This window comes from Corynebacterium tuberculostearicum, assembly GCF_022347235.1.
GTDB lineage: Bacteria > Actinomycetota > Actinomycetes > Mycobacteriales > Mycobacteriaceae > Corynebacterium > Corynebacterium tuberculostearicum_F.
Map to the genome: position 1 here is coordinate 1 of NZ_JAKRDX010000007.1, position 55972 is coordinate 55972.

56 protein-coding genes (1 of these 56 cut by a window edge) are annotated in these 55972 nt (G+C 61.6%); 31 read left to right on the top strand and 25 right to left on the bottom strand.

Going from position 1 to position 55972, the window contains the following annotated elements; all coding sequences use genetic code 11:
- The first annotated feature begins 241 nt into the window (after window positions 1-241).
- The gene (locus MHK09_RS05170; RefSeq protein ID WP_005325312.1) at window positions 242-451 is read left to right on the top strand and encodes a hypothetical protein; all 210 of its coding nucleotides are present in this window, start codon (window positions 242-244) and stop codon (window positions 449-451) included.
- A complete protein-coding gene (locus MHK09_RS05175) occupies window positions 451-831 on the top strand; it encodes a hypothetical protein (protein WP_005325318.1) in 381 nt (126 codons plus the stop codon). Before MHK09_RS05170 ends, MHK09_RS05175 begins: the two co-directional genes overlap by 1 nt.
- Before the next feature lie 83 nt (window positions 832-914).
- Here the strand turns inward: MHK09_RS05175 and MHK09_RS05180 are convergent, their stop codons facing one another.
- Together MHK09_RS05180 and MHK09_RS05185 are read right to left on the bottom strand one after the other, a co-directional pair.
- The gene (locus MHK09_RS05180; protein WP_005325320.1) at window positions 915-1604 is read right to left on the bottom strand and encodes a 3'-5' exonuclease; all 690 of its coding nucleotides are present in this window, start codon (window positions 1602-1604) and stop codon (window positions 915-917) included.
- Between the two features lie 177 nt (window positions 1605-1781).
- Entirely contained in the window at window positions 1782-2492 is a 711-nt protein-coding gene (locus tag MHK09_RS05185; protein WP_250412885.1) for an IS6 family transposase, read from the bottom strand.
- Between MHK09_RS05185 and MHK09_RS05190 the strand changes: the two genes are divergently transcribed.
- Window positions 2469-3194, top strand: coding sequence for a DUF2262 domain-containing protein (locus MHK09_RS05190; protein ID WP_250412887.1), 726 nt, complete (start codon window positions 2469-2471; stop codon window positions 3192-3194). The genes MHK09_RS05185 and MHK09_RS05190 overlap by 24 nt on opposite strands.
- On the top strand, window positions 3125-3331 hold the full coding sequence (locus MHK09_RS05195; protein WP_250412889.1) for a DUF2262 domain-containing protein: 207 nt from the start codon (window positions 3125-3127) through the stop codon (window positions 3329-3331). The genes MHK09_RS05190 and MHK09_RS05195 overlap by 70 nt, the downstream gene beginning before the upstream one ends.
- 155 nt (window positions 3332-3486) lie before the next feature.
- Here the strand turns inward: MHK09_RS05195 and cls are convergent, their stop codons facing one another.
- The 4 genes from cls to MHK09_RS05215 form a co-directional block, all read right to left on the bottom strand.
- A complete protein-coding gene (gene cls, locus MHK09_RS05200; protein ID WP_005325597.1) occupies window positions 3487-4950 on the bottom strand; it encodes a cardiolipin synthase in 1464 nt (487 codons plus the stop codon).
- A complete protein-coding gene (locus tag MHK09_RS05205) occupies window positions 4951-5760 on the bottom strand; it encodes an exodeoxyribonuclease III (RefSeq protein WP_005325598.1) in 810 nt (269 codons plus the stop codon).
- Window positions 5761-5882: 122 nt separating this feature from the next.
- Complete coding sequence (locus MHK09_RS05210) at window positions 5883-6872, bottom strand: N-acetylglutamate synthase, CG3035 family (protein ID WP_250412890.1); 990 nt, start codon at window positions 6870-6872, stop codon at window positions 5883-5885.
- Window positions 6872-7495 (bottom strand): peptide deformylase, encoded by a 624-nt coding sequence (locus MHK09_RS05215; RefSeq protein ID WP_200435706.1) that lies wholly within the window; start codon window positions 7493-7495, stop codon window positions 6872-6874. The genes MHK09_RS05210 and MHK09_RS05215 overlap by 1 nt, the downstream gene beginning before the upstream one ends.
- Here MHK09_RS05215 and MHK09_RS05220 point away from each other — a divergent pair.
- The 3 genes from MHK09_RS05220 (at window position 7494) to MHK09_RS05230 (ending at window position 9922) form a co-directional block, all read left to right on the top strand.
- Complete coding sequence (locus MHK09_RS05220) at window positions 7494-7769, top strand: DUF3263 domain-containing protein (protein WP_250410832.1); 276 nt, start codon at window positions 7494-7496, stop codon at window positions 7767-7769. The genes MHK09_RS05215 and MHK09_RS05220 overlap by 2 nt on opposite strands.
- A gap of 23 nt (window positions 7770-7792) precedes the next feature.
- Window positions 7793-8605 (top strand): LytR C-terminal domain-containing protein, encoded by an 813-nt coding sequence (locus MHK09_RS05225; RefSeq protein ID WP_244261939.1) that lies wholly within the window; start codon window positions 7793-7795, stop codon window positions 8603-8605.
- A gap of 180 nt (window positions 8606-8785) precedes the next feature.
- Window positions 8786-9922, top strand: a complete 1137-nt coding sequence (locus tag MHK09_RS05230) for a glutamate--cysteine ligase (protein WP_250410831.1) — start codon at window positions 8786-8788, stop codon at window positions 9920-9922.
- Between the two features lie 24 nt (window positions 9923-9946).
- On the opposite strand, the gene MHK09_RS05235 is transcribed toward MHK09_RS05230, so the two are convergent.
- The 8 genes from MHK09_RS05235 to MHK09_RS05270 form a co-directional block, all read right to left on the bottom strand.
- A complete protein-coding gene (locus tag MHK09_RS05235; RefSeq protein WP_250410830.1) occupies window positions 9947-11416 on the bottom strand; it encodes a glycosyltransferase 87 family protein in 1470 nt (489 codons plus the stop codon).
- 15 nt (window positions 11417-11431) lie between these two features.
- Window positions 11432-11812 carry a monovalent cation/H(+) antiporter subunit G gene (locus tag MHK09_RS05240; RefSeq protein WP_049360307.1) on the bottom strand — a complete coding sequence of 127 codons (381 nt, stop codon included), beginning with the start codon at window positions 11810-11812 and terminating at the stop codon, window positions 11432-11434.
- The gene (locus tag MHK09_RS05245) at window positions 11809-12084 is read right to left on the bottom strand and encodes a monovalent cation/H+ antiporter complex subunit F (protein WP_049360305.1); all 276 of its coding nucleotides are present in this window, start codon (window positions 12082-12084) and stop codon (window positions 11809-11811) included. Before MHK09_RS05245 ends, MHK09_RS05240 begins: the two co-directional genes overlap by 4 nt.
- On the bottom strand, window positions 12084-12611 hold the full coding sequence (locus MHK09_RS05250; RefSeq protein WP_005325615.1) for a Na+/H+ antiporter subunit E: 528 nt from the start codon (window positions 12609-12611) through the stop codon (window positions 12084-12086). Before MHK09_RS05250 ends, MHK09_RS05245 begins: the two co-directional genes overlap by 1 nt.
- Window positions 12604-14430 (bottom strand): Na+/H+ antiporter subunit D, encoded by a 1827-nt coding sequence (locus MHK09_RS05255; RefSeq protein ID WP_250412893.1) that lies wholly within the window; start codon window positions 14428-14430, stop codon window positions 12604-12606. The genes MHK09_RS05250 and MHK09_RS05255 overlap by 8 nt, the downstream gene beginning before the upstream one ends.
- Entirely contained in the window at window positions 14423-14923 is a 501-nt protein-coding gene (locus MHK09_RS05260) for a Na(+)/H(+) antiporter subunit C (RefSeq protein WP_250412895.1), read from the bottom strand. The genes MHK09_RS05255 and MHK09_RS05260 overlap by 8 nt, the downstream gene beginning before the upstream one ends.
- Before the next feature lies 1 nt (window position 14924).
- The gene (locus MHK09_RS05265; protein WP_250412897.1) at window positions 14925-17906 is read right to left on the bottom strand and encodes a Na+/H+ antiporter subunit A; all 2982 of its coding nucleotides are present in this window, start codon (window positions 17904-17906) and stop codon (window positions 14925-14927) included.
- Window positions 17907-18237: 331 nt separating this feature from the next.
- Complete coding sequence (locus MHK09_RS05270) at window positions 18238-19605, bottom strand: dipeptidase (protein ID WP_250412898.1); 1368 nt, start codon at window positions 19603-19605, stop codon at window positions 18238-18240.
- Between the two features lie 228 nt (window positions 19606-19833).
- On the opposite strand from MHK09_RS05270, the gene MHK09_RS05275 reads away from it, so the two are divergent.
- The 7 genes from MHK09_RS05275 (at window position 19834) to MHK09_RS05305 (ending at window position 28959) form a co-directional block, all read left to right on the top strand.
- Window positions 19834-21804, top strand: a complete 1971-nt coding sequence (locus tag MHK09_RS05275; protein ID WP_250412899.1) for an OPT family oligopeptide transporter — start codon at window positions 19834-19836, stop codon at window positions 21802-21804.
- Between the two features lie 232 nt (window positions 21805-22036).
- Window positions 22037-23683 (top strand): chaperonin GroEL, encoded by a 1647-nt coding sequence (groL, locus tag MHK09_RS05280; RefSeq protein WP_023019954.1) that lies wholly within the window; start codon window positions 22037-22039, stop codon window positions 23681-23683.
- 685 nt (window positions 23684-24368) lie between these two features.
- On the top strand, window positions 24369-24548 hold the full coding sequence (locus MHK09_RS05285) for a hypothetical protein (RefSeq protein ID WP_250410826.1): 180 nt from the start codon (window positions 24369-24371) through the stop codon (window positions 24546-24548).
- Between the two features lie 33 nt (window positions 24549-24581).
- Entirely contained in the window at window positions 24582-24728 is a 147-nt protein-coding gene (locus MHK09_RS05290) for a hypothetical protein (protein WP_179387008.1), read from the top strand.
- Between the two features lie 153 nt (window positions 24729-24881).
- Window positions 24882-25781 carry a polyphosphate kinase 2 gene (gene ppk2 / locus MHK09_RS05295; RefSeq protein WP_023019951.1) on the top strand — a complete coding sequence of 300 codons (900 nt, stop codon included), beginning with the start codon at window positions 24882-24884 and terminating at the stop codon, window positions 25779-25781.
- A gap of 276 nt (window positions 25782-26057) precedes the next feature.
- Window positions 26058-27206, top strand: a complete 1149-nt coding sequence (locus tag MHK09_RS05300; RefSeq protein WP_250412900.1) for an alpha/beta hydrolase — start codon at window positions 26058-26060, stop codon at window positions 27204-27206.
- Between the two features lie 106 nt (window positions 27207-27312).
- Window positions 27313-28959, top strand: a complete 1647-nt coding sequence (locus MHK09_RS05305) for a metallophosphoesterase family protein (RefSeq protein ID WP_250412901.1) — start codon at window positions 27313-27315, stop codon at window positions 28957-28959.
- 22 nt (window positions 28960-28981) lie between these two features.
- Here MHK09_RS05305 and MHK09_RS05310 read toward each other — a convergent pair whose 3' ends face one another.
- Genes MHK09_RS05310 through MHK09_RS05320 form a run of 3 tightly spaced genes read right to left on the bottom strand, consistent with a single transcriptional unit; the run spans window position 28982 to window position 33698 of the window.
- Window positions 28982-32905 (bottom strand): Pls/PosA family non-ribosomal peptide synthetase, encoded by a 3924-nt coding sequence (locus MHK09_RS05310; RefSeq protein WP_250412902.1) that lies wholly within the window; start codon window positions 32903-32905, stop codon window positions 28982-28984.
- Window positions 32906-33364, bottom strand: a complete 459-nt coding sequence (locus tag MHK09_RS05315) for a MarR family winged helix-turn-helix transcriptional regulator (RefSeq protein ID WP_049360265.1) — start codon at window positions 33362-33364, stop codon at window positions 32906-32908.
- A gap of 37 nt (window positions 33365-33401) precedes the next feature.
- Window positions 33402-33698 (bottom strand): rhodanese-like domain-containing protein, encoded by a 297-nt coding sequence (locus tag MHK09_RS05320; RefSeq protein ID WP_086588224.1) that lies wholly within the window; start codon window positions 33696-33698, stop codon window positions 33402-33404.
- 434 nt (window positions 33699-34132) lie between these two features.
- Between MHK09_RS05320 and MHK09_RS05325 the strand changes: the two genes are divergently transcribed.
- A complete protein-coding gene (locus MHK09_RS05325) occupies window positions 34133-34960 on the top strand; it encodes a hypothetical protein (protein WP_143339239.1) in 828 nt (275 codons plus the stop codon).
- A 288-nt stretch (window positions 34961-35248) separates the two neighbouring features.
- Here MHK09_RS05325 and MHK09_RS05330 read toward each other — a convergent pair whose 3' ends face one another.
- The gene (locus MHK09_RS05330) at window positions 35249-35905 is read right to left on the bottom strand and encodes a LuxR C-terminal-related transcriptional regulator (RefSeq protein ID WP_250412903.1); all 657 of its coding nucleotides are present in this window, start codon (window positions 35903-35905) and stop codon (window positions 35249-35251) included.
- Between the two features lie 3 nt (window positions 35906-35908).
- The gene (locus MHK09_RS05335) at window positions 35909-36601 is read right to left on the bottom strand and encodes a sensor histidine kinase (protein WP_250410821.1); all 693 of its coding nucleotides are present in this window, start codon (window positions 36599-36601) and stop codon (window positions 35909-35911) included.
- Between the two features lie 110 nt (window positions 36602-36711).
- Between MHK09_RS05335 and MHK09_RS05340 the strand changes: the two genes are divergently transcribed.
- The 3 genes from MHK09_RS05340 to MHK09_RS11790 all read left to right on the top strand — a co-directional run bounded on the left by MHK09_RS05340 (window position 36712) and on the right by MHK09_RS11790 (window position 39313).
- Window positions 36712-37398: an ABC transporter ATP-binding protein gene (locus MHK09_RS05340; protein ID WP_086588220.1), complete on the top strand. Its 687-nt coding sequence runs from the start codon at window positions 36712-36714 to the stop codon at window positions 37396-37398.
- On the top strand, window positions 37395-38795 hold the full coding sequence (locus MHK09_RS05345) for an FtsX-like permease family protein (protein WP_250412904.1): 1401 nt from the start codon (window positions 37395-37397) through the stop codon (window positions 38793-38795). Before MHK09_RS05340 ends, MHK09_RS05345 begins: the two co-directional genes overlap by 4 nt.
- Before the next feature lie 152 nt (window positions 38796-38947).
- The gene (locus MHK09_RS11790; RefSeq protein WP_250412905.1) at window positions 38948-39313 is read left to right on the top strand and encodes a S41 family peptidase; all 366 of its coding nucleotides are present in this window, start codon (window positions 38948-38950) and stop codon (window positions 39311-39313) included.
- 210 nt (window positions 39314-39523) lie between these two features.
- Here MHK09_RS11790 and MHK09_RS05355 read toward each other — a convergent pair whose 3' ends face one another.
- A complete protein-coding gene (locus tag MHK09_RS05355) occupies window positions 39524-40012 on the bottom strand; it encodes an inorganic diphosphatase (RefSeq protein ID WP_251068681.1) in 489 nt (162 codons plus the stop codon).
- A gap of 67 nt (window positions 40013-40079) precedes the next feature.
- Here MHK09_RS05355 and dacB point away from each other — a divergent pair, with 67 nt between their 5' ends.
- The 13 genes from dacB to MHK09_RS05420 are packed head-to-tail and all read left to right on the top strand — an operon-like array spanning window position 40080 to window position 51424.
- The gene (dacB, locus tag MHK09_RS05360; RefSeq protein WP_250412906.1) at window positions 40080-41366 is read left to right on the top strand and encodes a D-alanyl-D-alanine carboxypeptidase/D-alanyl-D-alanine endopeptidase; all 1287 of its coding nucleotides are present in this window, start codon (window positions 40080-40082) and stop codon (window positions 41364-41366) included.
- Complete coding sequence (tilS, locus tag MHK09_RS05365; protein WP_250412907.1) at window positions 41356-42303, top strand: tRNA lysidine(34) synthetase TilS; 948 nt, start codon at window positions 41356-41358, stop codon at window positions 42301-42303. The genes dacB and tilS overlap by 11 nt, the downstream gene beginning before the upstream one ends.
- A gap of 12 nt (window positions 42304-42315) precedes the next feature.
- The gene (hpt, locus tag MHK09_RS05370; RefSeq protein WP_250412908.1) at window positions 42316-42903 is read left to right on the top strand and encodes a hypoxanthine phosphoribosyltransferase; all 588 of its coding nucleotides are present in this window, start codon (window positions 42316-42318) and stop codon (window positions 42901-42903) included.
- Window positions 42904-42915: 12 nt separating this feature from the next.
- Window positions 42916-45255 (top strand): ATP-dependent zinc metalloprotease FtsH, encoded by a 2340-nt coding sequence (gene ftsH / locus MHK09_RS05375; RefSeq protein ID WP_250412909.1) that lies wholly within the window; start codon window positions 42916-42918, stop codon window positions 45253-45255.
- Window positions 45255-45848: a GTP cyclohydrolase I FolE gene (folE, locus tag MHK09_RS05380; RefSeq protein WP_005325658.1), complete on the top strand. Its 594-nt coding sequence runs from the start codon at window positions 45255-45257 to the stop codon at window positions 45846-45848. Before ftsH ends, folE begins: the two co-directional genes overlap by 1 nt.
- A 37-nt stretch (window positions 45849-45885) precedes the next feature.
- Window positions 45886-46848 (top strand): dihydropteroate synthase, encoded by a 963-nt coding sequence (gene folP / locus MHK09_RS05385; RefSeq protein ID WP_250412910.1) that lies wholly within the window; start codon window positions 45886-45888, stop codon window positions 46846-46848.
- Between the two features lie 3 nt (window positions 46849-46851).
- Window positions 46852-47232: a dihydroneopterin aldolase gene (gene folB / locus MHK09_RS05390; protein ID WP_150851412.1), complete on the top strand. Its 381-nt coding sequence runs from the start codon at window positions 46852-46854 to the stop codon at window positions 47230-47232.
- On the top strand, window positions 47232-47717 hold the full coding sequence (gene folK, locus MHK09_RS05395; protein WP_005329907.1) for a 2-amino-4-hydroxy-6-hydroxymethyldihydropteridine diphosphokinase: 486 nt from the start codon (window positions 47232-47234) through the stop codon (window positions 47715-47717). The genes folB and folK overlap by 1 nt, the downstream gene beginning before the upstream one ends.
- Window positions 47714-48187, top strand: a complete 474-nt coding sequence (locus MHK09_RS05400) for a DUF3180 domain-containing protein (RefSeq protein WP_005329908.1) — start codon at window positions 47714-47716, stop codon at window positions 48185-48187. The genes folK and MHK09_RS05400 overlap by 4 nt, the downstream gene beginning before the upstream one ends.
- A gap of 5 nt (window positions 48188-48192) precedes the next feature.
- A complete protein-coding gene (locus MHK09_RS05405) occupies window positions 48193-49230 on the top strand; it encodes a DUF6779 domain-containing protein (protein ID WP_034668822.1) in 1038 nt (345 codons plus the stop codon).
- Entirely contained in the window at window positions 49231-49905 is a 675-nt protein-coding gene (locus MHK09_RS05410; RefSeq protein WP_005329912.1) for a Rossmann-fold NAD(P)-binding domain-containing protein, read from the top strand.
- Complete coding sequence (locus MHK09_RS05415) at window positions 49902-50804, top strand: pantoate--beta-alanine ligase (protein ID WP_250412911.1); 903 nt, start codon at window positions 49902-49904, stop codon at window positions 50802-50804. The genes MHK09_RS05410 and MHK09_RS05415 overlap by 4 nt, the downstream gene beginning before the upstream one ends.
- Complete coding sequence (locus tag MHK09_RS05420) at window positions 50804-51424, top strand: GNAT family N-acetyltransferase (RefSeq protein WP_179386989.1); 621 nt, start codon at window positions 50804-50806, stop codon at window positions 51422-51424. The genes MHK09_RS05415 and MHK09_RS05420 overlap by 1 nt, the downstream gene beginning before the upstream one ends.
- A 12-nt stretch (window positions 51425-51436) precedes the next feature.
- Here the strand turns inward: MHK09_RS05420 and MHK09_RS05425 are convergent, their stop codons facing one another.
- The 5 genes in view from MHK09_RS05425 to MHK09_RS05445 are tightly spaced (at most 49 nt apart) and all read right to left on the bottom strand, a layout consistent with a single transcriptional unit that may run on beyond the window.
- Window positions 51437-52738 (bottom strand): C1 family peptidase, encoded by a 1302-nt coding sequence (locus MHK09_RS05425; protein ID WP_200435733.1) that lies wholly within the window; start codon window positions 52736-52738, stop codon window positions 51437-51439.
- A gap of 13 nt (window positions 52739-52751) precedes the next feature.
- Window positions 52752-54050 (bottom strand): C1 family peptidase, encoded by a 1299-nt coding sequence (locus tag MHK09_RS05430; RefSeq protein ID WP_200435734.1) that lies wholly within the window; start codon window positions 54048-54050, stop codon window positions 52752-52754.
- A gap of 49 nt (window positions 54051-54099) precedes the next feature.
- Entirely contained in the window at window positions 54100-55041 is a 942-nt protein-coding gene (locus MHK09_RS05435; RefSeq protein ID WP_200435735.1) for an ArsA family ATPase, read from the bottom strand.
- Window positions 55032-55289, bottom strand: coding sequence for a cory-CC-star protein (locus MHK09_RS05440; protein ID WP_250412912.1), 258 nt, complete (start codon window positions 55287-55289; stop codon window positions 55032-55034). Before MHK09_RS05440 ends, MHK09_RS05435 begins: the two co-directional genes overlap by 10 nt.
- Window positions 55273-55972: the 3' portion of a carbon starvation CstA family protein gene (locus tag MHK09_RS05445; RefSeq protein WP_250412913.1), read on the bottom strand. 1013 nt of this gene lie beyond the right edge of the window; only the last 700 of its 1713 coding nucleotides appear in the window; the start codon falls outside the window, past its right edge; its stop codon occupies window positions 55273-55275. The genes MHK09_RS05440 and MHK09_RS05445 overlap by 17 nt, the downstream gene beginning before the upstream one ends.

The following is a 55972-nucleotide window of genomic DNA, read 5'->3' on the forward strand; positions in this document are numbered from 1 at the left end:
GCCGACGGCACTCCTGGTGCAATCTTTCAGCTCCTGACGTCTTTGAAGCCGAGAATTCAGCTACACTGACTAGAGCAGCATAGCTAACCCCCGACGTGTCCACTTTCCGGGGGTCAGGCCCGGCCTTTTGCCCGCTAGGGCTTGGCCTTTCCGGCCCACGCCTAATTTTCTTTGGAACATGAGCAAGAAAACTGTCTACCCATGGTTGACTTGTTTAGTCTCCTGTCGGTAGACTACCGTTATGAAGCGAAACGCCGTCATCAAGAAATTGAAAGCGGAAGCCAAGCGGCGCGGTCTTGAATTTGAGGAAATCGCCCTATCGCGCCATGACGCTTATCGGGTAGGCAGCACAACCCGAACCTTAGGTAGGCACCGTGAGATTGACGATGTGACAGTCAAGAAGTTTTTCGACCAATACGCCCAAGAACTAGGGAAAGGCTGGTGGAGGTAATGACCACGACATACACAGTAACCGCAGAACGCGGAACCAGCGGAGTATGGGTGCTCGAATGCGCCGAACTGGGGGCAGTGTCCCAAACTAAGCGGCTAGCTAATGCTGCCGACGAGATGCGCGAAGCACTGGCCTTTCAGGCAGGCCTAGACCCAGACGAACTCAACATTATTGTTGATGTTGTTCTCCCACCGGGCCTTGCGGAAATGAAAGCTCGCGCCGAAAAAGAACGCGAAGAAGCGGCACGACTGGCCGCTGCGGCACAGGCAAGCACTCATGACCTCGCTGTTGCAATGAGAAACGCTGGAATGACCGTGCGAGATATGGGAACAGTCCTCGGAGTGTCTTACCAGCGCGCCCAAAAGCTCGCAGCATCCTAAACACTGAAAGCGAAAGTCGCCCAGCACGCGCATGATAGACACGCGTACTGGGCGACTTTTATCGGCCGGCGGACTGGTGCGCGTTAGCGGCGTGTGACGGTGGGCTTGCAAGGTAGTCCCCAGTTAGTGGTGTAGCCGGCGTTGAAGGTGACGGCCTGGTCGAGGATTTGGCGTCCAATCTTGGTTGCTTCTTTCCCGAAAAGTTTGTTGAGCATCTGTCCGGTGGCGGTAGCGTCGGCGATAGCCGCGTGGGACTGCGGGTTATGCAACCCAACATGGTCAAGCAAAGCAGAGAGTTTGTAGGAGCGCAGGGACACCATCTGCTTAGCCAGGGCGATGGTATCTACGAAGGGGAAGTACACGTCTTCCCCGTCTGGGGTGATGCGCTCGGCTTCAGCAAGAATCATCTTCGAATCGAAGGGGGCATTGTGTGCCATGAGCACCATCCCATCTACACGTGCGGCGAACTCGGTGTAGACCTCTGGGAAGGTGGGCGCGTGGGCGACATCAGCGTTGGTGATGCCGTGGATGTGGGAGTTTTTAATCTGCTTGCCGTCAGGATTAATCAACGTGTGCCACTGGTCGACAAGCCGGAAGGATTCATCAAAGCGGGCGACGGCGAGTTCAATGATGCGGTCGTATCGCTTGTTAAACCCCGTGGTCTCTGTGTCAATGACGGCAAAGACAGGCCTGCCCGCCTGCAGGTGGGCAGCGTTGTCTAGAGCGTTTTCTAGGTGGGTGAGAGTCTCGTGGAGTCGGTTGAAAAAGTTCATGCCCACCACACTACGGAGTGTCCCGGACACGTCCTCGGTGGGCGTAGAGGGGAGTGGGCGGATGCGTCAGGTTGTCGAAATTGAGGAGAGGTTTATTTTGGTGCTGTTGCAAAGTTGGGCGGAGAGTCGAGACGACCCAGTTTCTCATTTCCTGATGGCCGCTGCGTGCCGGCGTTCTCAGGCCGTCTCGAAGACCCGGTTGACGATCACCGCGTCCGGATTGGGGTGCCCATAAGCAAACATCATGCCCTGACCTTTCCGTAATGAATGCATCGCTTCCATCCCTTTCAACGTCCGGTAGGCGGAAATTCGGTTTTTGAACGCCCCCTTCGGTCCCAGGATTCTTTTAAGTCGGCCATGATCTCCCTCGAGAACGTTGTTCAGGTATTTCACCTGCCGGTGCTCCACCATCTGAGGGCAGATTCCCTCCGCCTTCAGCTCGGATATTGCCTTGGCCAGAGCTGGTGCCTTGTCGGTGTTGATGACCCGCGGGGACCCGGCTGTCGTATTCGATCGCAGCGTCTTGGCCAGGAAACGCTTGGCCGCAGCCACATTCCGTTTTGGTGAGAGGTAGAAGTCTAAGGTCTGCCCACCGGCGGTAATAGCCCGGTAGAGATAGCACCACGTGCCGCCGACCCGGATATAGGTCTCATCCACCCGCCAGGACTGGGCCTGCCAGTCGGGTACCTGCCGGTACCAGCGAGTGTGCTTATCCAGCTCAGGGGCGTATTTCTGCACCCAGCGGTAGATCGTGGTGTGATCGACTGGCACACCCCGCTCGGTCATCATTTCTTCGAGGTCGCGGTAGCTCACGCCGTAGCGGCAGTACCACCGCACCGCCCACAGGATGATGTCACGGGGGAAATGCCGACCGGAGAAGATGCCCATGGCTCTGATTATTTCACGCCGGTCTTTCTACTGCCCCAACTTTGCAACAGCACCCTGTCGCTTTACGAGGAATTTCCTGATGCCCCTGTTACGCAGAGGAGCGCTAAGGAAGAGGAAGTCGAATTCCACTTCATCGTCTCCTCGGTGCCGGAAAAGAGGGTCGTGGGTGACGACTACGCCAAAGACAAGCTCAAACTCCAACTTATGCTTATGCCTGGTGTAGCTCTCCGGTTACTTCCCGACGGGGAAGTAACCACCGGAAGTATCCATGTGCGTTACCCGCACCTGTTTCACACCCGGCAGGGAAAGACGCTCTGGGATCCGCGGGAAATCGCCGATCTGGAGCCGTTCAAGGTGTATCGCGCGCGGGGTAGCTACTTCTTTTCCGATATAAGGAAGGAACCCTACGTCACCATTTGGGAAATGCTTGACCCGCTGCCCGACCCAGAGATGGAAGAACTCTCGGCCAAGACTGCCGAACCGGTGATCCTGGAGGCCAATATCGGACAACTGGTCCTTGACCGGACGTTCCCGAGTTTCGAGGGTAAAGCGGACGACCTCGGCGTCAAGGTCAGTATGTGGTACGAGGGGCCGAAAAAGCGCTTCCGGCCGCGAACCGGTGGCGCCACGATGTGGCCGAGGCGGAAGGGAGGCCGACACCCGCCCCGAAACTCGGGGTGGAGGACGTCTACGCCAAGCTGACTCCGACTGTGGTGAACATTCCCCACAAGGGAAACGTTGGTGTCGAGTTCGACGACGGGTACATGTTCGGAGGGCACCCCGTGACGGTGAAGACGAAGAGGGACGGAACTCCCACCTCGATCGAGATGGACGTCTAAGATGACGGTTTTGTTGGTTGATCGGCTCGGGGTATAGATCTACAGGGATATAGTTATAAGCTACCTGGGAAAATCGATAAACCCGCAGGTTGAAGTGCCTTCGGGTGGGTAAATATGCGCAGTCTTCGCTGAAGCCGTTGCAGCCAGTACCCGCTTTATTGCAACGCGGAGGTAAGACGCATGACATTATCCACGTAGCGGCGGATAAATCCGCGCTCATTCCATTCCTCAAGGGTCAGCTCGTGGCATACGGCCCGGTAGTTGGATACGAGCTGGTTGAACTGGTCAATGAGGTCTCCCTTGGCCACCAGCATGGTGGATTCGTAATTTAGGCCGAACGAGCGCGGGTCCATATTGGAGGAGCCGAACATGCACAGCGGATCGCGGCCGGGGTCATCCGGGTCGGTGATGATGAACTTGGAGTGCAGAACAAAGGGATAGGGGAATTGGTAGATGTGCACGCCCGCCTCCAGCAGCGCCTGGTAGTAGGAGGATTGGGCGTGGTTGACCATGAATTGGTCCGCCTTGGCAGAGACATAAAGTTCCACGTCCACGCCGCGGTAGCAGGCGGTGGTCACGGCCTCCAGTAGGGATTCATCCGGGACGAAGTAGGGCGAGCACAGTACCAGCCGGTCCTTGGCGTGGTGTACCAGGGAGTTGAACATGCGCAGGTTGGGCTCAGTGGTGTAACCCGGCCCGGAGGGGATTATCTGGAGGTGGTTGGCGTCGGCAGTCTGGGCGTCGTCATATGGCAGCTCATCCAGTGGCAGGTTCTCTTCTGCCTCGAGGTACCAATCCACGGCGAAGATTGCGGACATGGAGGTCACAATCGGGCCGGAAAGCTCCACCATGTAGTCAATCCAGTAGCGGTCCTTGGTCTTGTACTGGCGCTTAATCATATTCAGCGAGCCAATAAAGCCCACCTTGCCATCGATAATCACCAGCTTGCGGTGATTGCGCAGGTCAGGGCGGCGGAAGCGGCCCTTGTGCAGCTGGATGGGCAGCATGAGATGCCAGTCGACGCCAATCTCCGTTAGCCGCTTGCCCAGCTTGAAGTAGCCCTTGTACTTGAAGCTGCCGATCTGATCCAAGAGCAAGCGCACCTTTACACCTCGGGCGGTAGCCCTGCGCAGCGACTCAAAGAAGACGTCTGTGGTCTCATCCCAGGACTGGATGTAGATCTCGATGGATACATACTTCTCGGCGCGGTCAATAGCGGCGGCAATGGCGCGAATGGACTCGTCATAATCCGCGTGCAGGCCAAGGTTATGGCCCACCAATGCTGGGAACCCAGTCAGCTCGCGGTTAAGCCGAATAACCGACTCTACTTCCGCCGAAAGGAGGCCCTGCGGATGATCCGGGGTGCGGGCTGTGACGTTTTCAATCTTCTCATTGGCTTCTTGCTGGATGCGGTGGCGACGCCGGTTGATATACGGCGAGCCCATGAGCAAAAACAGCGGCAGGCCGATAAACGGCAGCACCAGAATTGCCAGCAGCCACGCGGTTGAACTGGAAGGTCGGCGGCCTTCGGGCACGAAGCCAACGGCAATGATCTTGATGCCGTAATCAAGGATCAGGAATACGAGCTGCCAGAAGCTGAGATCAAGAGACCAAGACATTTATCGCACGGAATTGAAATCGGGCAGATTGTAATCTGCGAGAAGCGGACAGTGATCGGAGGTTTTATCGCCGGCGCGCTCGACCATGTCTACTTGCGCGCCGGTCACGTGCTGGGCAAGCGGGGCTGAAGCCAACTGGAAGTCGATGCGCATGCCTTCGTTCTTTTGGAAGCGCATGCCCTTGTAATCGAAGTAGGTATAGCGCTGGTCCTCCGTGAACCGGCGAGTAACTTCCTCGAGGCCTGCTTCTTCCAGCATCTGGAACGCGGCGCGCTCTGGCTCGGTGACATGCGTCTTGCCACGGAAGGCCTCTATATCCCACACGTCCTCATCGCGCGGGGCAATATTGAAATCACCGCTCATAAGCAATTTGGACTGCGCATGATTTTCCGCATAGCGCGCCAAGTGATAGAGAAAGTCCAGCTTGTAGTCATAATGGCGATCCGTGATCTCGCGGCCGTTGGGCACGTAGAGTGACCAGATTTCTACGCCACGGATGCGAGCCCCTAGTGCTCGGGCCTCACGGTCTTGCGGCTTTTCTGGATCTTTGGCAAAGCCTGGCTGGCCCGGAAAGCCGATAAAGACGTCCTCGGGCTCTTCCTTGGACACAATGGCCACGCCGTTCCACTGGTTGAGCCCGTGGCAGGTGACATGGAGACCCGCATCCTCGAAGACCTCGCGTGGAAACTTATCGTCTTTCACCTTAGTTTCTTGCAGGCACAAAACGTCGATGTCGTGCTTGGAGATAAGGTTCAGCGCCCGCTGTGTGCGGGTACGGACGGAGTTAATATTCCACGTGGCGATGCGCATGCCACATAGGTTACCTGCCCGCTGCAGCGAGGTCAGCGGGCAGTCCCATAAGGCTCACTACCCAGCCCACAAGGAGTCCCATAACGTTCACCGCCCAGACCGGAAGTCCGCAGCGCGGAGAGCTAGTCGCGCAGGCGGGCGTAGATGCGCCGGTGCTGCTCGATGAAGCCGAGCTTCTCCGCCAGCCGCACGCCGGCGATATTCGAGGTCGGCGCGGTGAGGTACGCGTGCTCAGCGCCGTTGTTGTGGCCCCAGTGCAGCAAATGTTGGAGCGCGAGCGCTCCGTATCCGCGGCGGCGGAAGTCCTCGGCCACTTCGATGGAAGAAAGACCCAGCCACGTGGTGCCATCGCCGGATTCGCTCAGGGTGCCGCGGGCGATGGCGACGGTCTCGCCATCGAGGACCAGGCGGCCAAAGCCGAGCGGTCCCTCGATGTGAGCGCCAAGGCTCTGCAACGCCTCGGCAGGAAGGGCATCGGTGCGGGATTGATACATCGCCAGCCACTCGTCGTCGGGCTGGGCGGTGAGGTGGAAGGTGGGGGAGGTAGAGGGGGCGTCGGCAAGCGTGGGCAGATCCCTCAGGACCATGGCGAGGATTTCTGGCTCGGTCTCCCAGGCTGGGTCGGCGAGCAGGCGCTCGGCCGGTTTGCCAATGCGCTCCGGGACTAGCAGGCGCACCGGAAGGTTGTGGCGGTCGTAAAAAGCCTTAATCTCCTCCAGTGGCACCGGGGTAAAGCCGGCCGAAGGCCCCACGGGCACGGCCGAGTTGGAGTGGCCGGAAACCCCGTCGCTCGCGCGCAGCAGCCAGGAACCATCGCTGGTCCAGGCGTGGTCTGTGCCGGGGAAGGCCGAGGCCGCGGCAACCTCCACGGCGCGGATATCGGAATTGCGGACCATGCGCGGGGAGAGGCGCTTAATGATCTTCAGCTGCTCCGGCGGGATCTCCACCGCCTCCAGGTCGGAAGGGTAGCCGCCGACCTCTTGTGGGCGAATGACCAGCGGGTCGAGGCTGAGTACGTGACCGATGACATCGCTATGCACATCGCCGAAGTCGCGCCGGGCCACCACGCGCTCGCCTACCTGGACGGCATCGGAGCGGAAAATGCGTGACATTAGTCGTCGTGGCCGAAGGGATCGGCGTCCTCGCCCGGTAACCAGGAGTAACCCGGCTCGGTCCAGCCGTGGCGCTTAATGGCCTTCTTGGCCTGGCGCTTATAGCGGCCGATGAGGGTATCGGTGTAGAGGAAGCCATCGAGGTGGCCGGTCTCGTGCTGCAGGCAGCGGGCGAAAAAGCCATAACCCTCGACGGAAATGTCATTGCCGTTTTCGTCCTTGCCGGTCACGCGCGCCCAGTCGGCGCGGCCGGTGGGAAAGCCCTCGCCCGGCACGGAGAGGCAGCCCTCGTCATCGGAGCCGTCGTCGGCAGGCATGGTCTCTGGAATCTCGGAGGTTTCCAGCACGGGGTTGATGACGCAGCCCTTGCGCATGCCTGCCTCCTCGGATGGCAGCTCGGTGCCATTGGGGCCATCCGTATCGGGGCAGTGGTAGACAAAGAGGCGCTTGCCAATTCCTACCTGGTTAGCGGCCAGGCCCACGCCATTGGCGGCGTCCATGGTTTCATACATGTCCGCGATGAGCTGCTGCATTTCCGGGGTGGAAATCTCGGATTCTTCCACCGGTTGGGTGGGTTCGTGAAGCACGGTCTCGCCGTGGATAACGATGGGGCGAATAGTCATGCCTTACAGTTTAGGCATGAACCCCTTGTCTGACCTAGACGCCGCCATTTTGGACTTCGAGGAAACCGCGCCGCGCAGCATCGGCCGCAAGGAAGAAGCCATCCGCGCGCAGCTGGATATCTCCCCGGTGCGCTACCACCAGCGCCTAAACCTGCTTCTCGACGCCCCCGCGGCCGCCCAATCCCATCCCCTTCTGGTTGCACGGCTGCGGCGCCTGCGCGAGGAGCGAGAAGACACGCGGCACGCCGCGCGGGGAAATACCCCAGATAGTTAATTCTGAGTACTAGTGTTGCGTATGTGACTAATGTGAATCCGGAAAATTCGACCGACAAGGTATCCGACGAAACCCGCGCCGGCTCTGCTGCCGGCGCCTCCGCTTCCAGTGCTGCTAAGCAGCGCCCCGCTGGCGGCGGCGCGCACGCTAAAAAGGGCGGCCTTCCGCTGCGCGGCCTGGCGATGGTCCTCATCGCCGTGGCCGTCATGCTCGGCCTCTGGGCTTTGTACTCCATGACCTCGGGCGACGATGACTCCACCGTGGCGTCTGAGAGCACGCAGGAAAACTCCACCGGTTCCACCATCGGTGCCGCGCCTGAAGGTTCTGCCGGCCCCGACGCCGCAGGTTCCCGTGCCCCTGGCGCGCCAGGCGCTTCCGAGGGCGCGAGCGCCCCTGCCCCCGCACCGGCGCCAGGTGAGGGCGAACGCGACGGCGCAGGCAACCCGGCCGCTTCCGGCGCTGCCGATGAGCGAGCCGCGGCCGAGGGAGATGCCGCCGCAGGCGAGGAAAACGCCCATTCCGCCGCGCGCGACCGCAACGATATTAAGGTCAGCGTCCTCAATAACTCCGGCGAGGTAGACAAGGCCAAGAAGGAAGCCGATTCCCTCAAGGGCGGCGGCTTCAAGGTTGGCTACGTGGGCAACCTGCCGGGCGATGTCCTCACCGTTCCGAAGACCACCGTCTTCTTCCCAGAAGGCGATGCCTCCGCTGAGGCTCTGGCCAAGGAGGTAGCCGCCCGCTACCAGGCCGATATCGCTCCGATGAACCGCGACCTGCCTAAGGAAGCAACCGATGACGGCGCCGTCGTCGTCGCCCTGGCGGTACCGCAGGCCTAAGCAAGCCGCGCACCTAATTTAAAGTCCAAGGCCCCCGGCCGAAGAGCAAGTACCATAGTTCTTCGGCCGAATGCCTTGGACTTTTTGTGATCTGAACTTTTCCGCGACCGCCCGTCCACCGGTGCGAACAGGTTAAATAAAATTCACGCCTTAATACCTGTCACCCGTTAAGCTGAATGGGTGAAGATCCCGGCAGAACAATTCGCCCGCTCTCCCGAACCAACGCTCGGCGTGGAATGGGAGGTGGCGCTCGTGGACCGCGACACGCGCGACCTTGTCCCGCGCGGCGCAGAGCTCATTGACCTCGCCGCTGCAGCCCACCCCGAGATCCATCTGGAAAAGGAATTCCTCCAGAACACGGTGGAGCTGGTCACCGGCATCTGCCATACCGTGCCAGAAGCCATCGCTGACCTGAACACTTCCCTGAAGGCAGTAGAAGAAGCCGCCGATAAGCTGGGCATAGACGTCTGGGCCTCTGGCGGCCACCCGTTTACGGACTTCCGCGAGAACCCGCTTTCGGATAAGCCCAGCTATCAAGAAATCATCGCGCGCACCCAGTACTGGGGCAAGCAGATGCTGCTTTGGGGCACGCACGTGCACGTGGGCGTTAGCCACGAGGACCGCGTATGGCCCATCATCAATGCGCTGATGACCAAGTACCCCCACCTGCTGGCCATTTCTGCGTGCTCGCCTGGGTGGGAGGGCCTCGATACCGGCTATGCCTCCAACCGCACCATGCTGTACCAACAGCTGCCCACCGCAGGCATGCCGTACCAATTCCGCGATTGGGCCGAGTGGCAGTCCTATATGCGCGACCAAGCCATTTCCGGCGTTATCAATCACACCGGTTCCATGCACTTTGATATTCGGCCGGCGTCCAAGTGGGGCACGGTGGAGGTGCGCGTCTCCGATGCGACGTCCAACCTGCGCGAGCTCTCCGCCATCGTGGCGCTCACTCACTGCTTGGTGGTCTACTACGACCGGCTTATCGACGCCGCGGAACCCCTCCCCATCCTGCAGCCCTGGCACGTAGCAGAAAATAAATGGCGCGGTGCCCGCTACGGCATGGATGCGCTGGTGATAACCTCCCGCGAGACCGATGAGGCCTGGGTCAAGGACGAGCTAGCGGAAATGGTGGACGAGCTTAGCCCCATTGCGCGCGAGCTGGGATGCGTTAACGAGCTCAAACTCATCCACGAAATTATCGATGGCGGCGCCGGCTATGAGCGGCAGCGCCGCCTCTTCAAAGAGACCGGCAGCTGGCGCGAGGTGGTCGAGGAGACCTGCCGCGAGTTGCGCACCTTCCGCCCGCTCTAAAGCGGCGGGCAGGCTGGCCTGGGGCTAGTCCTCAGGGCGCGAGTGGCGACCGTAGGCCGGGGTATCGGGGATATCGGTGATGTCCTGGGCCGCCGGGAACGCGCGCGTTTCCGGCCCTACCGCGGGCATTTCTGCCGTTTCATCGCTGACGGGTTGCGCTGTCCGTGAATGGCCCTGGCCCCCACGGCTCGTAGTTGTGGTATTAAACGAGCGCGCCGGGCGTGCCCCGGCCTCCGCGCCAGCGGGCTGCGCAGGCAGGTGGTGGCGGCCCGGGCTGGGCGCTTCCTCCTCCGGCTGGGTGCCAGGGATAAAACCCCACACCGCGTAGAAGGCGATAAAGAGGACACCGGCACCGGTGAAGGCCAGCATGCCCCACGGCTGCAGATCCCAGTGGTTGAGCGAGCGGCTCGCCGCAGATAGCCACACGGGTGCGGAGATGAACGGCAGGGTCACCGCACACATGGCGAGCACCGACACGAGGCCAGCGACCTGCGCGCCGAGGAAACCGTGCAGGCGCTTGCCCAGCCCCTGGTTGACGGCAACTAGCACGACGACGGCCAGCGGCACCGTCCACACCCAGTGGTGGTACCAGGAGAACGGGGAGACCAAGCAGGAGCTGATGCCGGCAAGCGCAAGTGCGGCGGAATTATTGCGGTGCTTCATCGCGGTGCGCAGCGCCAGGCAGGTCAAGATGAAGACCACGACCACGGCGGCGAGCCAGATCCAGCCGCCATCGATGCCCCATGCGCGGACCATCACCGAGCGAATCGACTGCGCGCCAGGGTTGGTGTGCTCGCCCACGCGGGAGGACTTAAAGATAGCGTCGGTCCAGAAATCGGCGGCATCCGGAATGGTCACGAAACCAATGGCCACGGTCACCGCGAAGGTAAGGATAGCGATGATCGCTTGCCACCAGCGCTTCTGGAAGAGCAAGACCAGACCCATATAGGCCGGGGTGAGCTTCATACCCGCGGCCAAACCGATACCGATGCCCGGCAAAGCGCGCTTGCGCGGGAGGATGTCCAAGGCCACCAGCAGCATCAAAAAGATGTTGATCTGGCCAAAGAATAAGGTGCCGTGCACCGGCTCATTCGCCGGGGTGCAGCACAGCAGCAAGATGCCCAGCAGCCACATTGCCGGGGAGAGCTTGAGGCCGCGCTCGCGCAGGACCAGCATAATAACCGTGAACAAGGCGAGGGCGGTGCCGCCCTGCCAGAGGAGGATTAAGGGGGCGTCGTCAAGCGTGGAAAGCCACGTGAAAAGGGTGCCGGAGAAGGGCGGATAGGTAAAAGGCAGGTCGCCGATATAGGCGTTATCGTAGAGGTCCGCGCCTTGGGCCACCTCGCCGCCGGCGAGCCAATAAATTTTCAGATCCAGGGGAACGCGCCACACAAAGGCGCTATTGCCGTCGAAGATGCTGAAGCGGTAGACGATGACGCCGATAAGAGCGGCGAGCAAAGTCACCATAGTGGGAAGCCCATAAAGCTTTTTCACGGTGAAAAGCGTCTCCTACTTGCGGCGCAGCGACTTCGCGGCGGGTCGGTCGTTGCGGGACATGGTTTCCTCGGTGCCGTACAGACCCTCACGGCGTGCAATACGCGAGGTGCGCTGCGCGGTTACCGGGCTAGTGAACATGGCAAACAGTACCAGCAAAACGAGCATTCCTAAATCCCCCCGCTCGGCAACGCTGAAGGATTCCGCGCCGGTGATGCGGATGATGGCACCAAGGATCGTCAGGATAAGGCCGGTGGTTTGCGGCTTGCTTACCGCGTGCACACGAGACATGGTGTCCTTGAAGCGGGCGATGCCGATAGCCGCCGCCAAGGTGAGGACGCTGCCGCCGATTATCAGGATGAGCGAGAGCACATCTGCGATGAAAGACCAGCTCATTGATTATCCCTCTTCCTAAACCTAGTGACAGATACGGTGGAAATGAAGCCCAAGAGCGCGATCACCAGCATGGCTGAGACCACGGTCGTGTTGAGCGACCAGCACATGTAGGTGGCCAGCGCGCATTGGAACATCGCGGTAAAGCCATCCATGCCCACCAAGCGGTCCAGCGAATTGGGGCCGGTGACAATGCGCCAGACGGTGATGAGGAAGGAGACCACCAGTAGAGCGGCGGCCACCAGCAAAATCGCGTTATAGATCTGCGGATCCATTACGGGTGGCTCCTTTCAAAGATGTCGATGAATGAGGCCTCAAGGTGGGCCACGGCACCGATTTCGCGCTGAATCTGGGCCTCATCGCGGGCGTCCAGGATATGGACGGTAATCATGCGGTTGGCAATGTCGATATCGGTCACCGTGCCGCCTGGCTGCAGGTTATACAGCGTTACAGCCAGGGAGAGTACGAACTCATTATCCAAGCGCATGGGCAGCTCCAAGATGGCGGTTTTGGGCACCGGCTGCGGGCGCACGGCCAGCCAGCCCACCTTGAGCGAGGCGTAGAACAACTCCCAGAACCAGCGGAGCATGAACACAATGAGCTTGCCCCAAGAGACGTCGATGCCGGTGATAGGCATGGCCGGCAGCGGCAGGGCAAAGACAATGACGAAGCCGATGATAAGCCCGGCTACCAGGTTGCCCACGGTAACCTCGCCCATGAGCATGCACCACATGACTACCAGCCAGACGATGAACCACGGGCGGAAGCGGTGGCGCAGGCCGGAAAAGCGCGTGTTAGTCATCGCTAATATCCTTCCTCTTGGCGGCGTCCGGGGACTTTACATCCGTGGAATGCGAATCGCGGCCGCCGGCTTCTGGGTCGGTGCGGGCATCTAAGCCCGGTGAGGCCGGAGGCTCCGCCTCGGGGGAGGGGTTGCGGCGATTTTCATAGGAGTCCGCGCCGCCGGTGTAGCGCTCCTTCTGGTTGAGGTGGCGGGTGGGATCATCCGCGCGGTCGCCCAGCACCGCGTACTGGTAGATGGACGTATCTTGTGCGGATTCGGCAGCGCGGGTAGTCACGCCGGACATTGGGCCGGCCAGGAAGGTAATGGACGTAGACGCGGCCACCAGCAGGGTAGTAGACGCAATCATGCCAAAGGGCACGCGGCCCACATCCTGGCGGGAGGAAAACTCCACCTCATCGGTGATATCGGAAAGCGGGGCGGGGCGCGCGAGCGCCATGTTGCCTTCCGGGGCATCGGCGCGGTCGCGCTGGAAGCCCTTGGCCCACACCAGCATCATGACGTAGAGGGTCAGCAGCGAGGTAACCACCGCACCGACGATGAGCACCCATGCCATCCAGGAACCTTCATTAGCACCGGCCTGCAGCAAGATGACCTTGCCCAAGAATCCGGAGAACGGTGGGATGCCACCCAGGTTAATGGCCGGGATGAAATACAAGATTCCGATCAACGGGGCCGAGTACATGAGCGAACCCAAGCGGCGTAGCGACGAGGTGCCAGCCTGGCGCTCAACGAGTCCGACCACCAGGAATAGCGCGGTTTGGACCAGAATGTGGTGCACGGCGTAGAAGATGGCGCCGGACAGGCCCTGGGCGGTGCCGAGGGAAACACCGAAGATCATGTAGCCAATGTGGCTAACCAGGGTAAAGGATAAAAGGCGTTTAATATCGGACTGCGCAATCGCGCCTAAGATGCCCACCAACATTGTGGCTAGGGCGACCCACATGAGCACGGTATCGAGCCCACCGGCAGTAAAGACGGAGGTGCGGGCGCGGATGATGGCGTAGACACCGACCTTGGTCAGCAGGCCGGCGAATACGGCCGTGACTAGCGACGGCGCCGTGGGATACGAGTCCGGCAGCCAGGCGTCCAGCGGAACCACGGCCGCCTTAATACCGAAGGCGACGAGCAGCGTGGCAAAGATGGCGGTGCGAGTTCCCTCCGGGATGTCCTGCATGCGCTGGCCAATCTGGGCCATGTTCATCGTGCCCACGGAGGAATACACAAAGCCCAACGCGAGCAAGAAAATCATGGACGAGGCCATCGACACCATCACGTAGCCCACACCGGCGCGCACGCGACCGGCCGAGGCACCCAGGGTCAACAGCACATACGACGCCACGAGGAAGACCTCGAAGCCCACGTAGAGATTGAAGAGGTCGCCTGCCAAGAAGGAGATATTAACGCCCATGGTCAGCAGCATGTAGGTGGGCAAGAAGACTGCCACTGGCTCGTCCTTGGTGCCATCGCGTACGCCCTGGGAGATGGCGTACCAAATGACGGAAAAGAGCACCACGGAAGAGGTAAAAAGCATCACCGCAGAGAGGCGATCCGCCACAAGCGTGATGCCCACTGGGGCGTCCCAGCCACCCACCTGCAGTGTTTGGATGCCCTCAAAATCCGCAATGAGGATCAACATGGCGTTGACTACCGCCGTTATAAGCAGCGAGAAAAATACGATTTGGCGCTGCACATTGGGCACGCGGGAAAAGATCAAGGCGAGCGCTGCGGCTACCGCCGGGATGATAATGGGCAGGGGGATGAGGTAGCCGATGTAGGGAAAGAGGGCATCGACAAGCGGTTGCATGGTCTCATTCATCGCGGGCCCCCTTTACAGGCTCCTCAAAGGACTCTGGACCGAAGTTATCGCCTTCCTTGGTTGCCCTGCCCGTAGTGGGATCGTTGGAGGCATCGTGATCCGGGCTTGCGGCCGCATTGCCGGGGCGTGCAGCCTTGGCGGCAATGGCGGTATCCTCCGCGTCATCTTCAATGACATCGTCCGTGCGGTAGCGGTACTGGCGGTAGGCCAAGGTCAGTATGAAGGCTGTTAGCGCCATGGAAATGACGATGGCGGTAAGGATCATTGCCTGGGCGAGGGGGTCTGCAATCTCGGCGCCGTAAGGCTCCGACTCGCGGCCGTCGATAGGCGGGGAACCGGCCGAGCCGCCGGACTGCAGCAGGAAGAGGTTGGCTCCATTGCCCAGTAGCAACAAGCCCAACATCATCTTGGTCATGGTGCGGTCTAGCAGCAGGTAGACGCCTGCCGCAACGAGTACGCCGGCGGCCAAGAGAAGGAAGAGGTTGGCTTCCATTTTATTTCTCCTTTCCTGTTGTCGCGGCTGTGCTTGCTGTGGCGGCTTGTTTCTTTTCCTTGCGTTGCGCCCGTTGCGCCTTTTGCTTGGCGGTGCGTTGGCGTTGCTGCCGGGCCAGCGAGCGGGCGCGATCGCGGGCGCGCTGCTTACGCATTTCCTCTTCCTCATCCAACTTGGCACCCAAGGAATTCAGGATGTAGAGCGTAAGGCCCACGACGATGAGGTAGACGCCCGCATCGAAGACCAACGCCGAAGGCAGCGAAACCTTGCCGATGAGCGGAATCTCCGGCGAGGTGTACCCGCTGGTAAGCGGTGGGTGGCCAAAGAACATGGGGGTCACTGCGGCCAGTGCGGACAAGAAGAGGCCGGTGCCCATGGTGCGGCCGGCGTCGATAGGCAGGGTTTCATCCAGCTCTGCACGCCCGCCAGCCAGGTAGCGCAGGATAAGAGCCAGCGCGGCGACGAGGCCACCGGCGAAGCCGCCGCCTGGCGCATTATGGCCCGCGAAGAAGAAATAGAAGGAAATCGCGACCATAGACGGGAAGAGCACGCGGGTAGAGACATCGATCATCAGCGAGCGGTTGAGCGCTTGCTCTGATTCCACGCCGGCCGCCAGCCAGCGCCGCCCAGTAACTTGCAGGGTGGGGCGGCGGCTCGCGCGGGCGAAGGACTGGGTGCGATAAATCAGAGAGGCCACGCCCAGCGCAGCGATGATAATGACGGTGATCTCGCCAAAGGTATCCCATGCGCGCAGGTCCACCAGCAAAACATTGACGGTATTGGCGCCGTGGCCAATCTCCTTGGCCAGATCCGGCATGAACTCGGAGATGGGCTTGGACTGGCGCGCGTTGATGGCAAACATCGCCACCACGGTTACCGTCAGGCCCGTGCCCACCGAAAGCCACGCGCGTAGGCGCCCCATTTTGGGATCCTGCTTCCACTCGGTGGAGGCCGGCATGCGGCGCAGCACCAGCATGAAAAGTACCATCACGATGGTCTCCGTCAGCAGCTGGGTAAGCGCCAGATCCGGAGCGCCATGCAGCGCAAATATGAAGGAAAGCGTATAGCCGGTTACGCCAACGATAATGACGGCGGACAAGCGATTATCGGTTACCGTAGCGGCCACAGCGGCCACCATGATGATGAAGGCGGCCACTACCTGCCAAGGATTTTCCGCCACAATCATGCGGATATCGGTGAGATCGCCCTTGATGATCATAGCCAGTGGCAGCAGCATCAATGTGGCAAAGATAACCGTCAAGTTCAGCTGCAGGGAGCCGCGCTGCGTGGTTGCCGTCGTGCGCAGCGAGAGCTGGCGCAAAAGAGCGATGACCGAATCATAGGCATCATCCGCATTGCCCAGCGCAGGATAGGCGAATTGCCACTTGACCAGGACCTGGCGTTGCCAGTGCATAATAATACCGCCCACGATAATGAGTGCGGAGAGGCCGAGTGCCACGGTAAGTCCATGCCACAGGGCTAGTTCGCTATGCTCCTTCGGGGCGAAGGTGGAGTCGAGATGCTGGTCAAAGGCGGCCGATAGGGGCTTGGGGAACACACCAAGTGCCACGGTTAGGGCAGTGAGCAGGGCAGGAGAGAGCCATAATCCCATAGTTACGGGATGCATCTTGGCGACGGCCTCTGCTGGCTCCGCGCCATTAATCTCCTTCTTTGTGGCGAAGGCGCCCCACAGAAAGCGCAGTGTATAGGCCATGGTGAGGATGGAACCGATGACGTAGGCCACCAGCATCATATTGCGCGGCATGCCTGCTAAAAGCTCCTCATGCATGGTGGCCTCCAGCACTGCCTCCTTGGCCACGAAGCCAAAAAGGGGCGGCACGCCGGCCATGGAAAAACCAGAGATGATCGCAATGCCGAAGAGGAACGGCTCCTTGCGGCCCAAGCCGGAAAGCTTGGTGATGTCCCTCGTGCCCGAGCAGTGGTCGATAGTGCCGACGACCATAAAGAGTGCCGCCTTAAATAGCGAGTGCGCAAAGGTCAGCGCGAGACCAGCCTGCATGGCCTCGCGCGAGCCCACGGCCGCGATGGAGGTGATAAAACCCAGTTGGGAGACGGTGCCATAAGCCAATACCAGTTTGAGGTCGCGCTGCTTGAGCGCCATCCATCCGCCCAGAAGCATGGTAAATACGCCAAGGGAAATGACCACCACATGCCAAGTGGCGACCTCATACATTGAGGGGGCCAAGCGCGCGACCAAGTAGATTCCGGCCTTTACCATCGCTGCTGAGTGCAGGTAGGCCGAGACCGGCGTCGGTGCCGCCATGGCTCCGGGCAGCCAGAAGTGTGCCGGCACGATGGCGGACTTAGTGAGCGCGCCGACCAAGATGAGCACGATAGCTACCGTCACGTAGGGCGTCTGCGCAAAGTCTTCGTAGGCCGCGATTTCGCTAAAAGTCCACGCCCCAGTCTGCCGTCCGAGCAAGATGATGCCCATGAGCATGGATAGCCCGCCTAGCGCGGTGACCATGAGCGCTTGCTGTGCGGCTCGGCGGGATGAGGCACGTTCCGCGTAGTAGCTGACCAAGAGATAAGACAGCACGGAGGTAATTTCCCAAAACACATACATCAGCAGGAAGCTATCCGCGGCCACCAGCCCAAACATGGCGGTGGCAAAGCCCACCATTTGTGCGGCGAACATCGCTAAGCGCCGCCGCGTGCCATCGAAATAGCCCCAGCAATACACCAGTACCAGTGCGCCCATGCCCAAGATGATCAGGCTAAAAAGGGCACCCAAACCGTCCAGATGCAGGTCAAAACTTAGGTTCGCGGACGGCATCCAAGCCACGGTGTAGTCCACACCACCGCCGTCCTTGAACGTTCCGCGCAGAAAATGCGCGAGTGTCCATACGAACCCAGCGGCGGGAACCAGCGCCAGAATGCCAAAAGCCGGGCGCCCCATTCGCATGATGAGTAGCGGTGCGGCCACGGTTGCGGCGATGAGAGCACCCAGAAGTAATAGCACGTTGGTTTCTGCGCTCCTTATGGTTGTGTCAAGTTCTCTTGCCCCGCTGCCGCGAATACCACAAACGCCACAACTGCTGAGAGGCGAGAACATTCACATGCCGCGCGCCGCTGAGTACGCTGCGGCGGCACGATGCAAGCAACATGGCCGAGCGCGGGGCCAACTTTTTGTCACTTTACCGGTTTTTCTACGACTTCGAAAGGATTATTTTTATGGGCTGTATTATATGGTGCCATTTCGCGGCAGAAAGAAACCCCGCACCCAAGGTGCGGGGTAAGCCGCGCTAACCGCGGCGGCAGGCAGGTCCCGGGCTGGACCTGGGGTTTCAGTCTTAGGCGTAGCGCTGCAAGAAGAGCGCTTCTGCGGCAGCGATGTTTTCGATCTCGGTGGGGTCGACGGACTCATTGGCGGAATGGATGGTGCACTTTGGCTCCTCCACGCCGTAGAGAGCGATCTCCGCGTTGGGGTGAGCCTCTTGCAGCTCGGTGGTCAGCGGGATGGAACCGCCCATGCCCTGTGCGGCGGTGTCCGTGCCATAGGACTCGGAAAGGCACTCGCCCAGTAGCGCAGCGGCGGGCTTTTCTGGATCGGTGGCAAAACCGGCATTGGCCTCAAGCACTTCGGCCTTAACGTGGGCGCCCCATGGGGTGTGGGCGCGGAGGTGATCACAGACGGCGTCGGCAATCGCAGCGGCATCGGCACCGGCCGGAACGCGCAGGTTGAGCTGCGCGGAAGCGGTGGCGGGCACGGCGTTGACGGCTTCTGCCACCGGGGTGGAGGTAAAGCCAGTCACGGTAATAGCCGGGCGGGACCAGACCATGTTGGCCACCGGGGTGGCACCGGCCGGGTCGTCTTCGCCCATGATCTTGGCACCCTCCAGCAGCTGCGCATCGGCGCGGAAGGCCTCGGCCGGGTACTCCTGGCCGGACCACTCGGCGGTGGTATCCACACCATCGATAACGGTGCGGCCGTACTCATCGGACAGGGAGTCGATGGCGCGCATCAGCGCCTTGGCGGCATCCGGTGCCGCGCCGCCAAATTGGCCGGAGTGGACGGCTGAGGCCAAGGTATCGACCTGCACGCCAATCTGCGCGCCACCGCGCAGGGACGTGGTCAAGGTCGGCTGGCCCACAGCGGCGTTGCCCGCATCGGCGATGAGAATGGCGTCGGCAGCAAAAAGCTCTGGGCGATCCTTGATGAGCTGGGATAGGCCCTCGCCGCCGCGCTCCTCGGAGCCCTCGATGAGGTACTTCAGGTTCACCTTGGTACCACCGTTATTGTCCACCGCGCGCAGGGCGGCCAAGTGCATGGCCACATTGCCCTTGCAGTCGGCGGCACCGCGGCCGTACCAGCGGGTGGAGCCATCAGCGGCCTCACGCTCGGTAAGGGTGAACGGATCGGATTCCCAAGCCTCGCGGTTGCCGGCCGGCACCACGTCATAGTGGGAGTACAGCAGCACCGTCTTGGCGCCTTCATCGCCCTTGCGCTCACCCAAGATGGCGGTGGAGCCATCGGCCGTGGTGATGGTTTCCACGCTCACTCCGGCCTCTTCCAGTGCGGACTTAACCCACTGGCTTGCTCCCTTGGTCTGGTCCTCCAAACCTTCCTCGTCGTGGACGGAATTAAAGGCCACGAGCTCGCTGAGCTGGCGGAAAATGGTCTCGCGATCGTTGCGAATGCTTTCATTAAGTGCAGTCATGGTCTCTACGGTACCCGCCCGCCCCAAGCTATAGAGCAACCGGAATAGGAAAACGCTGGGGTGATGAACTAAAATTCATTCATTCCACCCTGTGCGGATTCTGTCCGTTCGGATACAAACCGGGGTTAGAACCGGAGTGAAACGGGCGAAAACGGGCGTTGCTGGCTGTAGCCTGCTACGCGGGGTGAGACAAGAAACTTTCATAGCCGAGAATAGAAAGGACCTGGCATGGCGAACGCATCATCCGCCGCAGGTTCCAAGGCCTCCCTGCCCGAGCTGACTCTGCGCGGCATCATAATCGGTGGCCTGATTACCCTCATCTTCACCGCCGCCAATGTGTACTTGGGCCTGAAGGTGGGCTTGACTTTTGCTACCTCCATCCCGGCCGCCGTGATTTCCATGGCGGTGCTGCGCCGGTTCAAGGGCCACAACATTAAAGAAAACAACATCGTGCAGACCATCGCCTCTGCCGCAGGCACCTTGTCCGCCATCATCTTCGTCCTCCCAGGCCTGGTGATGGTGGGGTATTGGCAGGGCTTTGGCTTCGTACAGACGGCCGGCGTGTGCATCATCGGCGGCGTGCTGGGCGTGATGTATTCCATCCCGCTGCGCCGCGCTTTGGTCACCGGCTCCGACCTGCCCTACCCGGAGGGCGTGGCCGCGGCCGAGGTCCTCAAAGTAGGCGACGAGAACGCCGATGGCGCCAGCCATGAGGAAAATGCCAAGGGCCTGCGTGTCATCGTCGCGGGCGGCATTACCTCGGCCGTTATGGCGCTGCTGACCGCAATGAAGGCCGCCGCCTCCGAAGTCACCGCCTATTTCAAGCTCGGCGCCGGCGCGACCACCTTGGGCACCAGCCTGTCCACCGCGCTTATCGGCGTGGGTCACCTGGTGGGCCTGCCGGTAGGCATTGCCATGCTGGTAGGCGTGGTGATTTCCTACTTCATTTTGCTGCCTATCTTCACCACCGGCGATATTACGGGCGCCACCGCGCTTGCCGACGTCGTCGATACCACCTTCTCCGATGACATCCGCTTCATCGGTGTGGGGACCATGGCCATCGCCGCCATTTGGACCCTGCTGAAGATCGCCGCTCCCATTGCTGTGGGCATCCGTCAGTCTCTAGCCTCCTCGCGCGCCCGCAAGTCCGGCTCCGCCGTGGACGTTACCGAGCGTGATATTCCCTTCCCCTATGTCGCCACCACCATCGTGGCGTTCATGGTGCCTATCGCATTGCTGTTGTGGGACTTTGTGCGCGGTACCGATATCCACGACCACATGGCCGTGCTCATTACCGTCTCCGTCCTCTTTACCCTGCTGGTAGGCCTGATTATCGCCTCCGTGTGCGGCTACATGGCCGGCCTGATTGGTGCGTCTAACTCGCCAATTTCCTCCATTGGCATCATCGCCGTGCTCGCTGCCTCGCTGCTCATCGCGGCTGTCACCCGCGGCACCACTGCGGATCCTTTGTCTTTGGTGGCCTACACGCTCTTTACCGCGGCCATCGTCTTTGGCATTGCCACCATTTCCAATGACAACTTGCAGGACCTCAAGACCGGTCAGCTCGTCGGCGCTACTCCGTGGAAGCAGCAGGTTGCGCTCATCATCGGCGTGGTCTTCGGCTCCCTGGTCATCCCGCCGATTCTGCAGGTCATGCTCAATGGCTTCGGCTTCCAAGGCATGGAAGGCGCCGGCGAAGACGCCCTGGCGGCCCCGCAAGCCGCCCTAATGTCCTCCGTTGCCTCCGGCATCTTCGATAGCTCGTTGGATTGGAACCTCATCTTCATCGGCATGGCCATTGGCGCTGTCCTCATTATCATTGACGAGCTCCTGCGCAAGTTCACCGATAAGTACTCGCTGTCCCCGCTGGCCGCCGGCATGGGTATGTACCTACCGGCCGCCCTGACCATCGTCATCCCCATCGGTGCTATTTTGGGCACCTTCTATGACAAGTGGGCCGCGAAGCAATCCCACCCGGAGTTTGCCAAGCGTATGGGTACCCTCCTGGCCACCGGCCTCATCGTGGGTGAGTCCCTCTTTGGCGTGGTCAACGCCGGCATCATTGCCGCTGCTGGCGGCGAGAGCCCGCTGGAAATCTTCGAGGGCGGCACGTCTGCGACCATCGTGGGCGTGATCCTCTTTATTATCGCGCTGACGTTCATTTACCGCTGGACCAAACGCACGGTGAAGAAGGCTTAGTTCCTGATCCATTCCTTATATAATGGCGTCCCTTCGCGGGGGCGTCATTTTTTCTTGCAGTCACGGTAGGAGAGTGCCAGAATGGTCGTTAGCACTCGCACAGTATGAGTGCCAGATAAATCTACATCGTTGTGGTTGAGGTTGGTTCACACTCACCAGCCATGCCGTCGCGGGCGTCCGCAGCGAGAAAGACGTGAGTGTCGTCCTCAATAAACCAAGGAGCACAAACACAATGGCAAAGATTATCGCTTTTGATGAAGAGGCCCGCCGCGGCCTTGAGCGCGGCCTCAACACGCTTGCCGACGCCGTCAAGGTCACCCTCGGCCCCAAGGGTCGCAACGTCGTCCTGGAAAAGTCCTGGGGCGCTCCGACCATTACCAACGACGGTGTTTCCATCGCTCGCGAAATCGAGCTCGAGGATGCTTACGAGAAGATCGGCGCCGAGCTGGTCAAGGAAGTTGCCAAGAAGACTGACGACGTCGCAGGCGACGGCACCACCACCGCAACCGTGCTGGCACAGGCTCTGGTACGCGAAGGCCTGCGCAATGTGGCCGCAGGTTCCAACCCCATGGGCATCAAGCGCGGCATTGAGACCGCAACCAAGAAGGTTGTGGACTCCCTGCTGTCTTCCGCCAAGGAAGTAGAAACCCAGGAGCAGATTGCTACCACCGCTGGCATCTCCGCCGCTGACCCAGCAATCGGCGAGAAGATCGCTGAGGCTATGTACACCGTGGGCAACGGCTCCGTAAACAAGGACTCCGTTATCACCGTGGAAGAGTCCAATACCTTCGGCGTTGACCTCGAGGTAACCGAAGGCATGCGCTTTGATAAGGGCTACATCTCCGGTTATTTCGCTACCGATATGGAGCGCCAGGAGGCGGTCCTGGAGGATCCGTACATCCTGCTGGTCTCCTCCAAGATCTCCAACATCAAGGACCTCGTCCCGCTGCTGGAGAAGGTCATGCAGTCCGGCAAGCCGCTGCTCATCATCGCTGAGGACGTTGAGGGCGAGGCCCTGTCCACCCTCGTTGTGAACAAGATCCGCGGCACCTTCAAGTCCGTTGCGGTTAAGGCACCGGGCTTCGGCGACCGCCGCAAGGCTACCCTGCAGGACATGGCCATCCTCACCGGCGGCCAGGTCATCTCCGAGGAGGTCGGCCTCTCCCTCGAGACCGCCGAGCTCGAGTACCTGGGCCAGGCACGCAAGGTTGTCGTCACCAAGGACGAGACCACCATCGTTCAGGGTGCTGGCTCCCAGGAGCAGATCGACGGCCGCATCAAGCAGATCCGTGCCGAGATCGAAAGCTCCGACTCCGACTACGACCGCGAGAAGCTGCAGGAGCGCCTGGCTAAGCTCTCCGGCGGCGTTGCCGTCCTCAAGGTCGGTGCCGCTACCGAGGTTGAGCTCAAGGAGCGCAAGCACCGCATCGAGGACGCAGTCCGCAACGCAAAGGCTGCCGTGGAAGAGGGCATCGTTGCCGGCGGCGGCGTAGCACTGCTGCAGGCTGCTTCCGTCCTGGATTCCCTGGATGACCTCAAGGGCGACGAGGCTACCGGCGTCAAGATCGTCCGCGAGGCCCTGTCTGCACCGCTGAAGCAGATTGCGCACAACGCTGGCCTGGAGCCGGGCGTTGTTGCTGACAAGGTTTCCTCCCTGCCGGCAGGCGAGGGTCTGAACGCTGCTACCGGTGAGTACGTCAACCTCATGGAGGCTGGCATCAATGACCCGGTTAAGGTCACCCGCTCCGCTCTGCAGAACGCTGCATCCATTGCAGCCCTGTTCCTGACCACCGAGGCTGTCGTCGCCGACAAGCCTGAGCCGGCCGGCGCCAACAACGGCATGCCGGACGCTGACGCTATGGGCGGCATGGGCTTCTAAGTCCAAACCCCGATAGGTCTAGAGACGGGCTCAGACAAGGCTCTTAGCGGCCTTCTAGCCCCTTTTGAGCGCCCCGCTTCTGTGCTTTAGAGCGCATGAGGCGGGGCGCTTCGGCGTGTCTGCACCACTTTGCGTCGCCGATACGATACGAGTTCATCGCAATTTCTCGGGCCAATCGCTGAATCTGCTTGTCACTGTAGTTTTCTAATCGGTACGCATGTTCAACGCACACTGCCCGATTCATTGTTCAGGCAGGCTTACAATTCAGCGCCACGGTACTTAACACGCGAACCATGCGCCCCAATGACCCCGTATAGGGGTAATTTTAACGGGTTGGATTAGAAAAATTTTTTCCCTTGGGAAGACTGGGTTACGGGCATAACTATCGTTCGCTACACCCCGAAGCGTTACAGTGTTAAAGTTTATTTAACGCAATCAACTATTTGGCAAACGAAAAACGCAGTTCAGGGCGATTGTGCCGTGAGGTAAAAATTTTCCAATACCCCTATAGGATATAGCTCTTTTCTTATCGAATCGCCTAGATGTGCAGACACCTATGCAAAATTGACTTGCTTTAGATTGAACTTGTGCCAAAATATTTCTTGTGACGCCCACTGAGGGTGTCTGCAAACTGCAAACCCCCTCCGGGGCAAGATAGCTTCGGAACTATTTTAGGAGTTCAAACATGGATCTCTCCCTCGTACAGACTCACCTGGACAACTTCGTTAACACCTGGGAAGGCTGGGCAAAGGTTCTTGGCGGCCTGCAGGGCTTCGGTCACCTGTTCCTGGGTGGCGAGATGGCACCGATTAAGGGCATCAACGAGAATCTTTCTTCCTACGCTGATTTCCTTTCCTCCAAGTAATTTCATTTCCTAAACAAGTCTTAAGGAGACAAAATGTCTGACTTCATTTCCCAGTTCGCTGCTTCCTCCGAGGGCATCTTCGAGCCGATCAAGTACGTCTTCGACCAGCTCTTCCTGGTTGCATCCCCGCTGGTTGATGTAGCTAAGGGTGCTTCCAAGCTGATCGGCATGTTCGCATAAGAACATCCTTCAGTTCTGAGCTTTAGCGCTCACTGAAGCAAGAAGGCCTACCGTTTCGGTAGGCCTTCTTTTTGTTTTGTTGGTCATCGGGGAGCAGGGGTAACTGCGAAAATTTAGCGCGCTAGATGTCTACATTCGGGTTACACTTAATGCATGGCTGATATTAAAGACGACGACCTTCCCGAGATCGACCTGGCAAAAACTGACGGCTACGTCGTCGATGGAACCGATGAAGATGATCCTTCGCTGATCATGCCGGATGGTTCCCCGGTTCAGACTTGGCGGGAAAATTACCCCTATGATGAGCGTATGACTCGCGATGAGTACGAGTCTGTGAAGCGCGCTCTGCAGATTGAGCTGCTGAAGTGGCAGAACTGGACCAAGGAGACTGGCCAGCGCCACATCATTATCTTTGAGGGTCGCGACGCGGCCGGCAAGGGTGGCACCATTAAGCGCTTTAACGAGCACCTGAACCCGCGTGGCGCTCGCACTGTCGCTCTGGAGAAGCCGTCGCCGCGTGAGTCCACCTCCTGGTACTTCCAGCGATATATTGAACACTTCCCGGCCGGTGGCGAGATCGTCTTCTTTGACCGCTCTTGGTACAACCGCTCCGGTGTGGAGCGCGTTATGGGCTTTTGTACCGAAAGCCAGCACGCGGAGTTCCTTCGTGAGGTTCCGATGCTGGAGAATATGATTCTTGGCTCGGGTATCTCCCTGACCAAGTTGTGGTTCTCTGTCACCCGTAAGGAACAGCGCACCCGCTTTGCTATCCGCCAGATTGACCCGGTGCGCCAGTGGAAGCTGTCCCCGATGGACTTGGCTTCGCTGGATAAGTGGGATGACTACACCCGTGCCAAGGAAGAGCAGTTCCGCTACACGGATACGGAAGAGTCGCCGTGGATTACCATTAAGTCCAACGACAAGAAGCGCGCCCGTATTAACGCCATGCGCTACGTGCTGTCTAAGTTCGAGTACACGAACAAGGACCACGAGCTGGTGGGCGAGGTCGATGAGAACATCGTTAAGCGTGGTCGCGACCAGATTGGTGACTAGGTTGAGCTAAATTAGCCGCACATTAGGCGGGAAACTCGGTAAGTCCGAGTTTCCCGCTTTTTGTTTTAGGGGTACCAAAAGGGGTGAATGTGCGGAAATAGTTTCGCGGGAATTGTTGGATTCTAAAAGGGCTATTTCCGTGCGGTTATGTTACGGAACCGTAGGTAATATTGTCGAAAACTATTTGTGGTCTCCGTCTTAGAATATTTAGCATCACTGTTATCTCAATCTCATCTAGAACAAGGATATGACCTACAGCACCACGAGGGGACAGTGATGATGAAGAAGTACGTAACCGCCTGCCTGACGGCGGCAGCAGTACTGGCGGCACCAGTTGCGGTATCTGGCACGCTCACGGCAGGGGCAATCGCCCAGGAAGCCTCGGTGCCTGCGCCCGCGGCAGACCAGAAACCAGATGTATTGGGGCGCCCAACTGTCTCGGAAAAGCAGGTATCCGATGAGGAAGGCTACTTCGACAGCGCTCATGGCGAGGGCGTGAAGATCTACTACCGCAAGCAGAAGGTGGCCAACCCACGCGGTGCGGTGGTTCTTGCGCACGGTGTCTCTGAGCACTCGGGGCGATATGATTACGTCGCCAAGCGCCTGCTGGATGCGGGCTACAGCGTCTACCGTGTAGACCACCGCGGGCACGGCAAGTCCGCGGGCGGCAGCGTGCCACTGGGGCACATCGATAACTTCCAGTACATCCTGGATGACTTTGACCATGTGGTGGACATGGCCAAGGAGGAAAACCAGGGAGTTAAGACCTTCCTGCTGGGCCACTCGATGGGTTCGCTGACTGTGGAGGCCTATGGCATCCGTGAGCCGGGCAAGGTCGATGGCATCATCACCAACGGTGGCGGCGCGCCGTTGAACCTGTCGGGCAAGAATGTGGCCGGAAAGAATATCACCCCGGATGATATTTCGGAGACCCAGAAGAAGCTGGATCCCACCATCTTTGAGCGCCTGCCGCTGGCCCAACTCACCAACTTTAATGCGCACTATGCGCAGAACCTCATTCCGCACCGCACTGAAATCGGTGCACAATCGCCGGAGTGGAGCAAGAACATCAGGCTTTCTAACCCGTTCACGGATGGGGTCTCCACCAGCCAGGCGGTCAAGGACGAGTATGCTTCGAGCCCGCTTATCGCACAGAAGACCAGCGCCGGTACCGCCTTGCAGCTGGCGGCAATCGCGAATTATGACGCCGTCAATGCGGATCTCTTCACCGCACCGACGCTCATCATGCACGGCACCAAGGACGGCATCGTGCCGCCGTATTTCTCCCAGGATTGGTACAACTCCATCTCTTCCGAAGATGTGGAGTATGTGACCTGGGAAGGTCAGAAGCACGAGGTCTTCAATGAACCGGCCGCCGACCAGGCCCTCGACACCGTCGTGGACTGGCTCGATCGCCACGCCTAAATCCTCGCGGGACCCAAGGAGAGAACTCTTGGCAGGCATACAGTGCTTGCCAAGAGTTTACGTATATGTAACCGCCTCGTTGCCCAGGCCGGATAGAAATTGAATTATGAAAAATAAACTCTGTGCTTTCTCATCTGTCCTGGCGCTCACCGGAATGGTAGGCGCGCCCGTTGCGGCGGCCCAGTCCTCGCTTCCAGGTTCCTCCTTTGGTTCTTCTTTGGGGTCATCGTTGGGCTCTTCCTGGGGGTCTTCCCAGGGGGCCTCCGAGGGTTCCTCCGCAGGGGACGATGCGCAGCCGGGGGAAGGCACTGAATCGCGGGTGCTGTGGCAGGAAAGCTTCGATGAGGTGGATACCCCGGCGTGGTTTACCCACCGCGCGCCGGAGGGGTGGAAGACCGACGTGCAGGGTGTGGACTCAGGCGAGGCTCGCTGGAAGGGCTGGACCTTTGGCGATATGCGCCATTGGACCTGGGCATCTGGTACCGATATGCGCCACTACTTCACCCAGGCGCATGACACCTTCGCCATCATCGACAATAAGCAGCAGCGTTTGGCCGAGGGTGATTCCATGACCGCCAAGCTGGAAAGCCCGGCTATCCCGGTGGCGGGGCAGGAGCTAGTGAATGTGGAATTCGACCACCATTACCGCCAAGGCAAGGACGGGCAAAATGCCACGGTGACGGTCTCCTTCGATGGTGGGGAGGCCCAGGAAATCGCCGCCTTTGATAAGGACGTATTCTCCAAGCACGAGTCCATTGGTGTGGACGTGCCGGCCGGCGCGAAGAATATGCAGATCCGCTTCAGCTACAACAACGGCAATGATGACTGGTGGTGGGCGGTGGACAACGTGGGCGTCGTCAAGCCGCTCGGTGAGCTTCAAGGCTCGCCGCAAGCTACCGTGGACGTGCTTTCCGACGTCCAGGGCGACCCCCAAGACTACAAAGACGCGGTCCGCCAGTTGAACGGTATGGAGGATAAGGCCGGGGCGCTGGTGCTCAACGGCGACCTCGTGGACGATGGTTCGCAGCAGCAGTGGGATGATTTCTTGGCCGCGCACAGCGAGGTACCGCACGATTCGGGCAAGGAATTGTGGACCATCGGCAACCACGAAATGTATGGCAAGGAAGGCTCTAAGACCTACCTGGATCGCTTCCTCAAGTACTCCGGACAGGACAAGCCGTGGAAGGAAGAAGTGGTGGATGGGGTGCCGCTCATTTCGGTGAATACCGAGTTTTATTCCGATATTCTGCGCCACGGCAAGGAGCCGTTCCAGCGCCTTAGCAAGGAGCAGCTCGACTGGCTAGATGAGCGCCTGGCGTATTGGGATGCTAAGGGCACACCAGCGCTGGTCTTTAGCCATCCGCTGCTGCCGCAGACGGTATCTATGTCGCATTCGGCGTGGTACCAGAATGACTTTGAGGACCTCGAGGCGCTTTCCAATGTGGTCAATAAGTACAACAACATCGTGTGGTTTAGCAGCCACAGCCACTCCTCGCTGCACCAAAATAACTGGTGGGGAACCCGCCGCTACGACGGCACCGGCGAGGCCGGCCGCACCGGTTTCCCGGTGGTCAACACCGGCGCCATCCTCAATGAGTATCTGCCGGATGGCGATAATGACGAGACAATCGTCAAGGAAAAGGAAGAGGCCTCCACCGGACTGCGGGTCAAGGTCTTTGCAGACCGCGTCCGGGTGGAGGCCTGGGACTTCAAGTCCGGCGAGATGATTAAATACCAGGACTTCGCGCGGTAGGGCGCAGGCTACGGGCAGCGGCCTAGCGCTTCCACGGCTCGATGGGGTTGCCCTGCCATACGGCGTTGGTGGGAACGCGGTCGCCGCGCATAACCAGCGAGCCGGGGCCTACGGTGGAGGCCGTGCCGATGAGCGAGGCCGGCAGCGCCACGGAATGGGCAGCCAGCGTGGAGCCGTCCTGGATGGTGACGGTATCTAGGCTCATCACGCGGTCCTGGAAAAGGTGGGTTTGTACCACGGTGCCAGGGCCCACGGTGGCGGCCTCACCGACGCGGATGAGGTCCGTTTCCGGGAACCAGTAGGAATCGATCCACGCGCCGTGGCCGATCTCCACGCCGAGGGCGCGCAGCCCCAGGTTGATCTCGCCAGAGCCGTAGGTGTGCTGGAAGAACCACGGCGCGGCGACGACCTCCACGAAGGTATCCTGCAGCTCGTTGAGCCAGACAAAAGCGGACCACAATGGGTGGTCGGCCGCGCGGTGCTTGCCCACACAGATCCACTTCACCGCGACGGTGACGGCCATGGCCACCGCACCCATGCCCATGAGCACGAGGCCGGAAAGGAGCCAGGTAAGGGGGAAGCCGAGGGCGTCGAGAAGCGAGTCGTAGACGCTGAGGGTTGCCGCGAGCAGCATGGCAGAAAACATCGGTGCCAAAAGGCGCATGGTTTCCACCACGCCGCGGGCGGCCTTGACGGCAAAGCCCGGGTTATAGGTCAGCGCCTCGCCCGAGTTGGCGGGGGAGTCCACCTCTACGGTCACGCGGCGCATGCGCTCTGGCGGCGCACCCCACCAGTTGGCGCCCGCTTTTGTCTTCTTCGGGGTAGAAGAAAGAACGGCAACCAGCGAGTTCTTCGATAGCTTGCGGCCGGGCGCGGTGATGCCGGAGTTGCCCACGAAAGAGCGCTTGCCCACCTTGGTCTCGCCGGTGCGCATCCAGCCGCCGCCGAGCTCGTAGCCGCCGATCATGGTGTCATCGGCCAGGAAGGCACCTTCTTTGACCTCGGTGAGCTTGGGGATCATGACCGCGGTGGAGATTTCCACGTTGGCGCCAATCTCCGCGCCGAGCGAGCGCAGCCACGCTGGGGTCAGCTGGGAGGCATAGAGCGGGAAGAGCTTGGTGCGAGCCTCGTCCATGAGGCGCTCGATGGCCCACAGGCGCCAGCCCTTGGCCGAGCGCACGGGTGCTACGCCCGGGCTAATGCCCAGCGAGAGGATGCGCACGCCCAGCCAAGTCTGCAGCATATAGGTGGCAAAGGCCGCCAGCGCGCCGACGGGCGCGAAGAAGACCGCACCGACGAAGCTATCGCCGCCCGTGGAATGCACGAGGGCCAAGACGATGGCCGCGCCTACCGCCAGCGCTACAACCGGCTGGATGGCCAGCAGGACGGAGGTGGCGTCATAAATAGCCACCCACCACGGCCGGCGCTTCGGCGTATGGGACGGGAAGCGGTGCTTGGAGCGACCCACCTTCTGGGCAGGCGAGCCGGACCAGCGCTGGCCGTCCTTGATCTTCTTGCGGCCGGTAACGGTGGAACCGGCTTCCACGTGGGCATACTTGCCCACCACGGTGCCAGGCAGCAGCGTGGAGCGTGCGCCCACGCGAGCGCCTTCCTTGACGTCGATGGCGCCCACATGCAGGATATCGCCGTCCAACCAGTAACCGGAGAGGTCCACTTCGGGCTCGATGGCGGCGTGCTTGCCCAAAGTGAGCAGGCCGGTCACCGGCGGCAGGGAATGCAGGTCCACGCCGCGCTTGACCTTGACGCCAAGAGTACGGGCGTAGTTATTCACGCGCGTGGCACCGGCCAGGGAGCTCGCGCCAGAGGCATTAGCCCAGCGCTCGGCCGCCCAGATGCGCAGGTGCGTCGAACCGCCGCGCGGGTAATCGCCCGGCTTAATTCCGGCCGTAATAAGACGCGCACCGTAGCCGCCAATGGGGATGCGGCCGACGGGGGTGACAAAGACGATGAGCATGGCAATGACCAGCCACCACGGATAGGCCGCGGCCCACTCAAAGCCCAGGGATGCCGCCACGGTGGAACCCAGCAGAAGCCATGCCAGCCAGCTGGAGGCGGCCAGCGTCATGACGGGGATCTGAATCAAGGTCTGGGCGAGGCGGGTGCCGAAGCCGACCTTGGTGACCTCGCGCATGGGGACATCGGCAGCCGCGGGGCGTGGCTCGGCGCCAGCGATGAGCTCGGCCAGCGAGCCCAAGCGCGGGTGGTCATAGAGGTCGCGCACGGCCACGGTGGGGTAGCGCTCCCTGATATGGCCCACGAGGGTCGCGGCCGCCAGCGAGGTGCCGCCGAGCGAGAAAAAGTCGGCGTTCTCGTCTTCCACGGACACGCCGAGCGTTTCTACCCACAGCTCCGCGAGCCACTTCTCGGTCTCGGTCAGCGTGGTCGATTCCACGCCCACTCCCGGCAGCGGCCACGGTAGGGCCTTCTTATCCACCTTGCCGGAGGTGCGCACCGGCAGTTCTTCCATGACGCAGATGCGCGGGACGAGCGCGGCCGGCATGGTTTCGGCCAGGCGAGCGTGCGCGGCCTCGTGATCGAAGCCCTTGGCCTCATCCTCGAGGGAAACATAGCCCACCAAGACGGACTCGCCGCCCGGGGTCTTCTGCACGGCCACGGCCGAGTTATAGACGTTATCCAGGGCCGCAACATTGGCTTCGACCTCACCGAGCTCAATGCGGCGCCCGCCAATTTTCACCTGGTCATCCACGCGGCCGACGAAGTACAGCCCGTCTTCTTCCAGGCGCACGTGGTCACCGGTGCGATACGCACGCTGCCAGCCCATCGACTCCAGCGGGGCGTACTTCTCCGCATCCTTGGCCGGATCCAGGTAGGACGCCAGTCCCACGCCGCCGATCACCAGCTCGCCGACGCCGCCTAATTCCACAGGCATGCCCTGCTTATCGACGACCACCAGGTCCCACCCATTCAACGGCAAGCCAATGGATACCGGCCGGCCTGGCAGCATCTGCTGCGCACAGGCGACGACGGTGGCTTCAGTAGGGCCGTAGGTATTCCACATTTCGCGGTCCTCGGTGGCCAGGCGGTCTACCAACTCCTGCGAGCAGGCCTCGCCGCCGACGATGAGCAGGCGGATATTATCCAGCGCCTCGGCCGGCCACAGGCCCGCCAGGGTAGGCACGGTGGACACGACGGTAATATCGCGGCGGATGAGCCACGGGCCCAAATCCATGCCGGAGCGCACCAGAGATCGCGGCGCCGGGACCAAGCAGCCACCGTGGCCCCAGGCCAGCCACATTTCCTCACAGGAGGCATCGAAGGCGACGGACAGCCCGGCGAGTACACGATCCTCCGGGCCGAGCGGCCCGTGCGGGTGGTTGACCAAAAAGAGGCTTGCTTCGGCATCCACGAAGGCGGCCGCGGAACGGTGGCTCACGGCCACGCCCTTCGGCTTGCCGGTGGAACCGGAGGTGAAGATGATCCACGCGGTGTCTTCTGGGCGCGGGGCATTGGGGTTCTCGGCCGGCTCCTCGGCGGAGGTGTTGGGGGCGTCCGGGCGCGCGGAGTCGCGCAGGAAGCGGAAGCCTTCATCAGTAAAGACGCCATCGATATCGGCCTCGCCGAAGACCATCTCGGCGCGCTCGTCTGGGTCATCGGCGTCGACAGGCACGTAGGCCGCGCCCGCCGCCAGGGTCGCCAAAATGGCGAGGTAGAGCTCGCGCTTGCCGGAGGTCATCCGGATGCCGATCCGATCGCCCCGGCGCACGCCATTGGCGTGCAGCTCGGTGGCCCACAGCTCGACCTCGTGGATGAGCTCGGAGTAGGTGATGATCTCGCCGTCGTCAAGCGCGGCAGCATCGGGGTTCATTTCCGCGGTGGTGGTAATGATGTCCCACAGCGTGCGCGGCCGCGGTGCCGCGCTTCCTAGAAGGTACTGCTGCGGGACGAGCGATTCGGGACCCGCCATTTATGCCTCTTCTTCGTCTGCGGCAATGATGGACTTGGCCAACTTTCTCAGGTGCTTGAGCTGCTTATTGGTGGACTCATCCAAGGCCTCGTCCTCGGCAGTGGCAACAAGCTCCGCCAGATCCTTGTGAACCTTCGCGCCCTTCTTAGTGGACGCGACGATCTGGCGGCGGCGATCCTTCGGATCGCGCTCGCGCTTGGCCCAGCCGCGGTCCTCGAGGGCGTCGATAAGACGCACCATGTCAGAGGCATCAATGGCCAGGGTCTCGGAGAGGTAGGACTGCGACGCGGCATCCGCGTCCACCAGGCAGGTAAGAACCCAGTACTCGCGCAGCGTCGTCTGCTTGGTCTGCAAAGCAGCCTCTACGCCATCGCGGGTGCGGCGGCGGAGGCGCTCCAATTGGAACGACGGGGACTCAAGCAGGGTCGTTGGGATTACAGAATTATTCGTGGAAGCCATACCATCATCATAATCCCAAAAGATTGGTTAAGGCCAATTAATCCGTTTCGATGGGGAGCCCAGAAGCCTTCCACTTATCCGTGCCGCCATCCACATTGATGGTGTCCCAGCCCAGCGCATGTTCTAGATACTGGCAGACCTGCATGCTGCGACCGCCTGCGTGGCAGATTACGTAAATATCCTTATCTGGGTCGATTTCCTGGATACGACCCGTAATCTCGCTCATCGGGATATGGGTCGCGCCCTTCGCGCGCTCCACCGCCCACTCATCATTCTCGCGGACGTCAATAAGCTGTGCGCCTTCTGGTACTTCATGTGGTTGAACGTTTTTCATGCCTCATACCCTAGTCACGCAGAGGTCCTTATGCTGCTCCGCGTGCCGCGTCCGAGAAGAGCCGTGAGGAACCAGGCGGGGCGAAAAACTGTGAGCTCGGCCCGTTGTGGCAACTGCCTGTTCCAGCAGCTTTAGCTCTTGTCTCGCCAGACTTGTAGCCCAAATGGTTATCTGCTTCGGCGTTAAACCCCTTGTATTCGAGGCTTAAAGTATGCCTTGGTCCAAGTCCTTGGCATCCGCGGCGGATGTGCGCGGGGCATCAATTTCCAGCGGCAACTGAGATGAGTTCAGGCGAACCTGTCTTGGTCGTGATTAGAGTGGCGTACAGCCCAAGGTACAGCTTTCTGTTTATGGCGAGGGCGGGTCTTCTCCACCACGTTTTCAACATTCATCTGAATTGAAAGGGAATTTTTTTGATGCAAAGTCTTACATGCATGCGGACAGAGCTTCGACAAGGCACGCTTGAAATCGAAGGCATGACCATTGAATGCGGTGTCGAGGTGAGCTTGGAGCCTCACACCGAATATATTGTCAACCTCGAATTTGAAGTTCGCCAAGATACGGCTCCCACTGCAATGAGGCTTAGGACCTTTAGCGCTGAGTTCGTACTCTTTGATAATGAGACAGAAAACAGCATTCGACTTACCGATGGCGTTAGCAATAGCTCAAGCTTCCGCCTTCGCACCGGACAGGAAAATGGCACGCTACTCGTTTTCAACGAGTACCTGCATAGTTACAAGAAAGATGTCGAACCCACCTACGAATACATGACTGGTGATTCAGGGATTGTTATCACCAGGAGGGAAGGCGACACCATTCACTTTGCCTGCAACAACCGCAGTCCACGCGAGCAGCTAGCGTTTGAGGACGTCACGGGGAGGCTTACGGTTACGAAAGTTGGTTCAGCGGAAGATCATTCCATCGCCCCTGCAGAGGATGGATCGCCAATTCAACAATATTGCTTCATCGACAGCGGCGATGAAGCACCCGATGAAAAGAAGCTCGTTGATATTGCTACTGCGCTGTCGGGCAAGACCACCCCGACAAGCGAAGCGGTCACCACATTAATTGACAGGCTTGAAGGGCTTAACTACACTATTATTTCTTCCGCAGGCAATGCCGTCACCATCGAAGTCGACATCTCGGATGAGGACACCACCGAATTCGCTATGGTCGATGAGGCCCGACTTTGGAATCTCAACCTTGTGAAGGTTAAAACTCGCACCTTGCTGAATCAGAGCACACACCGGCCAGAAAGTTAGGCCACGACTGCTCAGAATTTGGATGCGAAGGACCGCGTGATTCTTCGTGTTGAAGAACGAATTCTGGCGGAGAGCACGCAGGTGCAAGCCACGGATCTGGCTGTGGCACTTGGATCGTCGGTTCGTGTGAGGAGTCGATGTTGTTCATGGTAAATAGCGCCGGAAAATGGGGGTTCGCGCGCTATTTACCGTGAGCGTTGTCCGGGCGGCCCGCGGCGATTCTGGTGTGTCGCATGGGGGCAAAGTGACGCACACGGCGCTGGCCCCGCGCAGGCCTGCGTGCGCGTTTTAACGGTGCGCGGAGAGGTACTCCAGAATCGCCTTGACGCGGCGGTTGTCCTCGCCGGGGTCTAAGCGAAGCTTGGTGAAGATGTTGGAGACATGCTTGGCCACCGCGGCGGCGGATAAAACGAGCTCGGCGGCGATGTCCTTGTTGGACTTGCCGCGGGACATTAATTCGAGAACCTCGCGCTCGCGCGGGGTGAGCTCGCCCAAGCCGCTGCGTCCGGAGCTCATGAGAACTTGAGCCACGGTGGGGTCGATGACGGTGCCGCCCTGGGCCACCACGTCCAGGCTGGCCAGGAAGTCGCGCACCTCGGAGACACGGTCCTTCAAAAGGTAGCCGGTGCCGGCCTCGGGGGAGTCGAAGAGCTCCACCGCATAGGCCGGGGCCACGTACTGGGAGAGCACCATGACGGGCAGGCCCGGGTAGGCGTTTCTCAAATTTACGGCGGCTTTCAAGCCATCGTCGCCCATGTCCGGCGGCATGCGCACGTCCGTGATGACGATGTCCGGCAGGTCGTCGCGCAGTTTATCCACCACAGTCTCGAGCGAAGGAGCAGAGGAAGCCTGGCCCACTACAGAGTGCCCGCGGCGCTCCAACAGGCCGGCCAGGCCCTCGCGCAGAATGGCGGAGTCATCCGCTACCACAATCCTTAAGCTCATCTTTTACACTCCTGGCTGTCCGCGATCGAGAAGAAGGGGAATGGACCCGGCCACCCGGGTCGGGCCGCCAGGCGGTGAGGACAAAGACATTTCTCCGCCGAAGGCACCAAGACGCTCGGCCATCCCCGCCAGGCCGTGCCCTGGGACGACCTGTGCGCCGCCGGGGCCCTCATCCACCACGGTGATGCGCAGCGAATCGTCCGAGGTCACCAGCACCGAAACCGGCGCGCCCGGCGCATGCTTGGCCGCATTCGTCAAAGCTTCCGTGCCGAAGAAATAGCCGCAGGCCAGCACGGAGGCGGAGAGCTCAGGCAGAGAATGCGGGGCGAAGACGCTGACGTGGGGGCCGTGGGAGGAGGCGGCGTCGGCAAGCGCGGCGACCAGGCCGTGATCCTGCAGCACCTGTGGGTGAATGCCGTGCACCGTGGCGCGCAGGGAATTCAGGCCGCGGTCCACGTCCTGCTTTGCGGCGGTGAGGAGCTCGGTGAGGCCAGCGGGGGCGTCGAGAAGAGCCTCGCCCAACTTCATGCTCGCGGCAACGAGGTATTGCTGCGCGCCGTCGTGCAGGTCGTGCTCGATGCGGGCGCGCTCGACCTCGTAAGCGTCCGCGATGGCGCGGCGCGAGGCCGTGAGCTGCGCAATCTGCTGCGCCTGCTGCTGCTCGTGCGTGGTGGGTTGGGGCTTCTTTCGGAACACGGTTCACAGCATATCGGGTGCCCCGAACTACAGGGGTAGTGCTGGCACTACCTTAAAGAGCAACGCTAGGGCTGTTCTTTCCGCGGGCCCGGCACGGTGGAATGAGAGACATGGCACAGACACTTTCCCTGACAGACATCACCAAGGACTTCGGCGGCGGCCCGGTGCTCGCCGGAATTTCCCTCGACATTGAACCGGGCGAGCTCGTGGCCGTCATGGGGCCGTCTGGCTCCGGCAAGTCCACGCTGCTGCACTGCATGTCCGGCGTGCTCACCCCCACGCACGGTAGCGTGCGCTACGGGGACGAGGAGCTCTCCGCGCTTTCCGACGCCCCCCGCTCCCGCACCCGCCTGCGCAACTTCGGCTTCGTCTTCCAGGATGGTCAGCTGCTGCCGGAGCTCAGCAACGTGGATAACGTGGCGCTGCCGGCCATGCTTAACGGTATGGGGCGGGGTGCGGCCCGCAGGCGCGCGATGGAGCTTCTTGATCAGCTGGGCCTGGGTGGCCTGGCGGACCGCCGCCCGGCGCAGGTCTCCGGTGGCCAGGCCCAGCGCGTGACCATTGCGCGTGCGCTGGTGGCGAACCCAGGCGTTGTCTTCGCCGACGAGCCGACCGGTGCGCTGGATCAGTCCACCGGCCACGAGGTCATGCAGATGCTCACCACCATCGTGCGCCAGGCCGGGGCGAGCCTGGTCATGGTCACGCACGACCCGAAGGTGGCCGATTGGATGCAGCGCCGCGTGGAGATTCGCGATGGCATCATTCACGACGACCGCCGCCTAGGGGTGATTCGATGAACACCGCCACCTTGGTCTATGACCTGCAGCGCGAATCCATTCGCGCGCGCTCGGGCACGGGCATCGTCTCTCTATTGGCGATTGTGAGCCTGACCATCGGTTCCGCCATTGCCTTTTTGGTTGCAGGTGGTACCTGGATGTTGTGGGAGCGCGCCCAGCACATCGAGGACGCCGCGCCCGCCCTCAAGGAGGCCTTTGGCAACGAGATGGAGGCCTTCCTCTATCCCTGGTTCGCCCTGGCTCTCTTTGCCTGCGCGTTCATCCTTCCCGCGCTGTTTAACCTCACCTCCCAGGCCGCCGTCCTGGGTGCGTCCGGCAGGGAGCAGCGCCTGGCCACCCTGCGCCTGCTGGGCTTAAGCTCCCGCCAGGTGGAGCGCATGGCAATTGTGGAAACCGGCCTCCAGGCGGTGATCGGCATCGTGCTCGGCGGGCTGATTAGCCTACTCGTCGCACCGGTCTTTACCCAGCTGGACTTCCAGATGCGGCCCATTGATCTGACAGAGATTCTGCTGCCCTGGTGGGGATATATAGCCGTGGCCGGTGTGCTTTTCCTCCTGGCCATCGGCGCGGCACTGTACGGCATGCGCCGCGTGCGGGTGAGCCCGCTGGGCGTGGCCAAACGCCAGATGCCCGCGGCCTACCGCTGGTGGCGCGCCATCGTCTTCCTCATCATCGTGGCAGTCGGCGGCGTGTTCCTCACGGGCAAGGCGGGCCCGCCCACCGCGATGGTCGTCGTGGTCATGTTTGGCATGCTGATGAGCATCAACCTCATCGCGCCTTTCATCCTGCAGCTGGGCGCGCACGTCTTCTCCCTCTTCCCCGGAACCGCGCACTTCGTGGCCTGCCAGCGCGTGGCGGGCAATGCCCGCCCGGCATGGCGGCGCAGCGCTGCCATCGGCTTCTTCGGCTACCTGGCCGGCTTCCTCGTTGCCGCGCCCCTGGGCTCCGATGCCTTGGCCTCGGTGCTCAAAGAAGATCCCGGGATGAACGTGGTGTTCAAGGACATCTCCACTGGCGTTGTACTAACCCTCGTCTTCGGCTTCACGTTGACCACCATGTCCATCATCCTGGGGCAGGTTTCCGGCATCTTCGAGGACAAGGAGCTCATCCGCTCTCTGGATTTGATGGGCGTGCCGCGCGGCTTCCAGTTCCGCTCCGGGGCGCTGACCGTCATGGGGCCGGTCGTGGCCTTGAGCTCCTTCGGTTTTCTCTTCGGCGGCGGAATTGCTTCGCTGATGTTCTTCTCCAGCGTCGAGCAAAGCGACGTCGATGTGAGCACCCGCCTGCTCATGGCCTTCGGCTTCCTGGCGGTGGGCTGGGTGGTCACGCTTCTTGCCATTGTCCTTGTTGAACCGTTGCGCGGCTACGTGCTGCGCACAGGAGGTCGAAAAGAATGAAAACTGTACTGAAAATTTTTGGCGGACTCTTCGGCGTTACCTTTATCGCGGTGTTCGCCGCCGTGTACTTCCTCGGCCCCTCCTATGGCGGGGCGCTGCTGGGCTAGCCCTATTTTCTTTTCAACGCCAGCGAAAAACACATCAACACCGCGGTGGTGGATACCGCAGCGTATACCGGAATCTATGGCGAGAGCGAAGAATTTCAGCGCGCCCGCGAGGCTTTCAAAGAGGACCCGACCAACGCGGAGCTCCTCGATGCCGCCATCGACGCCGCCTCCTCCGCCGAAGCCACCCTCCTGACCTTCCGCGGCCTGGACAACGTGCGCACCTTCGGCGAGCCGACCGCCGGCTACGCCTCCGCCAACGTGGTGCTGGATTACCCGGACGGCCGCTCGCTCATGCTCACTGCTGCCAAGGACAAGGCGTGCACGGGCGAGGAGTTCGCCGAGGACCCCATCGCTCCTGATACCCCGGAATCTGAGCTCGACGGCTGGCTTGCCTCCCATTGTGGCTTCTAAGGCGCGGTTTTCGTCCACGGGTGCCTTTGTCGTTCACGGCAAATAACGCCCCGAAACACGCTATTTTTCGCCACTATTTACTGTGAACGACAGTGATTAGTCGGAAAACGCGAAAGGTACGCTTCGGCGCGCGGTGGGAAACCTCTTCGGTCTCCACCGTCTGCGGAAACGTACCTTCACAGTGCCGCCGTTAGCGTGCGGCAGAAGCGCTTATTTGAAGCGAGCCTTAGCCTCGTCGAGGATCTTTTCTGCCTCAGCCTTGTCGCCCCAGCCGGAGCCAGTGACTTCCTTGTTCGGCTCCAGGTCCTTGTAGTGGACGAAGAAGTGCTCGATTTCGTCCTTGATGTGCTGCTCCACATCGTCGATGTCCTGGTAGCGCTCCCAGCGCGGGTCGTCGATGACGGCGAGCAGCTTGTCGTCGCCGCCGGCCTCGTCAGTCATCTTGAACACGCCGACGATGCGGGCCTCAACGACTACGCCCGGGAAGACCGGCTCCGGCAGGATGACCAGGGCGTCGAGCGGGTCGCCGTCCTCGCCCAGGGTGTGGTCGATGAAGCCGTAGTCAGCCGGGTAAGCCATCGGGGTGAACAGGTAACGGTCGAGGTAGACCTTGCCGGACTCGTGATCAACCTCGTACTTGTTGCGGGAGCCCTTCGGGATTTCAATGGTTACTTCAACGCTCACAGCGATGTCCTCCATGGGGGATTGGGTATCAATTACTGCCCATAGTCTAGCGCGTTGCGGATTCGCGCTAGGGTTAAAGGCAATGAAAGCAAAGCATGTTTGGTGGTCAGCGACCGCGCTCGTGGTAGCGGCAGCGGTCGGAGGTACGGCTGCGCTGGGCGTTACCCTCCAGCGCGAATACGGCGATCTCTCACACGGAGAAGCTCAGGCGGTGCAGGCTCCTGAGGAGCCTTTGCTCACCGCCGAGCCGGGGGAAGCGGACCTGGATGCGCTAAGCGCGAAGCTGGACGAGCTCTCTAAGAATAAGGACCTTGCCACGTTCGGCGGCGAGGTAATTGATACCGAGACCGGGGACGTGGTGTGGCAGCGGGACGCGGATAAGCGGCTTACCCCGGCCTCGTCCACGAAGGTCCTCACAACTGCGGCGGCGACGTTGGCGCTGGATGAGAATGAGAAAATCACCACCAAGGTCTACCGTGGGTCGAACGAAAAGAACGTGGTTATTAAGGCTGCGGGCGATGTGTGGATGACGCATGAGCAGCTCGATGACTTAGCTGAGCAGATTTCTCAGAACATCGACCAGGTTGATGGTGTGTTCATTGATACTTCTGCGTGGAAAGGCGAGCCGCAGGCCCCGGGGTGGGACCCGGAGAACGTGGACGGCGGCTTCGTCGCGCCGATGGAACCGGCCATGCTCTACGGCGGTCGCCTGGGCGCGACGACGGGGGATGCGCCGAGGAGTCATGAGCCTGCTTTGGACGTCGCTAAGCAGCTAGGCGATCGCCTCGGTGCAAGCGAGGCAGGCATGGGCTCTGTAGCCGAGAATGCGCAGGAAGTAGCGAGTGTGGATTCGCCGCCGCTAGCGGACCGCGCCCGAGAAATGGTGCGCCATTCCGATAACGTCATGGCCGAGGCCATTGCGCGAGAGCTGGCGATGGCCCGTGGCAAGGAAGCCAGCTTTGAAGGCGATACGCAGGCCACGCTTGAGGTCCTGCGGGAGCAGGGATTCGACGTTGAGGGCGTGGATATTAAGGACAATTCCGGGCTATCGGAAGACAATCGGCTCACGGCCGGGCTTTTGACGCAGCTTATTAATGGGGCGGTGAAGGATCCGCACCTACGCCCGTTGGTGTCCTACCTGCCGGTGGCAGGTGGCGATGGCACCTTGTATGAGCGTTACGGCGACTCCGCGGCCAAGGGCTATGTGCGCGCCAAGACCGGCACGCTGACGGGTGTTTCGGCCCTGGCCGGTACTGCGCAGGGCAATTCGGGACGTGTGTATGCTTTTGCTTTCCTCGTCAATGGCGGCGATATCCAGGCCGCTCGCCAGGCCCAAGACGCGTTGGCTTCTGCGCTGCATGAGTTCTAAAAAGCCCTTTTGGCCGCGGGTCTCGCCGCACTTTTTAGCTTGTCGACGCGGCGTGCGCGCCGCCTCCCTCAACCGCACCGTGGCAGTGGGGCTTTCCGGAGGCGCGGATTCTTTGGCGCTGCTGGCGGCGCTGGTGGCTGAGGGGCATGACGTGCTCGCATTATGCGTGGACCACCGCTTGCAAGAGGGCTCGCGGGCGCAAGCCGAGCGCGCTGCCGAGCAAGCCCGAGAACTGGGCGCGCGAGCGCGGGTGCTCAGCGTCGAGGCCGACGGGGCGGGTCCAGAGTCGATGGAGGCGGCCGCGCGGGTGGCGCGGTACCGGGCCCTAGCCGCCGCCAGTGCGGCCGAAGAGCTAGAGGTAGCCGTGGCGCACACGGCCGATGACCAGGCGGAAACGCTGCTGCTGGGGGCGCTGCGCGGGCGAGTGACCGGCATGAACGAGCGCAGCGAGGTGGAAGGCGCCCGCGTGGTGCGCCCACTATTAGGCGTGCGCCGCGCCGATACCGAGGGCGCCTGCGCGGAGTTGGGCCTTTCGGCGTGGAAGGATCCGCAGAACGCGGACACGAATTTCCGCCGCGTGGCGCTGCGCCGCGAGGTGATCCCGCAGTTGAGCCGCATCATCGGCGGGGATGTGGTGCCAGCGCTGGCGCAAGCGGCAGGCGACGCCGCGCTTGACGACGCCACCCTGCGTACCCCACCCACCACCGACTGTGCCGAACTGGCGGCGATGGCGGAACCGCGGCGCCGGCGGGCAATCGCGGCGTGGCTGGTCAGCGAGGGAGTAGAGGTAACGAGGAGGGGAGTGGGGGACGTCGGCAAGCTGTGCACCCACTGGCACGGGCAAGGCCCGGTGGCCGTGCGATCGGCGCGGCAGGTGGGGCAGAGGTTGGAAGTAGCCCGTATAGGTGGCAAACTGGCACTATTGTCTGGTCATTAAAGGAGCGCACACGTGCACGACAAGAAAGACTTCGCCGTTCCCGCAAACCGCTACGGTGACGATGTAGAAGCAATCCTCATTGGAGAAGAGGAATTGCAAAACCGCGTCCAAGAGCTCGCGGATATGGTCTCTGAAAAATATGCCGACGCTGAGCAAGACCTGCTTTTGGTCTGCGTGCTCAAGGGTGCGGCGTTCTTCCTTACGGACTTCGCGCGCAAGCTATCCATCCCCTCCGAGTTGGAGTTTATGGCCGTATCCTCCTACGGTGCCTCCACTTCCTCGTCCGGCGTGGTGCGCATTTTGAAGGATTTGGACCGCGATATTGCCGGGCGCAACGTGCTCATCGTGGAAGACATCATCGATTCGGGCCTCACCCTGTCGTGGCTCATCCGCAACCTGGAAGGCCGCAACCCTGCCTCGCTGAATGTGGTCACCCTGCTGCGCAAGCCGGAGGTAGTCAAGGCCGATATTGACCTGCTGGATGTGGGATTTGATATCCCGAATGAATTCGTCATCGGCTACGGGCTGGACTATGCGGAACGCTACCGCGATCTGCCTTACGTGGGCACCCTCCACCCTGATGTCTATACCACCAACTAAAATCGCGCAGTAATGAAAAACAACAAGATTCTTCGCTACGGCGGGATTGCGGCCCTCATCCTAATCGCGCTGTACGCTTTTACCTTCTTTAGCAACGACGCCCGCGGCTACGTGCAAGCGGATACCTCCGTTGCGCTGACCCAGCTCAAAGACAAAAACGTCGATGAGGTGGAAATTGATGACCGCGAGCAGCGCCTGCGCATCAAGCTCAAGGACGAAATCACGGTAGACGAGCGCGACGGCGTGCAGGAGATCGTGGCCAAGTACCCGGCCCGCGCCTCCGAGCAGGTCTTTAACGCCGTCAAGGATTCCGGTGCCGAGAAGTACCAGACCAACGTCACGCAGGAATCCTTCTTGGGCTCCATGCTCAGCATGCTGCTGCCGATGCTCATCCTCTTCGGCGTGCTCTTCTGGCTCATGTCCCGCATGCAGCAGGGCGCTGGTGGCATGTTTGGCATCGGCGGTTCCAAGGCCAAGGAACTGACCAAGGATATGCCGACCAATACCTTTGAGGACGTGGCCGGCGCGGACGAGGCCGTGGACGAGCTGCAGGAGATCAAGGACTTCCTGGAAGATCCCACTCGTTACCACGAGCTGGGTGCCAAGATTCCGCGTGGCGTGCTGCTTTATGGCCCTCCGGGTACCGGTAAGACCTTGCTTGCCCGCGCCGTGGCTGGCGAGGCCGGCGTGCCGTTTTATTCCATCTCCGGTTCTGACTTTGTGGAGATGTTCGTCGGCGTGGGTGCCTCCCGCGTGCGCGACCTGTTCAAGCAGGCGAAGGAAAATAGCCCCTGCATTATCTTCGTGGACGAGATCGACGCCGTGGGCCGCCAGCGCGGTTCCGGTACCGGCGGCGGCCACGATGAGCGCGAGCAGACCCTCAACCAGCTCCTGGTAGAGATGGACGGCTTTGGTGACCGCGAGGGCGTAATCCTCATCGCCGCCACCAACCGCCCGGACATCCTGGATCCGGCGCTGCTGCGCCCGGGCCGCTTCGACCGCCAGATTCCGGTCACCAACCCGGACTTGGCCGGCCGCGAGCAGATCCTGCGCGTGCATGCAAAGAATAAGCCGCTGGCAGAGGAGGTTGACGTAGCGCAGCTGGCCAAGCGCACCGCCGGTATGTCCGGCGCGGACCTGGCCAATGTGCTCAACGAGGCCGCTTTGCTGACCGCCCGCATCGGCGGCAACGTCATCACCTATGACGCCTTGGAAGAGGCCACCGACCGCGTCGTGGGCGGCCCGCGCCGCCAGGGCAAGATCATCTCCGAGCACGAGAAGAAGGTCACCGCTTACCACGAGGGCGGACACACGCTTTCTGCGTGGGCACTCAAGGATATTGAGCGCGTGTACAAGGTCACCATCCTGGCCCGCGGCCGCACCGGCGGCCACGCCATGACCTCCCAGGAAGACGACAAGGGCATGTACACCCGCGACGAGCTCTTCTCCCGTTTGGTCTTTGCCATGGGTGGCCGCGCGGCCGAGGAGCTGGTCTTCGGTGCGCCGACCACCGGTGCGTCTTCCGATATTGAAAACGCCACCAAGATCGCTCGTTCCATGCTCACCGAGTACGGCTTCTCGCCGGACCTGGGCACCGTGAAGTACGGCAAGGAACAGGGCGATCCCTTCAGCCAGATGGGTGGCGGCGGCTCCATCGATTACTCCGATGAAGTTGCCTCCAAGATTGATGAGCAGATGCGCTACCTGCTCGAGCGCGCGCACGAGCAGGCCTATGACATCTTGCGCAATAACCGTTACTACCTGGATAAGCTGGCCGAGGCCCTGCTGGAGAAGGAAACCCTGCGCCGCCCTGACCTGGAGCGCATTTTCGACGGCATCGAGCCGCGCGAGGCCTTCGACGTCTTCCCAGGCGAGGACGACCGCTTCCCGCGCCAGATTGGCTACGCCCCAGTGAAGACCCCGGTTGAGCTGGCGAAAGAGCGCGGCGAGGAGCTGCCTAAGCGCATGACGCTTCTCGATGCCTCCCGGGCCGCCCGCGAGCGCCGCCTTGCCGGCGAAGAGCCGAAGGGCGAGGTGGGCTTCAACTTTGGTCAGCACGCCGGCGATTACGTCGATCCGGACACCGCCCGCGAGTTGGGCAGCGGCCCCGCTAAGGAATCCGCGAACTCTACGCCGACCCAGCAGTCCCGCGACGGCCAGTCTGCTGAGTCTTCCGAGCCTGCGGCCCGTCCGGCCGCACGCCCCGCTACCGGTGGTGGAAAGCACCACAAGCCGGATGCCGGCGCGGATGCTGAGGCTGAGACCAGCCAGTGGTTTACCCCTGGCTGGGACGAGAAGGATCGCCGCAAGAACCCCTATGCGCGCGAGGACGACAAGCAAGAAGATAACTAATGCCTGATAATCACATTCCCGCTCGCGCCGCCTTTGACCAAGACCGAGCGGAGGCAGCGGTGCGTGAGCTGCTCCTTGCGGTAGGGGAGGACCCTGACCGCGAGGGCTTGCGCGAAACCCCGGCCCGCGTGGCCCGCGCCTACCGCGAGGTCTTCGCCGGCCTGCATGAGGACCCGACCGAGGTCCTGCACAAGACCTTCGCTGAGGACCACCAAGAATTGGTTTTGGTGCGCGATATCCCCATTTATTCCACCTGCGAGCACCACTTGGTGCCGTTCTACGGCGTGGCGCATATTGGCTACATCCCGGGCAAAGACGGCCACGTCACCGGTTTGAGCAAGCTTGCTCGCCTGGCGGATATGTACGCTAAGCGCCCCCAAGTCCAAGAGCGCCTTACCCAGCAGGTAGCGGACGCCTTGGTGGAGGTCCTCGGTGCGCAGTCCGTCATCGTGGTCATTGAGTGCGAGCACCTGTGCATGGCCATGCGCGGCATTCGCAAGCCGGGGGCGACGACGACTACCTCCGCGGTGCGCGGCGGCTTCAAAAATAATGCCGCCTCCCGCGCCGAGGTGCTCAGCCTGATTCGCAGCTAAACCCCCGGTTCACCACGAAAGCGAGAAGGAGCACGCCATGCAGCAGGCAACCTCGGTATCGGATCTGAGCATCGCCAACCGCACGCTGGTGATGGGCATTGTCAACGTCACGGAGGATTCCTTCTCCGATGGCGGTAAGTGGTTGGACGTCGATGCCGCCATCAACCACGCCCGCGAACTCGTGGCGCAGGGCGCTGACATGATTGACGTCGGCGGTGAGTCCACCCGGCCGGGTGCGGTGCGGGTAGAGGCGGACGTCGAAAAGCGCCGCGTGGTTCCCGTCATTAAGACGCTGAGCGAGCTGGGCATCCGCACCTCCGTGGATACGATGCGCGCCTCGGTGGCCCGCGCGGCGGCAGCGGCCGGTGTGGACATGATTAATGACGTCTCCGGTGGCCTGGCTGATCCGGAGATGTATCGCGCGATGGCCGAGGCCGGCGTGCCCGTGTGCCTGATGCACTGGCGCACGCTGCAGGAAGGCGCCTTTGGCTCCGCGGCCGGAAGCGCCGACCACGGCGGCGATGTGGTGCGCGACGTGCATGAGACCCTCGAGCGACTGGCAAATAATGCGCTGGCGGCCGGCGTGCGACGCGATAATATCGTGCTCGATCCGGGCTTGGGCTTTGCCAAAACCCCGCAGGATAACTGGGCGCTGCTCAAGGCCCTGCCGGAGTTTCTCGACGCCGAATTCCCCATGCTGGTGGGAGCCTCGCGCAAGCGCTTCCTTGCCGCCATCCGCGAGGACCGCGGCGTGGAGTCCAGCCCGCTGCTGGCCGATCCCGCGACTGCGGCCGTGACCGCCATTTCCGCCCAGATGGGCGCGTGGGGCGTGCGCGTGCACGAGGTCGCCGTCTCGCGCGACGCCGTCGATGTGGCCGCTGCTTGGAACGCCGGCACCAGCTACGCGGGCGGCGCCAGGGCGACCGGTAGCTATAGCAATGGCGCTGATGGCAATGGAACCATGAAATCCACCGCCCTACCGCGCAACCCTGAGGAGTAAAACATGGCAGACCGCATCGAGCTCACCGGCCTAGAATGCTTTGGCTACCACGGCGTCTTCGAAGAAGAAAAGCGTACGGGCCAGCCTTTCATCGTGGATATCACCTGCTGGTCCGAGTTCGCCGAGGCCGCCGCCACCGATGATCTGACCAAGACCATCAATTACGCCGAGCTTGCCGACGTCGCCGCGAAAATCATCGAAGGCCCCGCCCGCGACCTCATCGAGACCGTCGCCAGCGAGGTCGCCGATACCATCATGGAGACCTTCGAGGGCCTGCATGCCGTGGAGGTCACCCTGCACAAGCCGCAGGCGCCGATTCCGCGCACTTTTGCCGACGTCGCCGTGGTCGCCCGCCGCTCCCGCAAGCACGCGAGGACCCTCTAATGCGCGCGGTGTTGTCCATCGGCTCCAATATGGATGACCGCGTGGAGCTTTTGCGCACGGTATTCGACGAGTTTGCCGGCGAGATAGTTGCCGCCTCGCCCGTCTATGCCACCCCGCCGTGGGGCGTGACGGACCAAGACGAATTCCTCAACGCGGTGCTCATCGTGGACGTGGACGAGACTCCGAAGGAACTCCTGCGCCGCGGGCAGAAGCTCGAAGAGGCCGCCGAGCGCGTCCGCGTGCGCCACTGGGGGCCGCGCACGCTGGATGTAGACATCATCGATATCGAGGGCTATACCTCCGAGGACCCGGAGCTTATCGTCCCGCATCCTTATGGCCACGAGCGTGCCTTCGTGCTGATTCCGTGGTTGGCGGCCGATGCTGGTGCTAGGTTGAGTGGGGAGGGCGTCGCCAAGCGGGTAGCAGCACTCGACCCGAAAGAGCGCGCCGAGATTCGCCGGCTGGGCATGATGGAGGAGCTATGACACGGACCTCGCTGGGTGCCCTCATCGGCACCGGGGTCTTCTTTGCCGCCGCGGCGGCCATCCTCACCACGCGCTTTTATGGCTCCATGCTGCAAATCCCGGTAACGGTCTCGGCCACGCTGTGGCTTATGGCCGTCATCTGTGTGGCGCTGACCTGGAAGGTGGATCAAGCCACCGAGGACGAGCATGGCATTGGCCTGGATAATTCGCAGCTCAACCCCATGACCATCACGCAGTTCATGCTGGTAGGAAAGGCCTCGGCATGGACGGGTTCCATCGTGGGTGGCATTTATGCCGGCATTGCCGTCTACGTCATCCCCAACGCGGGTACGCTCACCGCGGCCTCCGATGACCTCGTGGGCGTCATTGCCTCTGCGCTCGGTGGCCTCGCGATGGCTGCTGCTGGCCTGCGGCTAGAGCGACACTGCGAGACCCCGCCCCCACCAGATGGGGTACAGGCGGTACATTAGTGAGCATGACTGAGCCGCGCTCTTCTTCTAGCAAAACTCCCGCCAAGACGACCAAGCCGGATCTGGGCCAGACCGGGCTCATCGTCCTCGTGGTGTTGGCCGTTGTAGCCAGCATCGTCATGCTGATTTCCGGCTCTGCCGCAGCCCTTAAGATTGCGCTCATCGCCGCTTTGTGGGCTGCCGTGCTTGGCTTCTTCCTGGTGATGCGCTACCGTCGCCAGGCCGAGGAATCCGTGACCAAGCTGGAGCTGCAGGAGCGCGCTCACCGCGCCGAGCTCAAGCAGGCCCGCACAGCCGATGGCCAGCCGCTGCCGGATCAGGAACTGCTGGATGAGATCCGCACCGAGCTGGCTTCCATCCGCAAGCAGATTGAAGATCTTTCCGGCCAGAACTTCACCTATGAACCGGCCGCTCTGCACGCCGAGGCGCGCCGCATCATGCAGCTCGAGGCCCAAACCGCGGCCGCTGCTCGCCCTGGCTCTGAGGAGGGCAATGTGGACTTCACCCAGTCCTCTTCTGGCGCCCCGTCCGCCGATGCCATCGCTGGCCGCTTGGGTAACCAGCCATCCGCGGCGCACGCCGAGGCTAATCCGCTTAATGACATCATCAGCGAAAAGACTCGTGCGCAGCGTACCTCCGGCAAGGCTTCTGGTGCCTCCACCTTTAATACTGGTGGTTTCCAGGCCGTGCGCTGGGATACCGGCGGCGATGATTCCCTGAAGAATACCCGCACGTCCGCGGCCAGCGAGCACCACGGTAGCCATCGCAAGCCAGAGGCTGCCACCACGGCCAATGACGAAACCCAGGACATTCCGCAGCAGCCGGCACCACAGCGCGATGAGCGTGCGGAGTACCCGGGCTCCGGCCAGCACGTAGCCCCAGAAAAGTCCGAGCCGGTGCGCCAGAAGGCGGGCCGCGCGCATCACCGCGCGGCCGCCGATGAGCCCGATTCCCGCGGCCGCCGCCGCAGCGATGATAAGCGCGAGGGCGCGGTCTCCGTGGCCGAGCTGCTGGCCCAGGCGAAGAAAAAGAAGGATAAATAAATGCGCCCGCCACGCATGCGGGTAGCACTCTTCGGTCGTAGCTCGGCTGGTATCAACCTAGCCGGAGAAATGGCGCGTGCCGGCCACGAGATTGTTGAAATCTCCAATCCAGCGGAGCTTTCTTCCTTTGAGGCGCTTATCATTGCGGTCGGCGATGCTCGCCTAGATGCTGCAGTAGAACTACTGGAACCCCACGTTCACCGCGGTCTTATTGCCGTCCACACCTGCCTGTCGCGTGGCGTACAGGTTTTGGATCCGCTGGAGACTCGCGGCTGTGTGGTAGCCGCGCTTGCCCCTATCGTTTCTGGACGGTGGGCTGCAACCACCTTGGATGAGCTAGGTGAAACCATCGTGGAACTCATCGCCGGGGAGTTTCACGCCGATGTTCTCGCATTATCGGACGCCGAGCGTGCCCCTTTTGCCGCACGCGTCTACTATGCCGACATGCTGCACCGGCTACAGGTACCTGCGGCACGGGAAGCAGAATTTTTCGCCCCGACGGAGGAATGGCCGCCGGTAGGCAGTGACTTTGATAGTCAAGAAGCCATTGCTGCCTACCGCGGCGCCACCGATCCCGGCCTGCGCCGCAGCTATGTGGAGGTTGCCCGCCGCCTAGGCGAGGTAGACGGCCGCGAGGAGCTAGAAATGTGGGCCCTACAAGAGGAGAGCCGATGAGCCTGGAGATGGGAAACGCTACCGTCATCAACGACATTGAGCGCATCCGCATGGTCGGTAGTGCTTTTCACAAGACTGGCCGTCCGGTGGCCTTCGTGCCGTTGACCAATGGCGTGCATGCCGGTCATATCGCGTTGGTGCGCGCGGCCAAGCACATCCGCGGCGCGGTTACCGTCGTGGCCCTGCAGTCCCCGCACGAGGAGGACCTTGAACTCCTGCGCGCCGAGGGCGTGGACATCGTGTGGGATTACTCGCCAGAGGCCTTGTGGCCGCACGGCCGCCGCATCGCCGTGGCTCCGGCCGACGCCGCGACCGCCCTCGAGCCGGACCTCAGCGAGGATCTCTCGCTGTACCTTGCGCTCATCCTGACGCTTTCGCCTACCGACGTCCTCCTCGGAGAAAAGGACTACGAGCTCCTCCTCGCCATCCACCACGCGGTCCAAGACTTCCACTTAGGCGTGCGCGTGCAGGGCGTGCCCGCCGTACGCATGCCTGATGGCGTGGTGATGAGTCTGCGCAATACCAACGTCCCGGCCGACTCCCGTGACCAGGCTGCGGCCCTATCCGCCGCGCTGACTGCCGGCGCGCATGCCGCCGAGGCCGGTGCCGATAAGGTCCGCGAGGTTGCTGCGGAAGTCTTGCGCGCAGCAGGCGTTGAACCGGACTACCTCGAGGTGCGCGGCCGCGACCTCGGCACGCCTCCCGAGGAGGGGGATGCCCGCTTGCTCGTCGCCGCGACAATCGGCGGCGTCCGCCTCATCGATAATGTGGGCCTGCCGCTGGGCATTGGGTTTAATAATATTGAAGAACACGAAGCCAAGGCCGAGCTCGAGCGTGAGCAACAACACGAGCAACAGCGCGCGCAGGGTACCGCTTCCCAGCAGCCATCGGAGGACTAATGACCGATATCCAGATCCGCGACCTTGACCCGCGCGATGAGCCCAAGGCTATTTCTTTTGCCATCGAGGGCATGCACCTGCACTGGTTTGTGAAGAGCCGCCGCTTCGAGCGCGCCTATGGCCGCTACTTTTGGGACTTAGAGCGCGCCAAGGCCACCGATATCCTGGCCGCCTACGATGGCGACCGCTTCCTCGGCGTGCTGTTGGCCTCCATGAAGGGCAAGCCCGCGCTGCCATATCCGTGGTGGCGCAAGGCGTTTGTTCACGCGGTGGAAATCTTTAATAACCTGCGCCCGGGCGGGCACCGCGATGACTACGATGCCGCCAATCAGGACATGCTGCTCAAGTACTTGGGCAAGCACCCCATCGATGGCGAAATCGGCTTCCTCGTCGCCGACCCCAATTCCGGCGTGAGCGGCGTGGGCACGGCGCTGCTCGAGGCCTTCGAAGCCCGTCACGAGGGAAAGAATGTCTACCTGTTTACCGATGACGGTTGCACTTACCAGTTCTATGACAGCCGCGGTTTCACTCAGGTGGGCGAGCGCACCATCGCGGTCAACGAGGACCGCGACTTGGAGTGCATGCTCTATGTGCGCCGCCTTGGCACGCCGCAGTCTTAGCGTGCCGCAGGCTTAGCGCGCCAACGCGCCCATCGGATCCCAGGCCGGCAGGGTGGTGACGGACTCGGACTGCAATGCCGCTTGGTACTGCTCCGGCAGGCGGGAGGGGTGCACGGCGATTTCGAAGACGAACTCGTCGAACCAGTCATCGGCCATGGTCCAAAAGCCCTTATCGGCCTTCTTCGGGCCCCAGGAATTCTCCACGCGCCAGCGATTGACGGTGCCATCGTCTGCGATATCGGCGCCGGTAAACACCATCGCGTGGGTCATCATGGACTCGTGCAGGCGCAAACGCTGCGCCTTGTCCAGATCCATCTCCACGCCGTAGAAGGCCTCATAATCGTGCAGGTGCTTGGCCCACACGCCGTGCTCATCATCGGATTGCTGGTCGGTATCGCAGCCGAACCAGACCGGCTGGCCGTCCTCGATGGAGGCACGCGCGGCATCGCGCAGCACCTCCACAGGCGCGTTCAAATAGGTCACGCGCTTTCCCGCCACGTTGCCCAGGTACTCCACGGTGTAGAGCTCGCCGTAGGCATTGCGCGGGTCGTTGACCACGCAGACGTACTCGCTTAGGTCCGCCGGCAGGTATTCCTCGGCAAACTCCTGCGGGGTATAGGTGCCCGCGCGGTGGAACTCATCGTCCTTATCGCGGTACTGCCACACAAAGTCCTCGGGTGGCAGGCCCAGGTTGGCGGTGAGGATACGGTAGACGTCGGCAAGCGCCTGCTCATGCGCGCCCTCTTCGCCGCTGCGGATGCGGTGGGCGGCGCGGCGCAGCACGGTCTGCAGATTGCGGTTAAGCATCGCCGTGGCCTCGGAAGAGGCGGTCTCCGGCATGGCGTACTGCGGCACCACACCGTACTTTTCCACCAAGGCGACGAACATGGACCACTGGCCGCCGTCATCGATGGGATCATCCATGAGCTTGGCGACGGTGCGGTCCGTAATCTCGCGGTCCTTGAGCTCAGCCATGGCGGTGAGGAACCAATTGGCCTTTTCCAGCTTGTCAAAGAAGTAAATATAGGTCTGCGAGAGCTCAAAGTCCTTGAGCTTGGCCTTGTCCATGAGCCCGCCGCGCAGGGAATTGAGGCCGGCAAAAATCCAGCAGCGGCCCGATGCCTTCTGGTCGGCCACGCCCCAGGAATCTAGCTTATGGCTGGTTACCGGAGTAAGGCTGCGCAGTTGCTCACGGTCGAGGCTGAGCTTGTCGACGCCCTCCTGGGCCACCCCATTGCGTACCAGGCGCAGCGTGGCATCGCTGGTGAGCTCGGCGGTGGCGGCATGAACCTCGTTCGGTTTAATCTCTGTCATTTTTCGATTCTCCTTAGTTCATCCGGTCCCAGAGGGGAAGCTCAATCGGTTCGGTGGCAAGAGCCTGGGCAAGCGCGTCGCTCAGGTGCTCCTTGCGCACGGCGATGTGGAAGACGTTCTGGTCAAACCAGGCATCGGCCATCGTGGCAAAGCCTTTGCCGGGCACGTCCTCGCCATCGTCCTTGCGCGGCGGCTTAGAGCCCCAGGAGTTCTCCACGCGCCAGGCGCGGTCACCATCGACGCCGGTGAGCACCATCGCGTGGGTGGGCGCGGTCTCGCCGGAGGTAAAACGCTCCTCCTTGCTCATGGAGGAATCGATCCCGTAGAGGCCATCGGTATCTACCAATCCCTCGTCCCATACGCCGTTGAGGAAGGAGAACTGGCGGTTGACATCGCAGCTAAACCACACCGGCTCACCGGCCGCCAGGCTGCGCTTGGCAGTTTCCTTCAGCTCAGCCGCGCTGACGTTGAGGTACTCCTGCGGTGCGCCGCCCAGCACATTGGTCTCCTCGGCGCTGCTAAAGACGCGATGCTTGGGGTTGGTGGAGCGGGGGTCATCGGCCAGCACCACGTACTCGTCCAGGTGCGGCAGGTACTTATCCGCAAACTCGCGCGGGGTGGAGTGCAGCCGCACGAATTGCTCGTCCTTGGTGCGATACGCCCAGGTAAATTCCTCCGGCGGGGTGCCCAGGTGGATGGCCAGGATGCGGTGGATATCCTTGCGCGCTTGGGCGAGGATTTCTTCGCGCGGTCCGTCCTGGGCGGCGGCACGACGCACCACCGTGGCGAGGTCGCGGTTCATCTCCGCGGTATTTCCAGACGAGCGCACCTCCGGCATGACCTCGGCAGGAACGGCGCCGTACTTGGCTACGAGGTTGCTAAAGAAGCACCACCAGCCGCCATCGGCCCCCGCGTGGTCTAGCACCGCGGCGACGGTGCGCTCGTCCCAGCCGGCGTCCTTCTTGTCCAGCAGCTGGTTGAGTACCAAGTTGGCACGTTCCAGCTTGTCAAAGTACTGCAGGTAGGTGAAGGAAAACTCGAAGTTATCAACGTTGAGCTCCTTGGCCGCGCGGTGACGGAAGACGTTCAGCGCCGCGAACATCCAGCAGCGGCCCGAGCGCTTCTGGTCCGATACGCCCAAGCTATCCAGCTTGACCTCGGTGGTGGGGTAGAGGGCCGTAATGCGGTCGCGGTCCAGGGCCGCCTTGGCCGCCCCGACGTTGGTAATGGCGTTGCGCGCGATGCGCAGCCGGGAATCGGCCGCGGCCTCCTCGCGCAAGTGGGATAGGTATTCGTTGGTGAGCAAAGTCATAGTTTCGGTTTTAGCAGACCCAAGCCCACAGCGGCGCGGGCGGGTGGAGCTAGAGGTAGGCCGCCAGCTTGCCGACGGCCCCCGGAGTCCCCACTTCCTCCGGCAACCACGGAACCTCGCGCACCGGGGTATCGGGCAGCTGGGTGCGCAGGAGTGCGAGCGCCTCATCCTCGGCGGCGCGTCGGGCGGCCAAGAACTCGCCTTGGTTCTCCGGGGTGCGCCGGTTAACCAGCATGGATCCCACCCGCACACCGTTGCTCGTGAGGTCCGCATGAAACTCGGCAGATTCCAGCACAGGCAGGCGCTCAGCGGTGAGCACGATGTGGAACACGGTGCACGGGGAGGTAAGAGCGGTGCGCAGCTGGGCAAAGCGCTCGCGGCGCTGGAAAAGCGTGGCGCGAATTTCCTGATTGCGCCGGTCCACTGGGTCATTATCCGCGCCGCTTCCTTGCGACATACCGCGCACCAGCGAGCCGAATTTATCGGATTTCTCGCGCCGGGAGAGCAATCCATCGGTATAGGCGGCCATGATCTCCGGCAAGGCCATCAGCCGCGAAGTGTGCCCAGAGGGGGCGGTATCGAAGATGAGGTAGTCGAAGTCCGACTCCTCCACGACGAGCGCCGCTATGCGCTCCAATAGGGCCGCCTCCTGTGTGCCGGGCGATTGCCGGGCCAAGTCGAGGTGCTTCTTAACCTCACCGTGCAGGTGCTCGGGCATAAAGCGGCGCATCGAGTTCCCTACCTGCGCTAGGTGTTGCTCGGTCGCGCGTGCAGGGTTGATCTCGATGGCGGACAGGGTAGGGGTGAGGTCTACGGGGGCGTCGCCAAGCGAGGCACCAAAAATATGCCCCAGGTTATGCGCCGGGTCCGTGGACACCAGGCAGACGCGGTGATTGCGGGACAAGCGTAGCGCGGTAGCGGTGGCCAGGGTAGTTTTACCCACCCCGCCCTTGCCGCCAAAGAACATGATGGGTGCGGTCTCTAACAACATTGAATATTCTCCAGCGGGGATCTATCCATTCCCATGCGCGTATGCCAGGCGTGGAAATCCTCATAGACCAACGGCAAAAGCTCCAGGGTGTAATAACTGGCCGGGTTGGGGATGCCGAGCGCCTCCGAGGCAACCAGCATCATGAAGAGATCATCTTCTTGCTGCTGGGCTCTGGCAAAGCTGGCGCGATACGGGGCCTGGTAGTACTCATTGAGCCCGGCCGCAAGTGCCTTAAGCTTGTCGAGCATGCTCGGGCAGTGGGGCGTCAAGGTCATCATCGGTCCACTCCAGCGGGGTCTCCTTGCGGGCGCGGGAAATGGCGCCGACGGCCTCCACGATGACCCAGATGGCGGCGACCACGATGATGATGTCCATGCAGAATAGCAGCCAGTTCTGGCTGGTAAAGAGGGACTTCAGCTGGAGGAGTGCGGCCCACAGTGACATGGCGGTAACGAAGATGAGTGGGAAGACCACCGGCCACGTCGGCCGACGCAGGTGGGTCAGGATGACCACCACAATGGCCAAGGAAAGGCCCGCCATGAGCTGGTTGGTGGTGCCGAACAGCGGCCAGATGGTCATGCCGCCGGAGCCATCCGCGCCGGCGGAGAAGGTCAGGCCGAAGGCCAAGCCCACCGCGATGACGGTGGCGGCCAAGGCCTTGATGCGCACGCCCATGATCTCGCCAATTTCTTGCACCACGAGGCGCTGCAGGCGCACGCCCGAGTCCATGGTGGTGGCAGCGAAGAGGACGGCCATGGTGGCCAAGATGGTGCCGGAGAGGGAGGTGGGAATCCCCATGCCCTCATTCATGAGCGCGCCGCCGCCTTGTACGAAGGCCTCCACGCCGCCGGCATTCCACTCGGAGTAGATCTCTTCCCACTGCTGCAGGGACTTAAAGCCTGCGGTGGTGGCGATGATGGTGCCCAGCGCG

What these genes read in the sequence shown, in the direction of transcription:
- folB (WP_150851412.1), top strand. Translation starts at nt 46,852, where the DNA reads ATGGCAGACCGCATCGAGCTCACCGGCCTAGAATGCTTTGGCTACCAC.
- folE (WP_005325658.1), top strand. Translation starts at nt 45,255, where the DNA reads ATGCCTGATAATCACATTCCCGCTCGCGCCGCCTTTGACCAAGACCGA.
- MHK09_RS05250 (WP_005325615.1), bottom strand. Translation starts at nt 12,611, where the DNA reads ATGACTAACACGCGCTTTTCCGGCCTGCGCCACCGCTTCCGCCCGTGG.
- MHK09_RS05400 (WP_005329908.1), top strand. Translation starts at nt 47,714, where the DNA reads ATGACACGGACCTCGCTGGGTGCCCTCATCGGCACCGGGGTCTTCTTT.
- MHK09_RS05345 (WP_250412904.1), top strand. Translation starts at nt 37,395, where the DNA reads ATGAACACCGCCACCTTGGTCTATGACCTGCAGCGCGAATCCATTCGC.
- MHK09_RS05185 (WP_250412885.1), bottom strand. Translation starts at nt 2,492, where the DNA reads ATGGGCATCTTCTCCGGTCGGCATTTCCCCCGTGACATCATCCTGTGG.
- ppk2 (WP_023019951.1), top strand. Translation starts at nt 24,882, where the DNA reads ATGGCTGATATTAAAGACGACGACCTTCCCGAGATCGACCTGGCAAAA.
- MHK09_RS05285 (WP_250410826.1), top strand. Translation starts at nt 24,369, where the DNA reads ATGGATCTCTCCCTCGTACAGACTCACCTGGACAACTTCGTTAACACC.
- MHK09_RS05330 (WP_250412903.1), bottom strand. Translation starts at nt 35,905, where the DNA reads ATGAGCTTAAGGATTGTGGTAGCGGATGACTCCGCCATTCTGCGCGAG.
- MHK09_RS05180 (WP_005325320.1), bottom strand. Translation starts at nt 1,604, where the DNA reads ATGAACTTTTTCAACCGACTCCACGAGACTCTCACCCACCTAGAAAAC.
- MHK09_RS05255 (WP_250412893.1), bottom strand. Translation starts at nt 14,430, where the DNA reads ATGAATGAGACCATGCAACCGCTTGTCGATGCCCTCTTTCCCTACATC.
- MHK09_RS05175 (WP_005325318.1), top strand. Translation starts at nt 451, where the DNA reads ATGACCACGACATACACAGTAACCGCAGAACGCGGAACCAGCGGAGTA.
- MHK09_RS05270 (WP_250412898.1), bottom strand. Translation starts at nt 19,605, where the DNA reads ATGACTGCACTTAATGAAAGCATTCGCAACGATCGCGAGACCATTTTC.
- ftsH (WP_250412909.1), top strand. Translation starts at nt 42,916, where the DNA reads ATGAAAAACAACAAGATTCTTCGCTACGGCGGGATTGCGGCCCTCATC.
- MHK09_RS05305 (WP_250412901.1), top strand. Translation starts at nt 27,313, where the DNA reads ATGAAAAATAAACTCTGTGCTTTCTCATCTGTCCTGGCGCTCACCGGA.
- MHK09_RS05275 (WP_250412899.1), top strand. Translation starts at nt 19,834, where the DNA reads ATGGCGAACGCATCATCCGCCGCAGGTTCCAAGGCCTCCCTGCCCGAG.
- MHK09_RS05425 (WP_200435733.1), bottom strand. Translation starts at nt 52,738, where the DNA reads ATGACAGAGATTAAACCGAACGAGGTTCATGCCGCCACCGCCGAGCTC.
- MHK09_RS05340 (WP_086588220.1), top strand. Translation starts at nt 36,712, where the DNA reads ATGGCACAGACACTTTCCCTGACAGACATCACCAAGGACTTCGGCGGC.
- MHK09_RS05205 (WP_005325598.1), bottom strand. Translation starts at nt 5,760, where the DNA reads ATGCGCATCGCCACGTGGAATATTAACTCCGTCCGTACCCGCACACAG.
- MHK09_RS05325 (WP_143339239.1), top strand. Translation starts at nt 34,133, where the DNA reads ATGCGGACAGAGCTTCGACAAGGCACGCTTGAAATCGAAGGCATGACC.
- MHK09_RS05215 (WP_200435706.1), bottom strand. Translation starts at nt 7,495, where the DNA reads ATGACTATTCGCCCCATCGTTATCCACGGCGAGACCGTGCTTCACGAA.
- MHK09_RS05190 (WP_250412887.1), top strand. Translation starts at nt 2,469, where the DNA reads ATGCCGACCGGAGAAGATGCCCATGGCTCTGATTATTTCACGCCGGTC.
- dacB (WP_250412906.1), top strand. Translation starts at nt 40,080, where the DNA reads ATGAAAGCAAAGCATGTTTGGTGGTCAGCGACCGCGCTCGTGGTAGCG.
- MHK09_RS05300 (WP_250412900.1), top strand. Translation starts at nt 26,058, where the DNA reads ATGATGAAGAAGTACGTAACCGCCTGCCTGACGGCGGCAGCAGTACTG.
- MHK09_RS05220 (WP_250410832.1), top strand. Translation starts at nt 7,494, where the DNA reads ATGCCTTACAGTTTAGGCATGAACCCCTTGTCTGACCTAGACGCCGCC.
- MHK09_RS05290 (WP_179387008.1), top strand. Translation starts at nt 24,582, where the DNA reads ATGTCTGACTTCATTTCCCAGTTCGCTGCTTCCTCCGAGGGCATCTTC.
- MHK09_RS05420 (WP_179386989.1), top strand. Translation starts at nt 50,804, where the DNA reads ATGACCGATATCCAGATCCGCGACCTTGACCCGCGCGATGAGCCCAAG.
- cls (WP_005325597.1), bottom strand. Translation starts at nt 4,950, where the DNA reads ATGTCTTGGTCTCTTGATCTCAGCTTCTGGCAGCTCGTATTCCTGATC.
- MHK09_RS05260 (WP_250412895.1), bottom strand. Translation starts at nt 14,923, where the DNA reads ATGGAAGCCAACCTCTTCCTTCTCTTGGCCGCCGGCGTACTCGTTGCG.
- folP (WP_250412910.1), top strand. Translation starts at nt 45,886, where the DNA reads ATGCAGCAGGCAACCTCGGTATCGGATCTGAGCATCGCCAACCGCACG.
- groL (WP_023019954.1), top strand. Translation starts at nt 22,037, where the DNA reads ATGGCAAAGATTATCGCTTTTGATGAAGAGGCCCGCCGCGGCCTTGAG.
- MHK09_RS05440 (WP_250412912.1), bottom strand. Translation starts at nt 55,289, where the DNA reads ATGCTCGACAAGCTTAAGGCACTTGCGGCCGGGCTCAATGAGTACTAC.
- MHK09_RS05355 (WP_251068681.1), bottom strand. Translation starts at nt 40,012, where the DNA reads ATGGAGGACATCGCTGTGAGCGTTGAAGTAACCATTGAAATCCCGAAG.
- tilS (WP_250412907.1), top strand. Translation starts at nt 41,356, where the DNA reads ATGAGTTCTAAAAAGCCCTTTTGGCCGCGGGTCTCGCCGCACTTTTTA.
- MHK09_RS05310 (WP_250412902.1), bottom strand. Translation starts at nt 32,905, where the DNA reads ATGGCGGGTCCCGAATCGCTCGTCCCGCAGCAGTACCTTCTAGGAAGC.
- MHK09_RS05435 (WP_200435735.1), bottom strand. Translation starts at nt 55,041, where the DNA reads ATGTTGTTAGAGACCGCACCCATCATGTTCTTTGGCGGCAAGGGCGGG.
- MHK09_RS05240 (WP_049360307.1), bottom strand. Translation starts at nt 11,812, where the DNA reads ATGAGCTGGTCTTTCATCGCAGATGTGCTCTCGCTCATCCTGATAATC.
- MHK09_RS05415 (WP_250412911.1), top strand. Translation starts at nt 49,902, where the DNA reads ATGAGCCTGGAGATGGGAAACGCTACCGTCATCAACGACATTGAGCGC.
- MHK09_RS05320 (WP_086588224.1), bottom strand. Translation starts at nt 33,698, where the DNA reads ATGAAAAACGTTCAACCACATGAAGTACCAGAAGGCGCACAGCTTATT.
- MHK09_RS05210 (WP_250412890.1), bottom strand. Translation starts at nt 6,872, where the DNA reads ATGTCACGCATTTTCCGCTCCGATGCCGTCCAGGTAGGCGAGCGCGTG.
- MHK09_RS05410 (WP_005329912.1), top strand. Translation starts at nt 49,231, where the DNA reads ATGCGCCCGCCACGCATGCGGGTAGCACTCTTCGGTCGTAGCTCGGCT.
- MHK09_RS05315 (WP_049360265.1), bottom strand. Translation starts at nt 33,364, where the DNA reads ATGGCTTCCACGAATAATTCTGTAATCCCAACGACCCTGCTTGAGTCC.
- MHK09_RS05430 (WP_200435734.1), bottom strand. Translation starts at nt 54,050, where the DNA reads ATGACTTTGCTCACCAACGAATACCTATCCCACTTGCGCGAGGAGGCC.
- folK (WP_005329907.1), top strand. Translation starts at nt 47,232, where the DNA reads ATGCGCGCGGTGTTGTCCATCGGCTCCAATATGGATGACCGCGTGGAG.
- MHK09_RS05245 (WP_049360305.1), bottom strand. Translation starts at nt 12,084, where the DNA reads ATGGATCCGCAGATCTATAACGCGATTTTGCTGGTGGCCGCCGCTCTA.
- MHK09_RS05170 (WP_005325312.1), top strand. Translation starts at nt 242, where the DNA reads ATGAAGCGAAACGCCGTCATCAAGAAATTGAAAGCGGAAGCCAAGCGG.
- MHK09_RS05405 (WP_034668822.1), top strand. Translation starts at nt 48,193, where the DNA reads ATGACTGAGCCGCGCTCTTCTTCTAGCAAAACTCCCGCCAAGACGACC.